This window comes from Psychrobacillus faecigallinarum (assembly GCF_014836595.1).
Lineage (GTDB): Bacteria > Bacillota > Bacilli > Bacillales_A > Planococcaceae > Psychrobacillus > Psychrobacillus faecigallinarum.
The window spans coordinates 115,343-173,013 of sequence record NZ_JACSQO010000001.1 but is presented as its reverse complement, the minus strand read 5'-3'; the positions used below and the strand labels follow the sequence as shown (position 1 = coordinate 173,013).

The following is a 57,671-nucleotide window of genomic DNA, read 5'->3' as shown; positions in this document are numbered from 1 at the left end:
ATACCGAAACCTTTATCGCCCCTTATGATCGACAATTCGGTTCCAAAACAGTTGGACAACGTTCTATGGCGATTTTCGCAGGACCTTTGTTTAACTTTATATTAGCATTCTTTATATTCCTAGCTTTAGGATTACTTCAGGGAATTCCAACTAACGAGCCTATTATTACAACAGTTGCAGATAATAGTCCAGCAGCGTTAGCAGGAATGAAAGATGGAGATTTAGTTAAAGAGATTGACGGAATGCCAATTACCGAATGGGAAGAACTATCGCTAGCCGTTAGAGATAGCGCTAACGAACCGATGACCTTCGTGATAGATCGAGATGGTACTAAGGAAGAATTAATTGTAACTCCGAAGGAAGTAGCTACCGAAGCGGGTAAGGTTGCCCAAATTGGTGTTCAATATAAGAGTCCTTTAGAAAAAAATCCAATTGGGGCAATTGTCTTTGGGGCTGAACAAACCTATGAATGGACTAAAAGAATATTTACTATCTTAGGTACATTAGTTACTGGCTCCTTTTCTATTGATGACTTGTCTGGTCCAGTGGGAATATATAAAGCGACGGAAACAGTCGCGCAATTAGGCGTATATAACCTAATGCAGTGGGCAGCTATTTTAAGCATAAATCTTGGGATTATGAATTTGTTACCATTACCAGCCCTCGATGGAGGAAGATTGTTGTTCTTCCTTTTTGAAGCAATTAGAGGAAAACCAGTCGACAAACAAAAAGAAGGAATGGTTCATTTTGTAGGAATCATGCTTCTTATGGTATTGATGGTTGTAGTCACTTGGAATGATATTCAAAGATTCTTCTTTTAAAATAATTTTGTGAGAAAATGGAAGAACTATTTATTTGTGGTTTTGATAAAATTACGTTAGGGAGGAAGTTCGAGTAGCTGAACTTCCTTTCTTTTTCTGTAAATTGTTCTTTCATATTATAAAGGAATCAATTTTTTGAAATCTATATGCATTTCAAATAAAGTAGAATTAAATTTCGCTTTCGGAGGACGCTTTCCGTGGGGTGAGCGATAAGCTATTACCCGTCGCTTATGTGCGCAGTTTTTATGTCTTATTTGTTACTCATCCCACAGAAGTCGCCGCCTAACCCTACAATCATACAGAAAAGAAATAAAATAAATAGAAAATAACTTTTAAAAGAAGGGGGAATAGCTAAGATGCAAGATGGCAAAATGAGAATGCATTTATTGCTGCAACAACTAGAGCTGACTGAAGATGCTTTTGTACAGCATTTTGAGAATGCTTCTATTACCAGATTTACGGTCCATAAAAAGCAAAGACAATGGCATTTTCAAATCAATTTAGCAAACATTCTTCCGATTGAGGTTTATACTAAATTCCAAACAAGACTACAAGAAAAATTTCAGGGTATAGCAACTGTTTATTTAAATATAAAAAGCGAAAATCCAGAAGTCTCTGAACCGCTAGTAAAAGCGTACTGGACAAGTGTCTTAAAAGAAATGAGCGATATGGCTCCTCCGTTAAAAGATTGCTTGCTAGGTCAGGAGCCAGAGTGGAATGGACAGATGATACAGCTTACTTGTGGACAGGATTTACAGCTCCGTACATTCAAAAAAAAATATATCGAACACATTTCAAATGTGTATGAAAGCTTTGGATTTCCTAAACTCGCAATAGATTTTAAATTGGTTGAGGATACCGAAGCACTAGCAGAAGCCCAAGTTGCCTTCTTAGAACAAAGAAGAATGGAAGAAGAAGAGCTAGGGAAAAAAGCTTTAGTTGATTTACAAAAGAGAGAATCTCAACGTCAGGATAGTGGAGATGCGGGAGAAGATGGACCATTCCAGCTAGGTACTCCTTTGAAAAAAGAAGAGGCGAGCGTGGAAATACGTTCTATTCAGGACGAGGAGCGTAGAGTTACGATTGAAGGCTTTGTTTTTGACGTGGAGGTTAAAGAGCTTAGAAGTGGAAGATCTCTATTAACTGCAAAAGTGACGGATTACACAGATTCAATCCTAGTTAAAATGTTCTCAAGAGACAAAGAAGACGCTGGAATGATGGCACGTCTTAAAAAGGGAATGTGGATAAAAGTAAGAGGCTCCGTGCAAAATGATACATTTGTGCGCGATTTAATCGTAATGGCTCAAGATATGTGTGAGATTAATCCAGTACTAAGATATGATACTTCAAAAGAAAAACGAGTGGAGTTACATATGCATACCCCGATGAGTCAAATGGATGCTGTTTCTTCTGTTTCAGCTCTAGTTTCTCAAGCAGCCAAATGGGGGCACAAAGCAGTAGCGATTACTGATCATGCCAATGTACAATCATTCCCAGAGGCGTATGCAGCTGGTAAGAAGAATGGTATAAAAATTTTATACGGCTTAGAGGCAAATCTAATTCACGATGGAGTGCCAATAGCTTATGACGAACAACATATTGCACTGGAAGATGCTACGTATATTGTCTTTGACGTAGAAACGACAGGGTTATCTGCTACTTATGATAAGATCATTGAGCTTGCAGCAGTAAAAATGCACAACGGTACTATTATTGACAAATTTGAAAGATTTGTTAATCCGCATCATGCTTTGTCCGCAACAACAATTGAGCTAACTGGTATCACGGATGATATGGTTCGTAATGCTCCAGAGATAGAGGATGTTATTAGAGATTTTCATGAATTTATCGGTGACGGGATTATTGTTGCGCATAATGCGTCGTTTGATATGGGCTTCTTGTATGAGGGTTATCGAAAATGCGATATTAACCATTTTGACCATCCAGTTATCGATACATTAGAACTAGCTCGTTTTTTACATCCGGAAATGAAAACACATAAACTAGGTACACTAACGAAAAAATTTAATATCGAATTAACCCAAGCCCATAGAGCGATCTTTGACTGTGAGGCAACGGGTTATCTTTTATTGTATTTATTAAAAGAAGCTGAAGCACAAGACATTCATTATCTTGATGACTTCAATAAGCATATTGGGCAAGGTGATTCCTACAAACGAGCAAGACCATCACACTGTACTATTTTAGCGGTTAACGATGAGGGTCTAAAGAATCTATTTAAATTAGTTTCCCTTTCCCATACAACTACCTTCTATCGCGTGCCACGTATTAAACGTTCGGTGCTTCAAAAGCATAGAGCAGGGTTAATAATTGGCTCTGGTTGTGATCGTGGAGAGGTTTTCGAAGGGCTTATGCAAAAGCCTTTGGAGCAAGTTGAAGAAATTGCCAAGTTCTATGATTATTTAGAGGTACATCCTAAAGAAGTGTACGCTCATTTAATTGAAATGGAACTAGTAAGAGATGAATGGAACTTAGAAGACATTATTCGCAAGCTGATTAAAGTAGGGAAAAAGTTAGGGAAACCAGTTGTTGCTACTGGAAATGTACATTATTTACATGAGACGGATGCAATGTTCCGCAAAATTTTGGTGAATTCTCAAGGGGGAGCAAATCCTTTAAATCGTCATGAGCTACCAAAGGTTCACTTTAGAACTACCAATGAAATGCTAGATTCCTTCTCGTTTTTAGGAGAAGAGCTGGCAAAAGAAATAGTCATTACGAATCCTAACAATATTGCAGATTCGATCGAAGACATTAAGCCAATCAAAGACGATCTTTATACTCCAAAAATTGAAGGAGCAGATGACGAAGTTAGAGAGTTAACCTATACGAAAGCTAAGGAAATTTATGGTAAGGAATTGCCAGAGATAGTTGAGGCACGTATTGAAAAAGAGCTTACGTCTATTATTGGACATGGATTTGCTGTTATTTATTTAATCTCTCACAAACTAGTGAAGAAATCTTTAGATGATGGTTATTTGGTTGGATCCCGTGGATCTGTAGGCTCATCACTTGTCGCAACCTTGATGGAGATAACTGAAGTAAATCCTATGCCTCCTCATTATATTTGTCCTAGCTGTAAACATTCTGTATTTTTCCAAGATGGTTCTGTAGGATCTGGATTTGACCTTCCCAATGCCAACTGTGAAAAATGTGATACTCCTTACGTTAAGGAAGGACAAGATATTCCTTTCGAAACATTCTTAGGGTTTAAAGGAGATAAGGTTCCTGATATTGACTTAAACTTTAGTGGAGAATATCAACCAACAGCACATAACTATACAAAAGAGCTGTTTGGGGAAGAGTATGTATTCCGAGCAGGTACTATAGGAACAGTAGCGGAAAAGACAGCGTATGGATATGTTCGAGGTTATATGAATGATAATAATATATCATTACGTGGAGCAGAAATAGACCGCTTAGTACAAGGATGTACAGGTGTAAAACGTACAACTGGACAGCATCCAGGAGGTATTATTGTTGTACCTGACTATATGGATATATTTGATTTTTCACCAATTCAGTTTCCGGCAGATGCACAGGATTCAGAGTGGAAAACGACGCATTTTGACTTCCATTCCATCCATGATAATCTACTGAAATTAGATATTCTTGGACACGATGATCCGACCGTTATACGGATGCTGCAAGACCTTTCTGGAATTGATCCGAAAACGATACCGACGGATGATCCGGAAGTTATGAAGATCTTTAGTGGACCAGAAACTCTTGGAGTAACAGAAGAACAAATTGATTGTAAAACGGGGACGCTAGGTATTCCGGAGTTCGGTACTCGATTCGTAAGACAAATGCTCGAGGAAACAAAACCATCAACCTTCTCAGAACTTGTTCAAATATCAGGTCTTTCTCATGGGACGGATGTTTGGTTGGGCAATGCACAAGAACTTATACAAGCAGGAACATGTCAGCTTTCAGATGTAATTGGCTGTCGTGATGATATTATGGTTTATCTAATCTATCAAGGCTTAGATCCTTCACTTGCATTTAAAATAATGGAGTCTGTGCGGAAAGGGAAAGGACTAACACCAGAATTTGAAGCAGAAATGAAATCAAAAGGTGTAGCTAACTGGTATATTGAATCATGTAAAAAGATAAAATATATGTTCCCTAAAGCTCATGCTGCTGCCTACGTTTTAATGGCCGTTCGTATTGCATATTTTAAAGTTCACTTCCCAATACTATACTATGCAGCATATTTTACAGTACGAGCATCCGATTTTGATTTAATCTCTATTGTAAATGGCTCACATACAATTCGAGCTAAGTTAGATGAAATTAATGCAAAGGGATTAGAAGCATCTAACAAAGAAAAAAGCTTGGCGACTGTATTAGAGCTTTCTCTGGAAATGTCTGAGCGAGGAATTAGAATGCAAAAGATTGATCTTTATAAATCTAAGGCACATGAATTTACTATTGAAGGGAATACTTTAATACCTCCATTTGATGCCGTTCCAGGCTTAGGTACGAACGTTGCTGTTCAAATAGTAAATGCTCGACAAAATGGAGAGTTCTTATCTAAAGAGGATTTGCAGCAAAGAGGTAAAGTTTCCAAAACGATTATTGAGTATCTGGACTCGATGGGTTGCCTAGAAGGGCTACCTGACGCGAATCAGCTATCTCTGTTTTAGTCACTAATTTGCAAACAAACCTATGGTATGGTAAGATAAAACTACCAATGTTTCATAGTTCTGTGACGAAAGAGTGGGATTTCCCGCTCTTTTCTGTTGTTATATAGAAAATCATGGTTGTGTAGGGAGGCCTTTATGAGTAATATAACTAGTAAAATTGAAGAGCTTGTTTTACCTATTTTGCAAGAGATGACCTTAGAGCTCGTTGATGTTGAATATGTTAAAGAAGGTCGCGATTGGTTTTTACGTGTATATATTGATACACCTTCTGGTGGCATTGATATTGAGCAATGTGCCCAAGTAAGTAATAAGCTAAGTGAAAAATTGGATGAAGAAGATCCTATTAAGGAAAATTATTTTTTAGAAGTTTCCTCGCCTGGGGCAGAGCGTCCTTTAAAGAAAGAAGCTGATTTTATCTCAGCTATAGGGAAATATGTTTTCATTAAAACTTATGAGCAAATTAACGGGGCTAAAGAGTTTGAAGGAACATTACTTTCTTATTCTGCTGAAGAAGGCGCTTTAATAGAAGTTCGCATCAAAACAAGAAGAGTTAAAATTCAAATTGAAAAAGAGAAAATTGCGCTTGCTCGTTTAGCAATCGATTTCTCTGCATAATGTATATTGAGGAGTGACAGCTGTGAGTAGTGAGTTATTAGATGCGTTAACTGCGCTAGAGAAGCAAAAAGGAATTTCAAGAGATGTCTTAATGGAGGCGATTGAGGCTGCATTAGTTACGGCATACAAAAGAAACTTCAATCAAGCTCAAAATGTTCGAGTGGATATCAATTTAGCTAACGGTTCTATGTTAGTTTATTCTAGAAAAGATGTAGTAGAGGAAGTTAGTGATAGCAGACTGGAGATTTCTCTTGAGGATGCACAAGCTATTAACCCACATTATGCTCTTGGAGATGTAGTAGAGGAAGAAGTTACTCCACGTAACTTTGGACGTATTGCAGCACAAACAGCAAAACAAGTGGTGACTCAGCGAGTACGTGAGGCAGAGCGTGGGTTAATATATGAAGAGTATGTTGATCGTGAAGATGATATAGTAAACGGTATTGTTGAACGACTTGATGCTCGCAATATTTATGTAGGATTAGGGAAAGTGGAAGCTGTTTTACCAGTAAACGAACAAATTCCGACTGAAACTTATCGTCCTCATGACCGTATCAAAGTTTATATTACAAAGGTTGAACGTACAACTCGTGGACCACAAGTGTTTGTTTCTAGAACACATCCAGGATTACTTCGTCGCTTATTTGAGATGGAAGTGCCTGAAATTTTCGAAGGTATTGTAGAGATTAAATCTATCGCTCGTGAAGCTGGAGATCGTTCGAAAATATCTGTATTCGCTCATAACGATGAAATTGATCCAGTTGGTTCATGTGTAGGTGCGAAAGGTGCTCGTGTTCAAACGATTGTCAACGAACTAAGCGGAGAAAAAATTGACATTGTGGAATGGTCAGAAGATCCGGTAGTTTTCGTGGCAAATGCACTTAGTCCTTCGAAAGTTTTAGACGTTCAAGTAAATGAAGAGGAAAAATCCACTACAGTAGTAGTCCCGGATTATCAGCTATCTCTCGCTATTGGTAAAAGAGGTCAAAATGCAAGACTTGCAGCTAAGCTAACAGGTTGGAAAATTGACATTAAAAGTGAGACGGATGCTAGAGAACTAGGAATTTATCCTAACGAGAATTCTCCGCAACTAATTGTAGAAGAATTAGAAAACGATATGGATGATTTTGATTTTTACAAAGACGAAGAGTAAGAATAGGAGGCTGATTTAGTATGGCCACTCAAAAAAAAATCCCATTACGAAAATGTGTTGCTACTGGAGACATGTTTCCTAAAAAAGAAATGATTCGAGTAGTTCGTTCGAAAGAAGGCGAGGTTAGCGTGGATCCGACTGGAAAGAAATCTGGTCGCGGCGCGTATGTCTCTAAAACTGTAGAAGCAGTTAACCAAGCAAAGAAGAAGAATTCTTTAGGAAATCATTTAGAAGCAAGCATACCAAATGAAATCTATGACGAGTTAATAGTCATGATCGAAAGAGAAAAATTGAAATGAATTTAGAACAACAAATTACTCAATTATTAGGACTTGCAACTAGAGCTAGAAAAACTATATCTGGTGAAGAGTTAGTCGTAAAAGAAATTAGAAGTAAAAAAGCAAAGTTAGTTATATTAGCTAATGATGCTTCACAAAATACGGCAAAAAAATTGAATGATAAATGTGCATCTTTTAACGTTGAGCTGCATGTCTTTGGAGACCGGCACGATCTCGGACATGCGACGGGAAAAGAGGCCAGGGTGGCAATAGCCATTATGGATGACGGTTTCGCTAAAAAACTGTCCGGCCTTCTCAACGAATATAACCGGGGGTGAGCTAATGACTAAAATCAGAGTTCATGAATACGCGAAACAAATTAATAAATCAAGTAAAGAAGTTATTGAGCAACTAGGAAAAATGAATATTACAGTTACGAATCATATGTCTACGCTTGAAGGTGATGCTGTAAGTAAATTAGACGGCGTTTATAAAAAAGGTGGCGCTGGAAATAATTCAGCTTCACAACAGACTAAACCTTCTAATCAAGGGCAACAAAGACCAAGTAACCAGAACCAATCTAGACCGTCTTCACAAGGACAACAGAGACCAAACAACCAGAACCAATCTAGACCGTCTTCACAAGGGCAACAAAGACCAAATAACCAAAATCAATCTAGACCATCTTCAGGGGGACAATCACGTCCTTCAACCAATGGTCAATCACAACAAAGACCTGCAAATACGTCGAATAATCAAGGATCTAATTCTCAAGGTTCAAATAATCAACCAAAAGAGAAAAAAGTCTTTAATAATAATAACCGACCTGGAGGACAAAATCGTCCGGGTGGTCAAAATAGACCAGGGGGACAAAATCGTCCAGGCCAACGTCCAAACAAGCGTAGAAAAGGACCGACAACTCCTGTTCAACCACCAGTGCCAAGAAAAGAAAGAGAACTTCCAGAAAGAATTACTTTTACGGAATCTCTTACTGTAACAGAACTTGCGAAAAAATTAGGTCGTGAACCTGCAGAAATTATCAAAAAATTGTTCTTACTTGGTGTAATGGCAACAATTAACCAAGAGCTAGATAAGGATGCAATTGAACTTATTTGTGCAGACTACGGTGTAGAAGTGGAAGAAGAAATCAAAATCGATATTACTGATTTAGAAGTTCATTTCGAAGCTCCTGTGGAAGAAGATTCTACACACACAGTAGAGCGTCCACCAGTAGTAACAATCATGGGACACGTTGACCATGGTAAAACTACTCTGTTAGACTCTATCAGACACACTAAGGTGACAGCTGGAGAAGCGGGTGGTATCACTCAGCATATTGGTGCATACCAAGTAGTGGATAACGGTAAGAAGATTACTTTCTTAGATACTCCCGGGCATGCTGCGTTTACAACGATGCGAGCGCGCGGAGCAAAAGTAACTGATTTGACCATTTTAGTAGTTGCAGCAGATGATGGAGTAATGCCTCAAACGGTTGAAGCTATTAACCATGCGAAAGCTGCAGAAGTTCCAATTATCGTTGCAGTTAACAAAATGGATAAACCAGGAGCAAATCCTGATCGTGTAATGCAAGAACTTACAGAGCATGGTTTAGTGCCAGAAGCTTGGGGTGGAGAAACAATTTTCGTACCAATCTCTGCGTTAAAAGGCGATGGTATTGATAACCTGCTTGAAATGGTTCTACTTGTTTCAGAGGTTGCTGAGCTAAAAGCTAACCCTAAACGTCTTGCTTTAGGAACAGTAATTGAAGCACAGTTAGACAAAGGTAGAGGTTCTGTTGCTACGTTATTAGTTCAAGATGGAACTTTAAAAGTTGGAGATCCAATTGTAGTAGGTCATGCCTTCGGCCGTGTCCGTGCAATGGTTAATGACCTTGGCCGCCGTGTGAAAGAAGCTGGTCCTTCAACTCCGGTTGAAATTACTGGATTAAACGAAGTTCCACAAGCAGGAGATCGTTTCGTAGTATTTGAAGATGAGAAAACTGCTCGTCAAGTTGGTGAAACACGTGCATCTCAAGCACAAGTGAGCCAACGTTCTGAAAAAGCACGTGTTACTTTAGACAACTTGTTTGATCAAATGAAACAAGGGGAAATGAAAGAACTAAACCTAATTGTGAAAGCAGACGTTCAAGGTACTGTAGAAGCAATGGCTGCTTCATTGATGAAAATTGAAGTTGAAGGTGTAAATGTTCGAATTATCCATACTGGAGCTGGAGCAATCACTGAGTCAGATATTAGCCTTGCAGCTGCTTCCAATGCAATTGTAATTGGATTTAACGTACGTCCAGATACAAATGCGAAACGTGCCGCTGAACAAGAGGGCGTAGATATTCGACTTCACCGTATTATTTATAAAGTAATTGAGGAAATCGAAGCAGCTATGACTGGACTACTTGATCCAGAATTCCAAGAGAAAATCATTGGTCAAGCTGAGGTTCGTGAAACATTCAAAGTATCTAAAGTGGGAACTATTGCTGGTTCGTATGTAATCGATGGCAAAATCACTCGTGATAGTGGTGTTCGCGTAATCCGTGATGGAATTGTTATTTTCGAAGGTGAGCTAGATACGCTTAAACGCTTCAAAGATGATGCTAAAGAAGTTGCAAAAGGTTATGAATGTGGTATAACGATTAAAAACTTCAATGATGTCAAAGAAAGCGATATAATCGAAGCTTACATTATGGAAGAAATTAAACGATAATGATTGTGTATGCAGAGTGTGAATTTCTCATCCCTACTGCACATTCATTGAAAGAAAAAAGAGCAGTATTACAGCGTATGCTCACTAGAACAAAACAAAAATTCAATGTTTCAATATCTGAGTTAGATCACCAAGACGTTTGGCAGCGTACTAAAATCGGAATAGTTGCCATTGCCTCTGACAAGCGAGCAGTGGAACGCGAGTTAACACTTGCCATTCGTTTTTTGGAATCTAACCCAGAATGGGAATGTATTGATATCAACAAAGAATATTTATGATAGAAGATGAGGTGTAGCAATTATGTCAATGCGTGCTAACCGAGTTGCCGAGCAAATGAAAAAAGAGTTAGGCGAAATCATAGGACGAAAATTAAAAGATCCTCGTATCGGTTTTGTCACAGTAACCGATGTAGCAGTTACAGGCGACTTACAACAAGCGACGATTTATATTACAGTGTTAAATGGTAACCGTAACGATACATTAAAGGCTTTAGAAAAAGCAAAAGGCTTTATCCGTTCAGAAATTGGGCAGCGTATCCGTTTACGAGTTACTCCTGAGTTATTGTTTGAATATGATGAATCTGCTGCTTATGGCAATCATATTGACGATTTACTAAGACAGATTAACAAATCTTCTGAGGAATAAAACACAAAAAAGAAGTCTGCTTATCCAATGAGCAGACTTCTTTCTTGTATTTTGAATATGGGGTGAATAATATGTACGAAGGCATACTTCCTCTATGGAAGGAAAAAGGGATGACCTCACATGATTGTGTCTTTAAATTACGGAAAATCTTGAAGATGAAACGAATAGGTCATACTGGAACACTAGATCCAAGTGTTGAAGGTGTGTTACCAATTTGTCTTGGTCAGGCAACTAAGGTGTCTGAATATATAATGAATGAGGGAAAAACTTACGTGGCTACTGTTGCTATTGGAATTTCAACTACAACAGAGGATGCTGATGGAGATATAGTTTTAGAGGATAACTCGGAAAAGAAATTTTCTCGTGAGCAAATATTAAATGTACTGCAGCAACTTACGGGAGTCATTACACAAACACCTCCGATGTATTCTGCAGTTAAAGTAAATGGGAAAAAATTATACGAGTATGCAAGGGAAGGAAAAGAAGTGGATCGTCCCAGCAGACAAGTAACTATTAATGATTTAAAATTACTTGATGATGATTCCGTATTTTCTGGCCAACAAGTATTATTCTCTATTGAGATTAACTGTAGTAAAGGCACCTACATCCGTACACTTGCCGTTCAAATAGGCGAGCTACTTGGATATCCGGCCCATATGTCATCGCTAGTGCGCACTGCTTCTGGAAATTTTACAAAATTGCAGTGTCTAACTCTTTCAGAAGTACAACAATCTTTGGAAAAAGATGCTCTGGAACAAAGTATTTTACCGTTTAAACACGCATTATCCAAATGGCCATTCGAGGAACTAGATAATTCATTGAAAAAATGGATTACAAATGGCTCTGTATTGGAAATACATCCACTGCTGAATACAAATGACAAAATGGTCTTCACAGACAATGGGGAGCCAATTGCGGTATATATTAAACATCCAACAAAAAGTGGTATGATGAAACCAGAGAAAATGTTTTCATCAGATAAAGGAGAATAATATGAACGTATATCACTTATCTTATCCCAATCATTTATATAATGTTACTAACAATGAAGCTTATTCCCTAGCAATAGGATTTTTTGATGGTGTCCACACCGGACACCGTGCAGTTATCCAAGAGGCTTTAAATAAAGGTAAAGAAAAGAGTATCAAGACAGCTGTTATGACGTTTGATCCTCATCCTTCTCTTGTTCTAGGTGGGAGAAAAGAGCAAGTATTCTATATTACACCTTTGGAACAGAAAATCGAGATACTGGAACAAATGAATGTAGATGCTTTATTTGTCGTAAGGTTTACTTCAGACTTTGCGAAGCTCTCGCCTGCTCAATTTATTGACTCATTTATTAAGCATGCAAATGTTAAACATGTGACTGCAGGGTTCGATTTTACTTTTGGATCTTTTGGTAAAGGTACGATGCAGGATATGGAGGAGCTTTCTAACGGAGAATATTCCGTTTCTATAGTTGGCAAGCAAGAGCTTGCTGGCGATAAAATAAGTTCTACTAGAATACGTGAGGCACTAAAAGAGGGCAAAGTGGAAGTGGCAAAAGAGCTTTTAGGTCGTCCTTTTATGCTATCTGGTGTAGTTGTCCATGGTGATAAACGAGGTAGAACAATAGATTTTCCTACTGCTAATATCCAACCAAAGGAAGGACAATTTACTCCGGCTATTGGTGTATATGCAGTGAAGATACAGGTCCAGGAAATCTGGTATGAGGGAGTATGTAACGTTGGGTATAAGCCAACATTTAATAACCCGGAAGAAAAGAAATTATCGATTGAAGTACATATTATAAATTTCGACCAATCTATTTATGGAGAAGAAGTATCCGTGCATTGGTACAAGCGTATACGGGCCGAACAAAAGTTCAATGGGATTGACGAACTTAAAAAACAAATCGGGAAAGACAAAAATTACGCTATGGAATACTTTAAAATGTAAGCTTTTTATAATTTCTAATATCCAGAAGATAAATTTTTATGGTTATTAACCCTCTCGCTATTATTTTAAAGTAACAAATGGAATACCTTTCATAAAAGTTGCTTCGTATAAGAGATTATGCTATTCTTTATAAGTACAAAAATGTACTTAACCTTTCCTTGGCTTTCTCGATTCTCCAACGGCTGCTCAGGAACAGGGGATATTAAGATTTTTAGGAGGAAACCTATAATGGCAATTACACAAGAACGCAAAAACGAACTAATCGCTGAGTTCAGAACTCATGAAAGCGATACAGGATCTGCAGATATCCAAATCGCAATCCTTACTGAAGAGATTAACTCTTTAAACGAACATTTACGTACACATAAGAAAGATCATCACTCACGTCGTGGTCTATTCAAAATGGTTGGACGTCGTCGTAACTTATTAAAATACTTACGTGAAAACGAAGTACAACGCTACCGTGAACTAATCGCAAAACTTGGTTTACGTCGATAAGATACACCTAGGAAAGCGGGATTTATCCCGCTTTTTCTATTGGTATAAAATTTATTTCTAAGGGAAATTGTTATATATTAGTATTAGCGAGTAATTTTTGTTTTTTTTAGTAAAATATTTCGCATAGTTTCGATATTTTTGATACACTACTTATGATACATATAACCATTAGAACGTCCTTTTTTAAAGGCCGTGTTATATTTCAATTTGTACAGAAATAGCAGATAGTGAGCAAAAGAGCTTACATATACCTTTGGATATGAAAGATTTTGCGAAAATCATAGTAGAAAATAATCATCGCCTTATTTAAGGAGTTTTTTGAAGTCGAGAGGAGTCCAGAGCAATGAGTGAAAAGAAAGTATTTACACACGAATGGGCAGGCCGTCCATTGCAAGTAGAAATTGGACAACTTGCAAAACAAGCTAATGGAGCAGTATTAGTAAGATATGGAGATACAAGCGTATTATCTGTAGCTACTGCTTCTAAACAACCAAAAAATCTTGATTTCTTTCCATTAACAGTGAATTATGAAGAGAAGTTATATGCGGTTGGTAAAATTCCTGGTGGATTTATTAAACGTGAAGGACGCCCTTCAGAAAGAGCTATTTTAACAAGTCGCTTAATCGACCGTCCAATTCGTCCATTGTTCCCAGATGGTTTCCGTAATGAAGTTCAAGTAATTTCTATTGTTATGTCAGTAGACCAAAACTGTTCCTCTGAAATGGCAGCGATGCTTGGCTCTTCCTTAGCACTAAGTGTATCGGATATTCCATTTGATGGACCGATTGCAGGTGTACAAGTTGGCTTAATTGGGGACGAGTTTATCATTAACCCAACAGTTGAACAAATGGAAAAAAGCATGCTAGATCTAACTGTAGCTGGGACAAAAGATGCGATTAACATGGTAGAGGCAGGAGCTAAAGAAGTTTCTGAGGAAGTCGTTCTAGAAGCAATTATGTTCGGGCACAGTGAAATCGTTAAGCTAATTGAATTCCAAGAAAAAGTGGTTGCAGAAATCGGGAAAGAGAAAAAAGAAATTCCTTTATTTGAATTAGATAAGGAGCTTTTTACGGAAGTAAAAGGGCTTTGCGAAGCTAAGCTAGTTCAAGCTATTCAAGTACAAGAGAAACATGCCCGTGAAGATGCTATATCTGAAGTGAAAACTGAAGTATTAGAACAATATACTGAAAAAGAAGCAACCGATGAAACTTTGAAGCAAGTGCGTGAAATTTTAGATGCTATGGTCAAAGAAGAAGTTCGTCGTTTGATCACAGAAGAAAAAGTACGTCCAGATGGTCGTGGCGTAGCTGAAATTCGTCCATTGTCTTCTGAAGTTGGTGTTTTACCTCGTACACATGGTTCTGGTCTATTTACGCGTGGACAAACTCAAGCTTTGAGTATTTGTACATTAGGGCCACTAGGTGATGTTCAAATTATTGATGGTATCGGCTTAGAGGAATCTAAACGTTTTATGCATCATTATAACTTCCCTCAATTTAGTGTAGGGGAAACGGGCCCAATTCGTGCTCCTGGTCGTCGTGAAATCGGTCACGGTGCTTTAGGTGAACGTGCATTAGAAGCAGTTATTCCAGATGAGAATGATTTCCCGTATACTCTACGTTTAGTTGCTGAAGTACTGGAATCTAATGGTTCTACTTCGCAAGCAAGTATTTGTGCTTCTACACTTGCTATGATGGATGCAGGCGTTCCACTTAAAGCTCCAGTTGCTGGTATTGCTATGGGACTTGTAAAAAAAGGTGAACATTATACAATCTTAACAGACATTCAAGGAATGGAAGACCATCTTGGAGATATGGACTTTAAAGTAGCTGGTACTTCTAAAGGTATAACAGCACTTCAAATGGACATTAAAATCGATGGATTGTCTAAAACGATTTTAGAGGAAGCTCTTGAGCAAGCTAAAATTGGACGTATGCAGATTCTTGAAAGTATGCTTGCTACTATTAGTGAGCCACGTGGAAAATTATCTAAATACGCACCAAAAATTACTGTTATCAAAATCAATCCTGATAAAATTCGTGATGTTATCGGACCTGGTGGTAAACAAATCAACAAAATCATTGATGAAACTGGCGTAAAAATTGATACTGAGCAAGATGGTACAATTTATATCGCTTCACCAGATGAAGAGATGATTGCTCGTGCAAAACAAATCATTGAAGACATTGTTCGCGTAGCTAAGGTTGGCGAATATTACCTAGGAAAAGTAAAACGTATTGAAAAATTCGGTGCTTTCGTAGAAATCTTTAATGGAAAAGATGGTTTGCTTCATATATCAGAAATCCAAGAAGAACGTACGAAAAACGTGGAAGACGTTCTTAAAATTGGGGACGAGTTATTAGTGAAAGTGATCGAAATTGACAATCAAGGCCGTGTTAACTTATCTCGTAAAGTAGTATTAAAAGAAGAAAAAGAACGTGCTGAACAAAAAGAAGATTAATTAATAAAATATAATTACGTACAAGGTTGACCGTAGATCCAATCTACGGCAACTTTTTTTAAATAGTAAGAAAAGCGCAGGCACCTATGTTTGCCCCGACAAGCAAATGGGGAAAGTGAGGAGGCAGTTCCCCAGCCACCGGAGCTTTTTCCATTTGACCTCGAGGGGCAAGGTGCTGGAGCTAGACATTGACAAGAAACAAAAAAGTATATGCATAAGTCGAAGAATAGATAGAGGTGTTATATTGATTAAGAAAACAACTTGTAAAAACGGATTACGTATTGTGTATGAACATATCCCACATGTGCGCTCAGTTGCAGTAGGGATTTGGGTGCAGGCAGGATCTCGCTATGAGCTGCCAGAGGAAAACGGGTTGACTCATTTCATCGAGCATATGTTATTTAAAGGAACTGCTACTCGTTCCGCAAGACAGATTGCTGAAGAATTTGATCGTATTGGTGGAAATATTAATGCCTTTACTTCCAAAGAAAATACTTGTTATTACGCGAAAGTACTAGATCACCATGCAAAATATGCTGTAGAAATTCTTGCAGATATGTTCTTTAACTCCACATTTGACCCAATTGAAATAGATAAAGAACGCCAAGTAGTTCTTGAGGAAATCAAAATGGTAGAGGATACGCCGGATGATATTGTCCATGAATATTTATGGCAGGCTATGCTTCCTAATGATCCATTAGGTGCACCTATACTAGGAACGGAAGAAACATTAAATACATTTACTAGAGAATCCATTATTTCTTATATGGAAAAACACTACACGCCAAAAAATGTAGTGATTTCTGTAGCTGGTAATATTTCAGAGGATTTATTGAATCATATTGAAGCGTTATTTGGCGACTTTAAACAACCGTTAACAGAAGTGACACAGTTCAGTACTCCTACTATAAAACCTGTATATACAGAAAGTCATAAGGACACAGAACAAGCTCACTTATGTCTAGCATATCCAGGACTTAGTGTGAAGGCTGATAACATATACAGTCTGGTTGTGTTGAATAACATACTTGGAGGTAGTATGTCCTCAAGACTATTCCAAGAAATTAGAGAAGAAAAAGGGCTTGCCTATTCCATTTATTCCTATCATTCATCTTACGAGGACACAGGAGTAGTAGCTATATATGGTGGAACATCTTGCAATCAATTAGAAGAATTAAAGAGTTCAATCAATGAAACAATTCAAACTGTCATGGAGCAAGGTTTTACCGAAACAGAAATTTCGAATGCAAAAGAGCAACTTAAAGGAAACCTGCTATTAGGGTTGGAAAGCTCTAATTCTAGAATGAACCGTAACGGTAAAAACGAATTGTTATATGGCAAGCATCGTTCCCTAGATGAAGTAAGTGACACAATCGATGAAGTTACTCTTGAATCGGTAATGGAACTAACAAAAGAAATATTCTCTCATGAACCAGCGGTATCGGTAATCATGCCTAAAGACGTCGAGTGCTAATCGGCGTCTTTTTTTCGTTCTTAAAAAAGCATATACTTTTTTCAAGTGATTAAAGGGAATGATATAGGAGCTTTGTTGACTCAAAAGACTAAAAGAAAGCTAGCTCAAATACATACATTTTTTCGATTACGTCATCAAATATCTTCTGAAAGTTACAAAGCTTGCTTAGAATAGTTTGAGATGCTCCCGTAACCTTTATATTCTTTGTAATATTTACCTATACCACTTTTTCACACACGGAAAGCGACCACCTAAAGTAAAAATTAGCAAATTATAATTCATGCTTTTCACCTATGTTTATAGGATGTATATATAGGACTACATAATTTAAATGAAGCCTATGGGAAGTGTTCTATGCAACAGCCTTTTATTTTAATGGGATTTTAATTCACTTTGTTTTGAAAATGGCATATACATAAGTAGAGATGAACAAGGAGGGGACAGATTGTTACTTTCAGAACTTGCAGAAAAAGAGCTTATTCAAGTGAAGGATGGTACCAGATATGGGAGGCTTGCAGATACTGAATTACTTTTTAATCCACAAACCGGTAAGATACAAGGTTTTGAATTATTTCAAAAATCTTCGTCTTTCTTTCAATCCAATAAAACACCTAGAAAAAAAGAGTTTATATCGTGGGAAGAAATTATTCTCATTGGAAAAGATCGTATCCTTTTTAACGAAACAGACTCATCTATCGAAACCAGTGTATACCCATGAATAAAAAAATTGCGATAATTGGAACTGACCCACGCTTGCACTACTTGCAGCAATCTGTATCAGATTATTTAGACACCCAGCTCTATCCAACGATGACATGGGATAAAGAACTAAGGGAAACCGTCTTTTCATATGAACCAGATATAGTTTTTTTGCCAATCCAACCGATTCATACTGAAGGCCCTTTTGAATTACCTATAAGCTGTCAAACTGTTTTTATAGGGAAATCTACTGAAAGCATAGAGAAGGCAGTAAAAAAGGATAATATACAGACCTTTTATTATCTAGAAGATGAAGAATGGATATGGGACAATGCAAATTTGACTGCTGAGGGATTCATTAATTACTTCTACTCGCAAGAGAAACAAGTAATCTATAACAAAGAATTCATAATTACAGGTTATGGCCGGGTAGGTAAAAGGCTAGCTTTAGCACTGCACCATCTTGGAGCGAAGGTTATTATCTCGGTTCGATCCGAACATCAGCTCTATGAAGCGAAAAGCTATGGTTATCAAATATCTACATTAGATAACTTATTTGAAGAACAGATGAGACCTTCAGTTTACATGATAAATACCATTCCGTCCAAATGGCTAAAAAATGAAAATGCTGTTTATTTTAAAAGAGTTTTTGACCTTGCATCAAACCCAGGGTGTCTCATAGATGTAGAAAACACCCCTCTTAATTATAGTCTCTCTACAAGCTTACCAGGCATGTATTTTCCACAAGATGCAGGGCAATTACTTGCCAGAGCTGTTTTAAAGCATCTGGCTTTCTTAGAGGAGGAAAAATAGTGTTAGAAGGTCTTCGAATTGGTCTTGGGATTACCGCTTCTCACTGTACTTATGAGGAAGTAATTCCAATGATCAAGCAATTTACGGATGTTGGTGCCACTGTAGTGCCCATCATCACGTATTCTGTTTTAACAGCAGCCACTCGATTCGGTACTGGAGAAGAGTGGGTAGAAAAAATAGAAGCTGCAAGTGGCAATAAAGTAGTTTCAAAAATAGTGGAGGCAGAGCCTTTTGGACCTACTAATCCCCTAGACTGTATGGTGATAGCACCAATGACGGGTAATTCAATAAGTAAGCTAGCTAATGCGCAAACGGACTCTCCAGTATTAATGGCTGCTAAGGCTACGCTGCGTAACGGTAAACCTGTCGTTCTAGGGATATCAACTAATGATGCTCTTGGTCTTAATGGCATGAATATTATGAAGCTACTCTCAACTAAAAATATTTACTTTATCCCCTTTGGTCAAGACAGTCCTCACAAAAAACCTAATTCCTTAATAGCTGATTTTAAACAGATTGTGCCCACGGTTGAACATGCAATTGCCTCCAAACAAATACAGCCTTTACTCATAAATTATGAATTATAAATATTAATAATAGTGTATTTTTATAGTATGTATGATACAATATCGCCAATATGTTTTGATTTTTGAAAGGAGAGCTTTACATGTCACAAAAATTTACAACAGCAATTGTAGGGGCTACAGGTGCTGTCGGCCAAAAAATTATTGAAAAATTAGTTGAGAGAAGCTTTCCATTTGCGGACTTAAAATTGTTAGCTTCTAAGAAATCAGCAGGTAAACAAATTGAAGTAAACGGAAAAAACTATACAATCGAAGAAGCCACACCAGAGGCTTTTGAAGGTGTTGACATAGCATTTTTTTCTGCAGGAGGTTCGATTTCGAAAGCATTAGCTAAGGAGGCTAGTAAGAGAGGCGCCATAGTCGTGGATAATACAAGTGCATTTCGAATGGATCCAGATGTTCCATTAGTAGTACCAGAGGTAAATAAGCAAGCCTTGCACGAACAACAAGGAATCATTGCTAACCCTAATTGCTCTACTATTCAGATGGTCGTAGCTTTAGAGCCAATCCGAAAGCAATATGGATTATCAAAAGTTATTGTCTCAACTTATCAGGCAGTATCAGGAGCAGGAGCGGCAGCTATTCATGAATTGACATCTCAGAGTGAGAGAATAGCAGAAAAGCAACCCACTTCTGAAATTTTACCTGTTAAAAGTGAAGAGAAGCACTTTCCGATTGCAGGAAATGTTATCCCACAAATCGATGTGTTCAATGAGGATGGATTTACATTCGAAGAACATAAAATGATGAATGAAACGAAAAAAATTATGTCTCTTCCAGATCTCTCTATTGCTGCTACTTGTGTGAGAGTGCCAGTAGTAACTGGTCATTCTGAATCGGTGTACATTGAGGTAGAAAAGGAAAATGTAACAGTAGCAGATATTAAGCAGCTCTTGGCAAGTGCAGAAGGTGTTACTCTGCAGGATGATCCTAGTGAGCAACTGTATCCTATGCCTTACTTTTCCGAGGATGAAGATGCTGTTTTCATCGGACGTATTAGGAAGGATCCTTCTAGTGAGTATGGCTTCCATATGTGGATCGTTGCTGACAATCTCTTAAAAGGTGCGGCTCTTAATTCAATTCAAATTGCTGAAGCTCTCATCGATGAAAAAATCTTATAATTAATATTATATATACGTTGGATAGGTTAGATAAAACTAACGACATATAAGAATAGTAATGTAAGGAGAAAGATTAACTTTCTCCTTTTCTAACGAAGAAGATAGTCTGTGCTTTTTTAATTGTCAAGCTCCAGCGCAAAGCTCGTCTCAAGTAAGAGCGTTTGCGGTGGCTTAAGAACTGCCTCCTAGCTTTACCATTTGCTAGTCAGGGCAGAATTAGCGCTTGTGCTTTTATTAAAAGGCGAATTTGATAAGAGGTGTAATTCAATGAATATCGGAAATATTTCTACAGCAATGGTGACTCCGTTTCACTCAGACGGTACTATTGACTTTCGCGCAACCGAAGCACTTTTAGAACACTTGCTTTCAAACGGAACAGATTCCCTAGTAGTAAGTGGTACAACAGGTGAATCTCCAACATTATCGACAGATGAAAAACTAAAGCTTATACAATTTGTAGTAGAAAAAGTAAACAATAGAGTACCAGTTATCGCTGGAACAGGTAGCAATAATACAGCTGCATCTATAGAACTTTCTCAAAAGGCAGAAGCTCTTGGAGTTGATGCTTTAATGATTGTTACTCCTTACTACAACAAGCCGAATCAGCGTGGAATGATTGCCCATTTTGAGGCAATTGCATCTGCGACTTCAATTCCCATTGTAGTATATAATATTCCAGGGCGTTCCGTTGTTAATCTGGAGCCTGAGTCGATTGTGGCTCTAAGTAAAATTCCATCCATCCAAATTGTAAAAGAAGCTAGTGGTAGCTTAGATCAAATGACAAAAATTTTAGCGGATACGGATGATGATTTCCTTGTATATAGTGGTGATGACGGATTGACTTTACCATTGCTCGCAATAGGGGGATCTGGAATTATATCGGTTGCTTCCCATGTAATAGGGAAAGAAATGCAAGAAATGATACAACTGTTCCGTCAAGGCGAGCATTTGAAGGCTGCTAAAATACATCAACAAACACTACCTGTGGTTAAAGCGTTGTTCCAACATCCGAATCCCGTAGTAGTGAAATATGCACTTTCTAAAATTGGAGTAGAAACCGGATCTTTAAGACTTCCATTAGTAGAAATGACAAAGGAAGAAAAGCTGGAATTTGATAATGTTTGGGAGAAATATTTAGAAGCCAAGTAATTACGTGAAAAGCTGAAGAATTCAACCTTCAGCTTTTTTTATTTGTGTGAAACGGTGACGTCCGATATAATAAAAAATAGTGGATGTTGGTCGGGTTAACAATTAGGAGGAAAAGAATTGGTAAAAGTTAAAAATGAACTTATTCGTATTATACCGCTCGGTGGAGTTGGCGAAATCGGTAAAGCGATGTACGTAGTAGAAATAGACGATGAAATCTTTGTAGTAGATAGCGGTCTTATGTTCCCGGAAAACGAAATGTTGGGTATTGATATCGTCATTCCTGATATTACGTATTTAGAGGAAAACAAAGATCGGGTTAAAGGAATCTTTTTAACGCATGGACATGAAGACGCAATTGGCTCTATTGCTTATTTACTGCAAAAGATTCAAGCGCCTGTATATGGCTCCAAGCTAACTATTGCTTTAGCAAAAACTCATGTAAAGGCAATGCCAGCAAAGCAACAAGTAAAGTATTTTGAAGTAACAAATAAAAGTCGAATGAACTTCCAAAACACACACGTAACATTTTTTCACACAACACATAGTATCCCGGATTCTTTAGGTATCGTATTCCATACTTCTGAAGGTGCTATTGTGCATACAGGAGAATTTAAGTTTGATCAATCTGCTAGAGGGAAATACCGCCCAGATATAGCAAAAATGGCAGGACTAGGAGAAGAAGGCGTGTTTATCCTCATGTCTGATTCAACAGAAGCAGAAAGACCCGGATATACAACATCAGAAGCAGTTATTGAAAACCAATTATCAGAAACATTCCACGCTGCTAAAGGTCGTATTCTTGTATCTCTTTATGCATCCAATTTTATAAGAATTCAACAGGTATTTGACAAAGCTGCTGAGACTGGCAAAAAAGTTGCTATTGCAGGAAAAAGCTTAGAGAATATCTTTGCTATAGGTTTAGACTTAGGTTATTTTACTGTCCAAGAAGAAACTATGATTCCGATAAAAGAAATCTCTAAATATAACGATGAAGATATTGTAATTATCGTTTCTGGTAATCAAGGAGAACCTTTAGAGGCTTTAGAGAAAATGGTTCGCAAGCATCATAAGGATATTAAGATTAAAGATACGGATACTGTACTTATAACATTTACACCTTCTCCAGGAATGGAAGTTGGAGTATTTAATACGATGAATCTTATCGCAAAAGCTGGAGCAAAAGTTTTGACCTCTAGTAAAAATGTCCACGTATCAGGACATGGTAGTCAAGAGGATTTAAAAATGATGTTAAACCTCACAAAGCCTAAATACTTTATTCCTATTCAAGGGGAGTATCGTATGCTGATAGCTCATTCTAAATTGGCTCAGGACTTGGGGATGGCAAAGTCAGAAATATTTATAGCTGATAAAGGTGATATTGTAGAATACAAAAATGGAAAAATTAGAATGAGTGGAAGAGTACAAGCTGGCAACGTTCTAATAGATGGGATTGGCGTTGGAGATGTAGGTAACATTGTCTTAAGAGACCGTAAACTATTATCTCAGGACGGAATCTTTATCGTAGTAATTACTCTTAACCGTGCTCAAAAGAAAATAGCTTCAGGACCTGAGATTCTATCAAGAGGTTTTGTATACGTAAGAGAATCAGAAGAGTTAATGGATGAATCCGCTAAATTAGTAAGAACAATTGTTGAAAAATATGTGAATAAAGAAACGTTTGAATGGACAAACATTAAACAAGAAATCCGTGATACGCTAAATTCATATTTATTCCAACAAACGAAGAGACGTCCGATGATTATTCCAATTATAATGGAATATTGATATCTTAAATCAGGATTTCCTTTCCCATTGTGGAAGGAAATCTTTTTTATCTTCTGAAGCTGTTATATTTTACCTGTTAAGTGCATGCTATTGGAAAAGATTATTTTTAAACAAAGTAGGTGACATTCGTGGCAAAGAAGAAAACTAAAAAGAAAGTCAAAAAAAATAAGAAAAAATCACTTCATCCATTAATGTTTGAAATTATAGGACTTCTCATATTGGGAATCGCTGTAATTTCTTTCTTTGAATATGGCCTAGTTGGCGAAGTTTTCGCGTATATAGGCTATTTCTTATTTGGTAACTGGCATATTGCAATACCGTTTATGTTCGTTATTTATGCTTTTATAATTATGATAAAACAAACGTTTCCACCATGGAATCATCGTTTGCTGTTAAGCGGTGCATTTATTTTGAGCAGTTTATTAATATTTAGCCATTTAGCACTCTTTGAGCAATTGTTTGAAGGAAAGGCATTAATGTCAAACTCTGTATTAAGGGAAAGTTATAGAGTATTAGTTGAAAGTGGAGGAATTTCAAACAGAAGTAGCTCACTTGGCGGAGGTATGATTGGTGCTATATTGTTTGCATCATTTCATGTGTTGTTTGACTCTGCAGGTGCTAAAGTTATTAGCTGGCTCTTACTTTTAATTGGTATCGTTTTATTAACTGGAAAAGCATTAGTTCCCTACTTAGTAGAGATATCACCTAAGATGGCAGAAAGCTTTAAGAAAAGAGCGAAAAAGGAAAAGCAAAAACCAGCAACAGAGACCAAAAGAGTTTCTCGCAGATCTCGTAAGGATGCAGTAGAGGAAGAGGCTGAGCAAGCTGTTACTATACATGACATGAATCCTGGGCAACAGGAAGAGCCAGAAGTAGCATCCGCTCCTATTATCTCTGCATTCACTGAAAGAATTACGAGAAGAGAAGATCCTGCTGAACAAACAGAACCAACTGAACCTATAGAGATTAACATGGATGCTGATGAACTTGAAAATGAAGATTATCAGCTGCCTAGCATTAATCTGTTGGATTCTCCAGAGCATAATGACCAAAGTGGAGAGTTAAATGCTATACAAGCTAATGCTAAAAAATTGGAGCAAACTTTCTTAAGCTTTGGTGTAAAAGCTAAGGTTATGCAGGTCCACCTAGGTCCAGCGGTTACTAAATATGAAGTTCTACCTGACGTAGGTGTCAAAGTTAGTAGAATTGTGAGCCTTCATGATGATTTAGCACTGGCGTTAGCAGCTAGAGATATTCGAATTGAAGCACCAATTCCTGGAAAATCTGCTGTAGGGATAGAAGTACCTAACAAAGAGGTGGCAATAGTCAGCCTGCGAGAGGTATTGGAAGCAAAAGAGAACAATAAGCCGAGCCAAAAGCTATTGATAGGTTTTGGCCGAGATGTAACAGGACAGGCGGTATTAGCCGAGTTAAACAAAATGCCCCATCTACTTGTGGCAGGTTCTACTGGAAGCGGGAAGAGTGTATGTATTAATGGGATTATTACAAGTATCATGATGCGAGCAAAACCGCATGAAGTGAAAATGATGATGATTGACCCTAAAATGGTTGAGCTAAATGTCTATAATGGCATTCCACATTTATTGGCACCTGTAGTAACCGATCCGCGAAAAGCATCACAGGCACTAAAGAAAATCGTTTCTGAGATGGAAAGAAGATATGACCTGTTCTCTCATACAGGAACTCGTAATATCCAAGGCTATAATGATCATATTGAAAAATGGAATGAGGAAAATGAAGAGAAGCATCCAAAGCTCCCGTTTATTGTAGTAATTGTAGATGAGCTGGCTGACTTGATGATGGTAGCTTCAAGTGATGTAGAAGATTCTATTACCCGAATTGCACAAATGGCTCGTGCGGCAGGAATCCATTTAATAATAGCAACACAAAGACCAAGTGTTGACGTTATTACAGGTATTATCAAAGCTAATATACCTTCAAGAATTGCATTTGCAGTATCTTCATCCGTAGATTCTCGAACTATTCTAGATATGGGTGGCGCAGAAAAACTGCTTGGTAGAGGGGATATGTTATTTCTGCCAGCAGGAAGCTCTAAGCCGGTTCGAGTACAGGGAGCTTACTTATCAGATGCCGAGGTGGAAAGAATTGTCGACTTTGTAATTGAACAACAAAAGGCCAATTACCAAGAAGAAATGATTCCAGATGAAGTGGAAGAATCACAAGAGCAGCTGGATCGTGATGATTTATACGATGATGCTGCGCAGTTGGTTATGGAAATGCAAACGGCATCTGTTTCCTTAATACAAAGACGTTTCCGTGTAGGTTATTCTAGAGCAGCTCGAATAATTGATCAGCTTGAGCTGGGTGGAATCGTAGGACCTTATGAAGGAAGTAAGCCAAGACAAGTGTTAATATCGAAACAAGAGTATGACCAAGATACTCTGTGAGAAATTAATGCGTATAGAAGACTTATTTTAATGCTCGATTTTTATAATACGAAGCAAATTTTATTAGAAAACTAAAGAAAGATAATCGAGAGGCATTTTCTCGGTTATCTTTTTTATTTATGTTTTATATATAAGCACTATAGAAAAAATATGAAATTACTGAATCTATATTTCGATAAAAGTATACCTGTGATATTACTAACATCCAATTGAATTATAATTCTCTATCCAAAAAAACTTTTTTAGACTAAAATAAAGTAAAGAATACAAATATCGAAGAATTCAGTGTTTATAAGCTTTTTGGCAATTAGTATCACACATTAATCCATATATTATGACAAAATGATTACATTTATATAATATTAGTATAAATTCTTTTCTAATATTCGAAAATAAAGTATTTATTTAAAGGATTAAAAATGTTATAGTATGTACTGATTAGTAGGAAAGTTTTACATCAGAGGTCTGATCTCTTCATAATGGTGGTGTTTTAAATGACAATAAAAATGGATCAAAGGCATTTGTACCTACAAGTGATCGATCGTCTTAAACAAGACATTGAAAAGGGGATATTCAAAGAAAAGGAGAAATTACCTTCTGAATTTGAATTAGCCAAGCTCCTTGGGGTTAGTCGAGCGACTTTACGTGAAGCTCTACGTGTGCTGGAGGAAGAAAATATTATCGTAAGAAGACATGGCGTAGGAACCTTTGTTAACTCAAAGCCAGTTTTTACATCGGGGATTGAACAGCTCTCCAGTGTTTCGACGATGATTCGAAACGCAGGCATGGAGCCTGGTACTATTTACCTTAGTTCTATGGAATCAGCTGCTTCGGAGGATGATAGCAAACGTTTCCAATGTGTGGAGGATGCAACTATCGTCACGATGGAACGTGTCCGAACTGCAGACGATGAGCCAGTAGTGTATTGTGTCGATAAAGTTCCACAAGATTATTTGCCGACGGATTTTCTAATTAGAAAAGAAGGATCCATTTTTACTGCTTTGGAGGAAACAGGGGACATTCGTATTTCGCACGCAGTCGCTTACATTGATCCAGTGGGATATCATGAAGTAGCTACGCCGACTTTAAATTGTGAACCAGAGACTTCATTGCTAGTTTTAAAACAACTTCATTATGATGAGAATGATCGTGTAGTTTTATATTCGAAAAATTATTTTCGAGCTGATAAATTTAGCTTTCATGTAGTTCGGAAAAGGGTGTAGAAATAGTTCCTGCTAAGAAGAAAAATAATGGGGGTTTTCAAGTTGACAAAACGTAAATTTGGTTTAGGCTTATCACTTGTATTAGCTGCTGGTACTATTCTTGGAGCTTGTGGTTCTAAAGATGAAGAGAAGACTGACGAAGGTTCAAACACTGGCAGTGGAACAGAAGAAAAAGTAGATTTCTCTTTAGCAATGGTTACTGACGTTGGTGGAGTAGATGACAAATCATTTAACCAACTAGCTTGGGAAGGTATTGAAGCATTTGGTAAAGAGCATGGCCTTAAAAAAGGTGATGGCGGTTATGATTATCTTCAATCTCAATCTGATGCAGATTACATCAATAACATTACTAACCTAGTTCGTCGTGATTTTGACGTAGTTTATGGTATCGGTTTCTTGATGGAAAAGCCAATTGGAACTATTGCTAGTCAACAACCAGATGCTCAATTAGCTATTATTGACTCTATAGTTGATGCTCCAAACGTAGCTTCTGTAATGTTTAAAGAACAAGAAGGATCGTTCCTTGCAGGAGTTGCTGCAGCATTAATGTCTGAATCAAAACAAATTGGTTTTGTTGGTGGAATGGAGATTCCTGTTATTGAACGCTTCGAAGCAGGATTCCTTGAAGGTGTTAAAGCAGTTGATCCATCTATTAAAGTAGACGTTCAATATACTGGTAAGTTTGATGATGCAGCTCTTGGTAAAACAACAGCTAATCGTATGTACTCTTCAGGCGTAGATATTATTTTCCACGCAGCTGGTGGTACTGGTAATGGTGTATTTGCTGAAGCAAAAGAACGTAAAACTAAAGATGCTAATGCTAACGTATGGGTAATCGGAGTTGACTCTGACCAATACGAAGAGGGTGCAGTTGGAGATACTAACGTAACACTTACTTCTATGCAAAAACGTGTAGATGTTGCAGTACAAAACATTGCAAAAGAAGCAATGGATGGTAAATTCCCTGGTGGAAAAACAGTTACTTACGGTTTAGCTGAAGAAGGCGTTCAACTTGCTGATTCTCGCGGAGCTATTCCGGATGATGTTTTAGCAAAAATTGATGAGTATTCTAAAAAGATTGCTGCTGGTGAAATCGTAGTTCCTGAAACTGTAGAATAATTTGACTTAACATCATAAAGACCGACTTGCTCGGTCTTTATGATATTTTAAATTAGTAGAAGAAAGATTTTAAATATTTAAAGTCTTTCCTGTATTAATTTAGTACTAGTATTCAAGTAGGGAGTGAATTCATTGGATTATGTAATAGAGATGCTAGGCATTCGGAAAGAGTTTGGATCGTTTGTAGCAAATGATAATATAACCCTTCAATTGAAGAAGGGAGAAATACATGCTCTTTTAGGTGAAAATGGAGCAGGAAAATCCACTCTAATGAATGTTTTATTTGGTCTATATCAGCCTGAAGGCGGAGAGATAAAAGTTAGAGGTAATTCTGTAAAAATTACCGATCCAAATGTTGCTAATGATCTTGGAATTGGCATGGTTCATCAGCATTTCATGTTAGTAGAAAATTTTACAGTTACTGAAAATATTATTTTAGGTAACGAGCCGACAAGTGGCGGAGTAGTTAATATTAAAGATGCTGCACGTAAAATTGAACAGCTATCAGAAACTTATGGATTAAACGTAGATCCATATGCAAAGATTGAAGATATTTCAGTTGGAATGCAGCAAAGGGTGGAAATTTTGAAAACGCTTTATCGTGGAGCGGAGATCCTTATTTTTGACGAGCCAACTGCTTCACTAACTCCACAAGAGATTAATGAGCTTATACAAATTATGAAGCGCCTTATTAAAGAAGGTAAATCTATTATTCTAATAACTCACAAACTAAAGGAAATTATGGATGTTTCTGATAGAGTGACAGTTATTCGTAAAGGTAAAGGGATTGGGACTGTAATAACAGCAGAAACAAATCCAAATGAATTGGCATCTCTAATGGTCGGTCGTCAGGTCGAATTTAAAACAGTTAAGGGAGAAGCTACTCCTAAGGAAGAAGCGTTAATTATTAAGGAGTTAGTGGTAACTGATTACCGTGGGATTGAAAAGGTAAAAGGATTAAACTTAACTGTTCGTAAGGGTGAAATTCTAGGACTTGCAGGAATTGATGGGAACGGTCAAAGTGAGTTAATTGAAGCCATTACTGGTCTTCGTAAATCTAAAAGCGGATCTATCTTTGTAAATGGACAAGATGTCACAAACAAAAAGCCTCGTAAAGTAACTGAGGCGGGAGTAGGACACATACCACAGGATAGACATAAGCATGGTTTAGTTTTAGATTTTCCAATCGGTCATAATATTGCACTACAAACCTATTATTTAGAGCCTATTTCTAAAAGAGGAATCATTAATTATAAAAAAGTTTCTAATTTAGCTCAAAAAATTATTAAAGAATATGATGTTCGTACACAAGGAGAGCACACATTAGCTCGATCCTTATCTGGAGGTAATCAACAGAAGGCTATTATTGGTCGTGAGGTTGTCCGTGATCCTGAGCTTTTAATTGCAGCACTTCCTACTCGTGGTCTTGACGTAGGAGCTATTGAATTTATTCATCAGCGTTTAATAGAGCAAAGAGATAAAGGAAAAGCAGTTTTACTTCTTTCGTTTGAATTAGATGAGGTAATGAATGTATCTGACCGTATTGCCGTTATTTATGATGGGCAAATTGTAGATACACTTTCTCCTAAAGAAACTACTGAGCAAGAGCTTGGTCTATTAATGGCTGGACAAACTAGAAACAAAGACAACAAACAGGGGGATGTAGAGCATGTCGAATAGAGTAGTAAATATACTTGTCCCTGTTATTTCTGTAATACTAGGGTTAATCGTCGGCGCGATTGTCATGCTAGTAAGTGGATATGATCCTATACTAGGATATTCAGCGTTATGGGAAGGTATATTTGGTGACGCTTATAGAATGGGTGAAACAGTACGCCAAATTACACCTTACCTATTATCAGGGCTTGCGGTAGCATTTGCATTCCGAACAGGTTTGTTTAATATCGGTGTAGAAGGTCAATTACTAGTAGGGTGGTTTGCAGCTACTTATGTTGGAATTGCATTTGACCTACCGATGTATATTCATCTTCCTTTAGCCGTTCTTGCAGCAGCAGTTGCAGGTGGGTTATGGGCTTTCCTTCCGGGGTTATTAAAAGCAAAGCTACAAGTTCATGAAGTAATTGTAACGATTATGATGAACTATATTGCACTCCATACAACTAATGCACTTATTAAAATTGTTGCGGATGGCGGAGACAGTACCGAAGCGATTAAACCAACAGCTTCACTTACATCCGCTTTCTTCCAAAGCATTACTGATTACTCTCGTTTACACTACGGAATTTTCATTGCGCTAGCAATGGTTTTAGTTATGTGGTTTATTTTAGAAAAAACAACTACTGGTTATGAACTGAAATCAGTAGGTTTCAACAAACATGCTTCAGAGTATGCTGGGATGAATGTTTCTAAGAATATTATTCTATCAATGGTTATCTCAGGTGCTTTTGCTGGTCTAGCTGGGGCTATGGAGGCATTGGGTACATTTGGTTACGCAAGCTCAAAGGGTGCCTTTACTGGTATCGGATTTGATGGAATCGCCGTAGCTTTACTTGGGGCGAATACACCTCTAGGAGTAATTTTTGGTGCTACATTATTTGGCTCGCTTAAATATGGAGCAACCAATATGCCGAACGCAGCGGGAGTACCAATAGAAATCGTATCAATCGTTATTGCGATTATTATTTTCTTCGTTGCATGTGGATATGTCATTCGCTATTTCCTTGAAAAGATTAGTAAGAAAAAGGAGGCGAACTAAATGAGCTTTTTAGACGTATTATATTTCATTATTCCATCAGCAATTTTCTATGCAGCCCCTTTGGTTTTCACAGCTATTGGAGGAGTTTTCTCTGAAAGATCAGGTGTGATTAACATCGGACTTGAAGGTATGATGGTTATGGGTGCCTTTATCGGGATTATTTTTAACTTAACGTTTGTAGATACTTTTGGTTCTATGACTCCGTGGGTTGCTGTAATTGCAGCAATGCTTGTTTCTGGTCTATTTGCATTACTTCATGCGGTGGCTTCTATTTCATTTAGAGCTGACCAAACGATTTCAGGGGTAGCAATTAACATGCTAGGTATTGCGATTGCCTTGTTTTCTGTAAAAATGATTTATGACAAAGGACAAACAGATTATATTGAAGAACGCTTTATCCGTTTTGATATCCCTGGTTTAAGTGAAATACCTATAATCGGTCCAATGTTATTTAAGGATGTTTACTCTACTTCTATATTAGCTGTTGCAGTAGCAATTCTTGCTTGGTTTGTTATTTATAAAACTCCATTTGGACTTCGTCTTCGTGCTGTAGGTGAACATCCGATGGCTGCAGATACAATGGGAGTTAATGTTAAGAAAATGCGTTATATTGCCGTAGTACTATCTGGTATGTTAGCAGGTATTGGTGGAGCTGTTTATTCTCAATCAATTTCTGGGGAATTCAGTCATACAACAATTAACGGTCAAGGATTCATGGCACTAGCAGCTATGATTTTTGGTAAATGGCATCCGCTTGGTGCACTAGGAGCAGCATTATTCTTCGGGTTTGCACAAGCATTAAGTATTGTAGGAGGTCAAATTCCTTACATTGATCAAATTCCAAGCTTTTATTTACACATTTTACCGTATGTATTAACTATTCTTGCTGTAGCTGGATTCATAGGAAAAGCTAATGCACCTAAAGCAAGTGGAATTCCATACATTAAAGGGAATAGATAAAAATATATTAATTGAGTTATTTTCATATAATAATGACTTTTGAAATTGATTCAACTAGTAAGTTTTTGGGCAATAAATGGGACAACTAATAAAATAATCTTATTTATGTAAAAGGGACCAATCATTTGGTCCCTTTTGTTTGTATTGATATAATTAGAAGATGTATAGTGAAAAGGTATATGAGCAACACTAGAAAGAAAAAGGGGGAATTATTTTCATGTTTCAACATTTTGAATTAGCCAAAGGTGTTCAGCTTTATATAAGACCTACTGAGCAATTTAAGACCATTAATATTTCTTTTAAATGGAAAAAACCATTAACTGTAGAAACAGCAGCTATTCGTGCTGTCTTAGCAAATGTGCTGCAGTATAGTAATGCAGAATATCCTACCTACGCTTCTTTTAGAAAGCGATTAGATGAATTATTTGGAGCTATTTTATATTTTGATACATCTAAAAAGGGTTTAAACCATATTTTTTCTTTAAATGCTGAAACGGTAAACGACGCATATTTGTCCAATGAAACTGTAGTTGATGAGGTACTTTCATTACTGCAGACAGTTCTTTTTAAACCGAACTTGGACAACGGGAAATTTGTAGAGTCAGTAGTAAAAAGAGAGAAAGAGCAAGTTATAGAGCGTATCCAGTCAATGTATGATGACAAAACCCGCTTTGCACAACAAAGATTACTTGAGAATATTTTACCCAACCATCCTGCCTCTATTAGTGCAAATGGTAATGTGGAAACAGTAAAACAAGTGACTAATGAGCAGCTGGTAGAAATGCATCAAACTTTGCTGACAAAAGAACCACTGTCAATTTATATTGTAGGAGATGTAAATGTAGAAGAAATGAAAGCTAAAATTGGAGAGTATTTCCCATTTGAAGGCCGTTCTGCAGACATCCCTAAAGAAACCGAAAGTGCTGTTTCAACTATCAACACAGATTTTGTCCATGAAAAACAAGACATGAAGCAGGGGAAATTACATATTTCTTACCGTACTCCAGTCACGTTTTACTCTAAAGAGTTTCCAATCATGCAAATTACTAATGGTATTTTGGGAGGCTTTGCACATTCAAAAATATTTATGAATGTGCGTGAAAAGGAAAGTATGGCATATTATGCTTCTAGTAGCTTTTCTTCTCTTTATGGCCGTATTTTTGTTCTTGCAGGGATTGATCCTACAGTAGAGGAAAAAGCTGTAGCATTGATAGACGAACAGTTAAAAGAGATGCAAAATGGAGAAATAACAGATTTAGAAATCAATCAAACAAAATCAATGCTTAAAAACCAACTAAAAGAATCCCTTGACTCTGCTAGGGCACAAATAGAAATCTATGATCAATATAAAGAACTTGATGAATCCTTCACAGTGGAGAACTGGACAGCTAAGTGGGAAAAAGTAACGAAGGAGCAAATTCAAGAGATGGCAACAAACATCCAAAAAGAATTTGTCTATTTCTTATCTGGTAAGGACGGTGCAGACAATGAATAAAACTCACTTTGAACAATTAGAAGAAACGCTCTACCATGAAGAACTTTCCAATGGATTAAATGTTTATATTTTGCCAAAGAAAGGCTTCTCTAAAACTTATGTAACCTTTACAACAAAATACGGTTCAATTGACCGAGAATTTATCCCACTTGGAAAAAAAGATCCTGTCATAGTGCCTGACGGAATAGCCCACTTTTTAGAACATAAAATGTTTGAAAAAGAAGAAGGGGATGTTTTTCAAAAATTTAGTGAAAACGGGGCTTCTGCTAATGCATTTACTTCCTTTACTAGAACCTCCTATCTGTTTTCTTCTACTGACAATATTTTAGAAAACACAAAAACTCTTCTTGATTTTGTACAGGAGCCATATTTTACTGAGCAAACGGTGGAAAAGGAAAAGGGTATAATCGGCCAAGAGATTACAATGTACGATGATCAGCCGGACTGGCGTTTATACTTTGGAACGATTGAAAATATGTATAAGGAGCATCCGGTGAAAATTGACATAGCAGGAACAATCGAGTCAATTAGCCATATTACAGCGGAACATTTATACGAGTGCTACAATACTTTCTATCACCCATCTAATATGGTGCTGTTCGTAGTGGGAGCAGTAGATCCTAAAGAGATGATGGAATTTGTAAAAGATAATCAAGCGAAGAAGGATTTTAAAGCTCCGGAGGAAATTGTTCGTTTTTATCCAGAGGAGCAAACGCAGGTGGATAAAAAAGAGCGTACATTAAAAATGGATGTCCAAAAATCCAAGCTTCTATACGGTGTCAAATCGAGTAATGTTAATATTACTGGGGAAGAGATGCTAAACTATGAGTTGGCAATGCAAGTTGCTGTTGAACTTATATTCGGTAGAACCTCCGCCTTTTTCCAAGATGTTTATGAAAAAGGACTAATCGATGAATCCTACAGCGCAGACTTCTCGATGGAAGAAGGGTATGGTTTTGCGATGATTGGTTCAGATACTGCTAACGTGGATGAACTTAGTCAGAGTATAAAAGAAACTATTAACAAGTTCGCAACAAATTGGACATTTGAAGAGAAAGACTTAAAACAAATTACAAGAAAAAAAATCGGGCATTTCTTGAGAGCGCTCAATTCTATTGAATATATTGCAAACCAATTTACGCGCTATAAATTTAATGATATGAATTTATTCGACGTAGTGCCTGCTTTAGAAAATCTGAAAATGGAGCAGGTTAAAACAGCTTTTGAAGCGTTTAAGGACGAAAATACACATACCGTATTTAAGATTATTCCTTCGAAAGAAACAAATAATGGATAAAAGATTTGCGTTAGTAGTAGGAGCATCTGGAGAGATAGGGATTGCAGTCAGCCATAGCCTGGCAGAGTCGGGATGGTCCTTATACCTTCATTTTGCTAGCAACAAAGAAAAAATGGATGAACTATTAACTACTTTGAATCTTGCTTATCCTGAACAGGAATTTATATCTATTCAAGCTGACCTCTCAGACTCTAATGCAATAGAAATAATGGCAAATTCTATATTCTCATTGCAATCTGTAGTATTTGCCCAAGGGCATAGCTTGTATAAAGGACTGGAGGAAACTGCTTTAAATGAGATTCAGAAGCTTTTCCAAGTTCATATTGAGCATCCAATGTTTTTAGTTGGGAAGTTATCTCCGAAGCTACGTAAACATGAACATAGCTCAATCATCTTTGTCGGCTCTATTTGGGGTGAGACAGGTGCTTCCTATGAAGTTGCCTATTCTGCTGCCAAGGGTGCTCAGCATGCTTTCGTTAAGGCTTATGCGAAAGAGGTTGCCATGCAGAAAACAACGGTGAATGTGGTCGCTCCAGGTTTCATTGATACGAAAATGAATGCTCATCTAGACGAAGAATCACGAAATCTTATATTAGAAGAAATTCCTTCAGGTGTATTCGGTAACCCACAGGACGTAGCGAATGTCATCGCCTTTTTGGCTAGTGAAAAAGCATATTATATTACCGGCCAAATTATCCGAGTAAATGGTGGATGGTATATTTAAGTAAAAGAAAAGAGAGAATTGCCTCTCTTTTCTTTTTTCCTTTTATTCAGGTATAAAATCATATATGATAGAACTATTAATGAAGTGAAAACGTCATTCTAAACAGGGAGGAATACATGATGGCAAGTGAGTGGTTTTTTGAATATGAAATTCAAGTAAATCGTCCCGGACTTTTAGGAGACATTTCTTCTCTATTAGGTATGTTACGAGTAAATATAGTTACAATTAATGGAGTGGACGAGGGTAGACGTGGTATGCTCATTAAGGCAGAGAAAAAAGAAAATATTGAACGCTTTGAGCACATCATTTCCACAATGGAAACGATTCATTTGACTAAATTCCGTGAGCCTAAGTTAAGAGACCGTTTAGCTGTTCGTCATGGAAGGTACATACAAAGAGATGCGGATGATAGAAAGACTTTTCGTTTTGTAAGAGACGAGCTTGGACTTCTTGTTGATTTTATGGCTGAAATTTTTAAACAGGAAGGACACAAGCTGATAGGTATAAGAGGGATGCCACGAGTTGGAAAAACAGAGTCTGTAGTGGCGGCTAGTGTATGTGCGAACAAAAAGTGGATTTTCTTATCGTCTACCATGATTAAGCAAACTATTAGAAATCAGCTCGCAGGAGATGAATTCAGTGATCGTAATATTTTTATACTGGATGGTATTGTTACCCGAAAATCAAACGATGAAAAACATCTTCAGCTAGTAAGGGAAATGATGAGGATGCCTACTATTAAAGTAGTTGAGCATCCAGATATGTTCATCCAGCATTCAGAATATTCCATTGAAGATTTTGATTATATAATTGAGCTTCGCCATAGTCCTGATGAGGAAATAACGTATGAAATGATGGAGAAGAATCACGGTATGTCCGACAAGGGAATGGGTGGCTTTGGCGGATTTGGCGGATTTAATTTTTAACGGGTAGGTGTTTTATATGACTGAACTTGGAACTCGCTTAAAAGAAGCGAGAATAGCAAAAGGCTATAGTATTGAGGATTTACAAGAAATAACTAAAATACAAAAAAGATATTTGGCGAATATTGAAGAAGGAAACTATTCAACAATGCCAGGAGCCTTTTATGTAAGAGCTTTTATTAAGCAATATGCAGAAGCTGTCGGCTTAAATGGCGATGAACTTTTAGAAACTTACAAAGCAGAAATTCCAAGCCCTGCAAATGAGGAAGTTGCTAAAAGCATACCAACTACACCATCAAGAAGAACCTTAGGTGGGCGATCTTCGAATAAGTTTATGGAGATAGTGCCGATGATTATAGTTGCATTGTTTATTGTAGCGATTATTGTGATTGTATGGGTATTAAGACAGAATTCGCCTGAAGCAGACGATTCAAGTGAATTGAAAACTGAAGAAAATGTAACACTAGAAACAAACCGTCCTTCAACTGATCAAACAGCAGTAGATAACGAAGAGGAAGAAAAGGAAAAAGAGGCAGTAGTGGAGGAAGAGGAAGAGGCAGAGAAACCTACACCTGAGCAAGTGGTTACCTTAGTGGGAACCGAGGGAGAAACTACTACTTATACTGTCAGCGGTTCAGAGACTTTTAAGCTTAAAGTTGTGGCTAATAGTGCTAAAACTTGGTTAAACTTAAAAGATCAGGATAGTAATAAATTATATGATAGCTGGGTCAATTCAGGGACTCCATACGAATTGGATGTAACAGATAAGTCCCAAATCCGTGTTCGTGTTGGGGATGTTCCAATCAGCGAGGTATATATTAATGACCAGTTAGTAGAATTTCCAACGGATAAAAGCCCACAAAATTTAGTTATACAGTTCAACAAATAGTCATCGATGAGATGGCTATTTTGTTTGAAAGATGAAAGGAGTTTTTCAAAATGAATATACCAAATAGAATTTCTATGTTTCGAATTTTTTTAATCCCAATTTTTATGATTTTTATGCTAGTAGACTTTAACTGGGGAGAAGTTAGCTTTTTAGGTGCAACAATCCCAACAAACCATCTAATAGGTGCAATTATTTTTATTATCGCCTCTATTACTGACTTTATCGATGGCTATTACGCTCGAAAATATAATTTAGTAACGAATATGGGTAAATTTTTGGACCCATTAGCAGATAAATTGCTTGTGTCAGCGGCATTAATAATTCTCGTGCAGTTTGGAGTTGCGCCAGCTTGGGTAGTTATATTAATTATCAGCCGCGAATTTGCCGTGACTGGACTACGATTAATTTTAGCTAATACTGGAGAGGTAGTGGCGGCAAACCAGCTTGGCAAGATAAAAATGTGGACACAAATAATTGCGATTTCATCCTTACTATTAGGAAATGTATTCTTTGAAATGTTCAACTTCCCATTCGATATGATTATGCTGTATGTTTGTCTATTCTTCACAGTATGGTCGGGATTTGATTATTTCTATTTGAATCGCAAAGTGTTACTTGACTCAAAGTAGGAAGGAAGTTTAGGAATGAAAGCAGAGATTATTGCGGTAGGTTCAGAGCTATTATTAGGTCAAATTTCTAATACAAATGCCCGATTCATATCTTCCCAGCTTGCGGAGTTAGGGATAGACGTATATTATCATACGGTAGTTGGAGATAATCCCAATCGGTTATTAGACTCCATCAAAATCGCAGAAGAACGAGCAGACCTAATTATTTTTTCAGGAGGTTTAGGGCCTACTAAGGACGACCTAACAAAAGAAACAATTGCTAAACACCTTAACAAAAATCTTGTACTTGATGATCACGCGATTATGTATATAGAAGATTTCTTTAAAAGATCAGGAAGAATGATGACTGAGAATAACAAAAAACAAGCGCTGGTTTTAGAAGGCTGTACAGTCTTAGAAAACAAACATGGGATGGCTCCAGGAATGCTACTTTCAACAGAGAACCATGCATATATGTTATTACCTGGGCCTCCTAAGGAATTGGAGCCAATGTTCCAATTTGAGGCTAAGCCACTACTACCTAAGTTATTGTATAAAGAAAACGTTATTATGTCTCATGTAATACGCTTTTATGGAATAGGAGAAGCAGAGTTAGAGACTCAGGTCCAAGACTTGTTAGACAATCAAACAAATCCAACTTTAGCTCCTTTGGCTTCTGATGGAGAGGTAACGTTAAGACTTACTGCGAAAGCAGACACTGAGGAAGAAGCATGGAAAAGCATTGAAATACTACAGGCTGAAATTTTAAATCGTGTCGGTAAATATGTGTATGGTTATAATAACGAATCCCTTGCCTCGAAGTTAAGAGATATTCTAATTGACAATGAACTAACAATATCTGCTGCAGAAAGTATGACAGCAGGTCTTTTCCAATCAGAGTTGGCAGCTGTCCCGGGAATGGGGGTTGCGCTTGTAGGTGGTGTTATCACTTACACTGAAGAGGTAAAAATCAATCAACTAGGTGTTAAGAAGGAAACCATTGATGAACACAGTGTGGTCTCTAGTCAGGTTGCTGAGGAGATGGCAATCCGTGTTAAAGAAAAATTTAATACTACAATTGGTGTAGGTATCACTGGAGCTGCTGGTCCAGACGGACATGGCGACCAACCGGCCGGTACGGTTTGGATCGGAATTGCATATGGGGACGTTGCACCAATATCCTACAAATTGAATCTTTCAGGCATGAGAAACACGAACAGATTAAGAACTGTGAAATTTGCAATCCATTATCTTATTCGTTTACTCAGAGAAGAGGGACTTTCAAAAATTTAATTTTGACTATAAAAAACGGCCCAAAATACTATTTTGAGCTGTTTTTTCCTATCAAATTATGATAGTCTTAACAAATAAACGAATAGATGTTCGCTTTTTTCTTGTAAATTTCTCAAAGACCGAGTATACTAAAGATAGTAAAAAAAATGATAGTTTCTAGGAGGAAATACATTTGGCTAATGATCGTAAAGCAGCGTTAGAAATGGCTTTAAAACAAATAGAGAAGCAATTTGGGAAAGGTTCTGTTATGAAGCTAGGAGAGAAAACAGACCGTGAAATCTCCACTTCTTCAAGTGGTTCCCTAGCTTTGGATGCAGCTCTTGGAATAGGCGGATATCCACGTGGCCGTATTATTGAAATCTATGGACCTGAAAGCTCAGGTAAAACAACAGTAGCTCTTCACGCAATTGCAGAAATTCAAAAAACTGGTGGCCAAGCAGCATTTATTGATGCTGAGCATGCATTGGACCCTGTCTATGCACAAAAACTAGGCGTTAATATCGATGAATTATTATTATCTCAACCTGACACTGGAGAGCAAGCCCTTGAAATCGCAGAAGCTCTAGTTCGCAGTGGTGCGGTTGAAATCATAGTTATTGATTCCGTAGCAGCTTTAGTACCAAAAGCAGAGATAGAAGGAGAAATGGGAGATTCTCATATCGGTCTTCAAGCTCGCTTAATGTCTCAAGCTTTACGTAAGCTTTCTGGTGTTATTAACAAATCTAACACGATAGCTATTTTCATCAACCAAATTCGTGAAAAAGTAGGCGTAATGTTTGGTAACCCAGAGGTAACACCAGGTGGTCGTGCGCTTAAATTCTATAGTTCCGTTCGCTTGGAAGTAAGACGTGCAGAAGCTATTAAACAAGGTACTGACATTATGGGTAACAAAACAAAAATTAAAGTAGTAAAAAATAAAGTAGCTCCACCATTTAAAACAGCAGAAGTAGATATTATGTATGGAGAAGGGATTTCTCAAGAAGGAGAAATCGTCGACATAGGTTCTGAATACGATATTATCCAAAAAAGCGGTTCTTGGTATGCATACAATGAAGAACGCATAGGTCAAGGGCGAGAAAACGCTAAACAATTCTTGAAGGAAAATCCAGCTATTAAAGACGAAATCGCATCAAAAATTCGTCAATCTTTAGGAATGACTTCAAACTCATTTGTTATTGCGGCACATGAACAAGAGGAAGAAGACGGCGAATTCGAGCTACTTTTAGATGATGAAAAATAAAAAGTTAAGCTTCTTCTTTTAGTGGAGAATTATAAAAGGTATTAAGAGTCTATCTCTTGATACCTTTTTTAAAAATAAAGTTTATAGCTGAGAACCCCGGGATGGCAAATCATTCCCATGGTGGAAAGTGTACATTCATCTATTATTCCTTTTTTCAAGGAAAATATTATTTGATAGCTTTATATAATGAGTAAGTTTGATCCAAACGACTTTTTAGGCGAAGACTCTTGGTTGTTGTTGGTGAGAAAGATAAGCCATCATACAACGGCAATAATCGAAGGAGAAGAGTTATGCTTCCTTGTGAAAAGCGTCCATCTAAAGTGAAAATTAACCATATCTATCACATATCAAAATATCAATAAATAAGTATTTACCTAAAATCATCCTATACTTTTCTTTTGCTCTTCATAATTTGATGACCCCCCTCCCCTAAAACTAATAATATTCTCCCGTTTCCTTGACAGAGTATTTCTACATCTATACAATTAAAATTGTATAATTTCTTTATTAAATGATAAAAAGGCTGTACAAATATGCACTAATTATTGCATATTTGTGCCAACTGAAACTTAAAAGTATAGCAATAGGGGGTGTTCGAAATGATGGAAATTATCATCTCCGCTTTGCTTGGTCTACTTGTTGGTGGCGCTGTTGGTTACACTTATCTGAAAAAAGTGAATGATTCAAAAGTGACTGGTGCAAAACAATCTTCTGCGCTCATTTTAGAGGAAGCAAAGCGAGAAGCAGAAGCATTAAAGAAAGAAGCACTATTAGAAGCCAAAGATGAAACTCACCAATTACGAAATGAAGCTGAATCTGACATCCGAGAACGCCGCATGGAACTGCAAAAACAGGAAAATCGGTTATTACAAAGAGAAGAGAACCTAGATCGTAAAGATGATGCTCTAAACAAGAGAGAAGTAAGTCTTGAGCGTAAAGAAGATGCTCTAACACAAAGACAACAGCATATCGAACAGAAGGAAAGTGAAGTGGATGAATTAGTTGATAAGCAACAAAGCGAGCTTCAACGTATTTCTACGTTAACACGAGAAGAAGCAAAAACAATTATTCTTCAAGAGGTAGAAAACGAACTAGCAACCGATATTGCTGTGATGACTAAAGAGTCAGAAACAAGAGCCAAAGAAGAGGCTGACAAAAAATCTAGAGAAATACTTTCACTTGCTTTGCAAAGATTTGCGGCAGATCATGTTGCTGAAACAACTGTGTCAGTTGTAAATTTACCAAACGATGAGATGAAAGGGCGAATTATCGGACGCGAAGGACGAAACATTCGTACGTTAGAAACATTAACAGGTATTGATTTGATTATTGATGATACGCCAGAAGCTGTTATTCTTTCTGGATTCGATCCTATTAGAAGAGAGACTGCTCGACTTGCTCTAGAAAAATTAGTACAAGACGGACGTATCCATCCAGCTCGAATCGAAGAAATGGTAGAGAAATCTAGAAGAGAAGTAGATGAACAAATTCGTGAAATTGGTGAACAGACTACATTTGACGTAGGTGTTCATAATTTACACCCAGATTTGATGAAAATTTTAGGTCGTTTAAGATACCGTACAAGTTACGGACAAAACGTACTAAAACATTCCACAGAGGTTGCATATTTAGCTGGGCTATTAGCTGCTGAACTAGGGGAAGACGTTACATTAGCTAGACGTGCTGGCTTACTACATGACATTGGTAAAGCTATTGACCATGAAGTAGAAGGTAGTCACGTAGAAATTGGTGTAGAACTTGCTAGAAAGTATAAAGAACATCCAGTAGTGATTAACAGTATCGCTTCCCACCATGGTGATACAGAGGCTACATCTGTTATTGCGGTATTAGTAGCTGCTGCAGATGCATTATCCGCAGCAAGGCCAGGTGCAAGAAGTGAAACATTGGAAAACTATATTCGCCGTCTAGAAAAGTTAGAAGAGATTTCAGAATCATATGATGGTGTTGAAAAATCTTTTGCAATTCAAGCGGGTAGAGAGATTCGCATAATGGTACGTCCAGACCAAATCGATGACATTACAGCACATCGCTTGGCTAGAGATATCCGTAAGCGAATCGAAGAAGAGCTCGATTATCCTGGTCACATTAAAGTAACAGTAATCAGAGAAACAAGAGCTGTCGAGTATGCAAAATAAGTAAAGAAAAAATGAAATTGAAATCAAAAGGCTTCGAAATGAAGCCTTTTTTTCGTGAAGGGAAGTTATTAAAATAATGAAAATTTTATTTATTGGTGACATTGTTGGATCTATTGGTAGAGATACGTTAGAAAGCTACTTGCCAAGATTGAAAAGAAAATATAATCCAGATGTAGTAATTGCAAATGGAGAGAATGCAGCAGCGGGTAGAGGCATTACAAAAAATATTTTTAACTCCCTTTTACATATGGGGGTTGATGTAGTAACTATGGGAAATCATACATGGGACCAAAAAGAAATTATGGATTTCATTGATGATACTGATTATTTAATTCGCCCAGCTAATTTTTCAGAAGAGGCACCTGGAAAAGGAATGACCTCCGTTACGAAAAACGGTCATACTATTTCAGTTATCAATATGCACGGCAGAACCTTCTTGCCGCCACATGAAGATCCATTTAAGATGGCAACTGAAATGGTAGAGGAAGCAAAAAAGCTATCGCCAATCGTATTTGTAGACTTTCATGCAGAAGCGACAAGTGAAAAGATTGCTTTTGGCTGGCATTTAGACGGAAAGGCATCTGTCGTTGTTGGTACTCATACACATGTACAAACAGCAGATTCTCGTATTCTGCCTGGTGGTACTGCTTATATTACAGATGTTGGGATGACAGGACCTTATGACGAAGTATTAGGTATGAAAAAAGAAGATGTCCTGTACCGTTTTCAAACAAATATGCCAACTCGCTTTGAAGTGCCAAAGAGTGGGCGTTCGGTACTGAGTGGATTTTTCGTAGAGGTAGATAACAAAACAGGTAAAGCGATACATCAGGAGAGAATTTATATTAACGAAGATTATCCATTTGAGGCTTAAAAAAGTCTAAATAATTTCTTCCGAGCATAAGTTAGTTTATGAACGAAAGCAAGTTCATAAATATAGCGATAAAAGGAGAAATGATAGTGGATTCTTTAAAAGTATCTTCTCGTTCAAACCCAAATTCAGTGGCTGGTGCATTAGTTGCAGTTATAAGAGAACAAGGTTATGCAGAAATGCAAGCAGTAGGCGCAGGAGCATTAAACCAAGCGATAAAAGCTATTGCTATAGCAAGAGGATTTGTTGCTCCAAGTGGCACCGACCTAACTTGCTCCCCGGCTTTCACAGATATTGTTATCTCTGGTGAAGACCGAACTGCTTTGAAATTACTGGTGGAAAAGAAAACAAAATAATATATTGTTGCAAATCGTTCTCCATAAGGAGACTTTGCACTCTATATAAAGTTATGCAAAAAGTCGCTACTTATTATAAGTAGCGGCTTAAATTTTGGGTAAAGTACATACAGTACTAATTTTTTGAATAATTGGTGACGAAGCATTTCCGTCAAAGGTCTGAAATTCTATAAAAATACAGGGAATACATAGTGAATATCCCTACTTCGTGATAAACTAATGAAGGAAAAAAGCATTTAAAGAGAATAGTAAGGAGATGTTTATATGTTGCAACAGCTTTCTTGGAAAGTAGGAGGGCAGCAAGGAGAAGGTATTGAGAGTACGGGCGAGATTTTCTCTATGGCTATGAATCGCCTAGGATACTACTTATATGGATACCGTCATTTCTCTTCTCGAATTAAAGGTGGACATACTAACAATAAAATTTGTGTACGTCCTACTCAAGTACGTACCATTCCAGATAACTTAGATATTTTAGTGGCGTTCGATCAGGAAACCATTGATGTAAATTATAAAGAGCTTACAGAACAGAGTGTAATACTAGCAGATGCTAAATTTTCACCTGAGGCACCAGAGGACTGTCTAGCACCAATGTATATCGTACCTTTTACAGAGATTGCTTCTGAGCTTGGAACTTCTCTTATGAAGAATATGGTGGCAATTGGAGCAACGTCTGCTTTATTAAACTTAGACAAAGCAGTATTCCAGAGCGTTGTCGATGAAATTTTTGGTAAAAAAGGGCAAGAAGTTGTAGAAAAAAATATGCAAGCTATTCAACAAGGCTATGACACTATGGCACAGCAGCTTGGCGACCGTTTAGGAGAATGGGAGGTAGCTCCTGCTGATGGCAACCGTCGTCTATTCATGATTGGAAACGATGCAATCGCTATGGGAGCATTAGCCGCTGGAGTACGCTTTATGGCAGCGTATCCAATCACACCAGCCTCTGAAATAATGGAATACATGATTAAAAAGCTACCACTTTTCGGTGGAGCAGTTATTCAAACAGAGGATGAAATTGCTGCAGCAACAATGGCAATTGGTTCTAACTATGGTGGTGTACGTGCATTCACGGCATCTGCAGGTCCTGGTTTGTCTCTAATGATGGAGGCAATCGGATTATCAGGTATGACCGAACAACCATTAGTGGTGGTGGATACTCAACGTGGTGGCCCATCTACTGGATTACCAACAAAACAAGAACAGTCCGATTTGATGCAAATGATCTACGGCACACATGGTGAAATTCCAAAGGTTGTTATTGCACCAAGTACTGGTGAGGAAGCGTTCTACGATACGATTCAAGCGTTTAACATTGCAGAAGAGCTACAACTACCTGTAATTATTCTTTCGGACTTACAATTATCGCTTGGTAAGCAAACAGTAGAGCCTTTTGATTATTCTAAAATTGAAATTCGTCGCGGTCGCTTAATGATTGATGAAGAGCTTCCAGAAACTGAAGATAAGGCTTACTTTAAGCGCTATGAAGTAACAGAGGATGGTATTTCTCCTCGTGTATTACCTGGCATGAAACATGCTATCCACCACGTAACAGGGGTAGAGCATGACGAAACTGGTAAGCCTTCAGAGGCAGCCTTAAATCGTAAGGTCCAAATGGATAAGCGTATGAAAAAGCTGAACTACGTTAACTTCGACCAACCGGTGTATGTCAACGCGCCTCATGAAGAAGCAGATATTTTATTTGTAGGCTTTAATTCTACTCGTGGGGTATTAGAGGAATTACAACAAACGTTAAACGAAAACGGAGTTAAAGTGAACCATGCACATATTCGCTTGATACACCCTTTCCCAACAGCAGAAATGCAGCCTTTAGTATCAAAGGCTAAAAAAGTAGTAGTTGTGGAAAATAATGCAACAGGACAATTGGCGAACATTATTAAAATGAATGTTGGCGGTCATGACAAAATAGTGAGTGTCTTAAAATACGACGGCACCCCATTCTTGCCATTAAGCCTTGCAAAACAAGTAAAGGAGATGCTAACAGATGGTAACATTTAAAGATTTTCGTAACAATGTAAAACCAAACTGGTGCCCGGGATGTGGTGACTTTTCTGTACAAGCGGCTATACAACGCGCAGCAGCAAATGTCGGCATCCAACCGCATGATTTAGCAGTAATCTCTGGAATTGGATGTTCAGGACGTATCTCAGGATATATCCATTCATACGGCTTCCATGGTATTCACGGAAGAGCTCTACCAATCGCCCAAGGGTTAAAAATGGCCAATAAGGATTTACACGTTATCGCATCTGGTGGTGACGGAGATGGATTTGCCATCGGTATGGGGCACACAATTCACTCGATTCGACGTAATATTGATTTAACATACGTAGTAATGGACAATCAAATTTATGGGTTAACAAAGGGACAAACGTCTCCTCGTTCAGCAGAAGGATTTAAAACGAAGTCAACACCGGGCGGAGCAATAGAACCTTCCGTTAAGCCGCTTGAGCTGGCACTTACATCTGGAGCTACATTTGTTGCACAGGGATTCTCATCAGATATAAAAGAGCTGACAGCTATCATCGAAGCTGGTATTCAGCATAAAGGATTCTCCTTTATCAACGTTTTCAGCCCATGTGTTACTTATAACAAAGTAAACACATACGACTGGTTCAAAGAACATTTAACGAAGCTATCCAACGTGGAAGGATACGATTCAACTAATCGTGAAGAAGCACTACGAGTAGTTATGGAAAACGAAGGGTTAGTAACAGGTATTATCTATCAGGACGAAAACGCACCATCCTACCAAGAACAAGTACCAGGATATGCACCAACCCCACTTGTTGATCAAAACTTGAAGATGAGTGAAAAAGAATTTAGCACATTGTTAAAAGACTTTATGTAACAACAGAGGGCTCATGGACTTTTAATGTCTATGAGCCTTTTATTTGTGGTTTATCAATCATGCTTGAATAGTTTCGGTTTCTATCTAGAAAGTTCACCGTTAAAGTTGTATTGCACCCGTGAAGTATGATAATGAAGACCTATATAGATGAAAAGCGGCGGCACTAAGGTAGGAGAAAGTGTCTCGTAAAAGGAAGGAAAGTGCTCCTAAACCAGAGGAACGCCCCTAAAAAGTAGAAAAGTGCTCCTAAATAGCAGAAACCCGCCCCTAAAGTAGGAGAAAGTGTCTCGTAAATAGAAGCAAAGCGCTCCTAAACCAGGGGAACGTCCCTAAAGAGTAGAAAAGCGCTCCTAAGTAGCTGGAAACAGCCCCTAAAATAGGCGAAAGTGTCTCGTAAATGGAAGCAAAGTGCTCCTAAATCAGGGGAACGCCCCTAAAAAGTAGAAAAGCGCCCCTAAATGGCAGAAACCCGCCCCTAAATAGGCGAAAGTGTCTCGTAAATGGAAGTAAAGTGCTCCTAAATCAGTGGAACGCCCCTAAAAAGAAGAAAAGCGCTCCTAAATAGCTGAAACCCACTCCTAAGATAGGTGAAAGTGTCTCGTAAATAGAAGCAAAGTGCTCTTAAGCCTATCTAATTCTATGTAAAACATCACATAAACCTCAAAAACCTTATATATTTTGTCTAAATAAGAACTTTTGAGCTTAATACCTTGTAGCAATGGAGCACTATTCAGTATAATAGGATGGATATACGGATTTTGGCGAATGAAAGAAAGGGGAGTTCTTATGAACGAGGAATCACGTTTACAAAGTACTCAAATTAAAGAAACTACTTCTCCAGAAAAAAAAATGGAGAAAGATTATAGTAAATATTTTCAAGCAGTTTACACTCCCCCGTCCTTAAAAGATGCAAAAAAACGTGGGAAAGAAGAAGTGGCTTACCACAACGACTTTTCAATTGCAGATGAATTCAAAGGGATGGGACAAAATCGTAAATTTTATATACGTACCTACGGATGTCAAATGAATGAGCACGATACAGAAGTAATGGCTGGTATTTTCATGCAATTGGGATATGAGCCGACGAACACAGTGGAAGATGCCAACGTCATTCTACTAAATACATGTGCAATTCGTGAAAATGCGGAAAACAAAGTATTTGGTGAGCTTGGGCATTTAAAGCATTTAAGAAGAAGCAATCCTGATTTACTTATTGGTGTTTGTGGCTGTATGTCACAGGAAGAATCAGTTGTGAAGAAAATATTAAAAACCTACGATCAAGTAGATATGATTTTCGGTACACATAATATTCATCGTCTACCTAATATTCTAAACGAAGCATACCTATCAAAAGAAATGGTAATTGAAGTTTGGTCTAAAGAAGGAGATGTAATCGAGAACCTTCCACGTGTGCGTAAGGGATCTATTAAAGCATGGGTAAACATCATGTATGGTTGTGATAAGTTTTGTACATATTGCATCGTACCGTATACACGAGGTAAGGAACGTAGCCGTCGACCAGAGGATATCATTCAAGAAATCCGTCATCTGGCAGCTCAAGGATATAAAGAAATTACCCTTCTAGGTCAAAATGTAAACGCCTATGGTAAAGATTTTACTGACTTAGACTATCGTTTTGGAGATCTGATGGATGATTTAAGAAAAATTGATGTAGCAAGAATTCGCTTCATGACTAGTCACCCGAGAGACTTTGATGATCATTTAATCGAAGTGTTAGCAAAGGGAGGGAATTTGGTAGAGCATATTCATTTACCAGTTCAATCAGGTTCAACCGATATTCTTAAAATCATGGCTCGAAAATATACAAGAGAACACTACCTAGAGCTTGTAAGAAAAATCAAGGCAGCTATTCCAAATGCTTCATTGTCTACTGATATTATTGTTGGTTTCCCTAATGAAACTGATGAGCAGTTTGAGGAAACGCTTTCTCTTTATAAAGAAGTAGGATTTGAAATTGCTTACACTTATATTTATTCTCCACGAGAAGGCACACCTGCAGCTAAAATGATTGATAATGTGCCTATGGAAGTTAAAAAAGAACGACTTCAACGCTTAAATGCTTTAGTAAACGAAATGTCTGCCACTGCTATGAAAAAGCATGAAGGGGATATTGTAGAGGTATTAGTAGAAGGGGAAAGTAAAAACAACCCTGATGTACTTGCTGGATATACTCGAAAAAGCAAGCTAGTAAATTTCGTTGGACCGAAGGATATAATTGGTCAGCTTGTTAAAGTCAGAATTACAGATGCTAAAACATGGTCACTGACAGGTGAACTAGTAGAAGCGACAATTGAAGAAAAGGTGGGTATATAATGGCTACTAAATACACTAGAGACGATATTATTGAAAAGGCTAGAGAAATTGCTACAATGATTGCAAACACGGAAGAGGTTGACTTCTTTAAACGTGCAGAAGCACAAATTAATGAAAATCAATCCGTTCGTGAAAAAATTGCTAGCTTAAAGAGCCTACAAAAACAAGCAGTTAACTTCCAGCATCTTGGTAAAGAAAAAGCACTAAAGATGATTGAAGGTAAGATTGCTGCAATAGAAGAAGAAATCGACAATATTCCGATTGTACAAGAGTTTAAGCAATCCCAAGGCGATGTGAATAGTTTGTTACAGTTAGTTGCTAATTCAATTTCTAACAATGTTACTAACCAAATTATTGAGTCGACCGAAGGAGATTTACTTAGAGGTGAAACTGGCTCTAAAGTAAAAAATACTACTTACGATAGCTGTTCATAATTATTAACGACAAAACATACATTGTATCGACAAGATACAATGTATGTTTTTTGTTTGGTATCATTTTACAATCATATGAGAAAAATTTAGCTTACGTTAAGGTTATTTCGTATTATCTTATGTTGAATTGACGGAATTTATGCAATTGATTGACAAAGTGATGAGAAATTGTGATAGAATTATAGAGAACATTGGGGTATTTTTATATAAAAAGGGAGGAATTGTAAAATATGAAAAAGAGACAAATGAAATGGTTAGCTGTCTTAAGTATTTTTCTAATACTTTTTTTAGCAGCATGCGGAACAGATGAATCAGGTAGTGGTTCAGGTGACGACTCAGGAAAATCAAAAGACCCAAAATTTTTAAGTATTCTAACTGGAGGGACCCAAGGAACGTATTATCCACTTGGTGGTACTTTTGCTGAATTAGTTTCTGAAGAGACAGGTATAAAAACTACTGCAGAAGTATCTCAGGCATCTGCTGCGAATATGACAGCTTTACAGGAAGAAGAAGGAGATATTGCCTTCGTACAAACTGACATAGCTTATTATGGAACTGAAGGCACAGAAATGTTCGAAGGAAACAAGTTAGATACAGTAGTGGCTCTTGGCGCTCTTTACCCAGAAACTGTACAATTAGTTACCTTAGCAGACTCAGGCATTAATTCTTTTGAGGATTTAAAAGGTAAGAAGGTTTCTGTAGGGGCTCCTGGTTCAGGGACTTACGCAAACGCTGAGCAGCTTTTAGAAATTCATGGTCTATCAATAGAAGATGACATTCAAGCTCAAAACTTGGACTTTGGAGAATCTACCGATGGTTTATCGACTGGTCAAATTCAAGCAGCCTTTATTACAGCTGGTTATCCAACATCAGCAGTTGAGGCTTTAAATGCTACAAACAAAGTTAACATTATCCCAGTAAGTGAAGACAAAGCAAAAGAACTTATCGAAAAATATCCATATTATGCAGTAGATGCAGTGCCTAAAGGAACTTATGGTCTTGCAGATGAGGTGCCAGCAGTATCCGTATTAGCGATGCTAGCAGTTAAAAAAGATCTTTCGGAAGATTTAGTATACAAAATTACAAAAGGCATTTATGGAAATACAGATAAAATAAGTCATGCAAAAGGTGAGTTTATCAAAGCGGAAACTGCATTAGATGGTATTGGTATAGATGTTCATCCAGGTGCACAAAAATACTTTGATGAAGTAAACAAGTAACGTTTAGTGAAAAGAGGCTCTGATGCGTACAGCTTCGAGTCTCTTTTCTAGTTAAGTGAGGTTTCAAACTTTGTGAAAAATAAAGTAATATTTGTCTTTATACTGATAGCGGTCATATTTATTTTTATACCGTTCATACCTGCATTTTCATTTACAGAAACTCGTACAGATTCGCCAGTTTCATATTATCTCTTGATAAACGAAGAAAACAACTTTCAGATTGTATTTACTCACACTATACATAAAACAGATGTGATTGAAAACTATCAAATAATGGACAGTGAGATTCTATTACAGTCAATGGAGTATAGTGATGTAGCAATTGGGATGCCAAGTTATGCAGAAAAAGGGCAAACTCTGATTTATAAAGAAGGTACATATACTTTGTCAAATGATGAACCAGTTGTTTTGCCTCATTTTACTTTGTTTATCGGAGATGTGAAGGATAAATTGTATTTTAAATATGGATTAAAAAAATATGATTTAAAAGAAAAATTAGAAAAAGGGAAATCTTATAAAGTCGAAGTGAAAAAGCTATCCTTAGTAGAAGTAATGAAAGGAGTTAACCTGAATGAAAGAAAACCATGATGACAAAACGAAGCAAAACACTGAGTCCAGTAATTTTCAGGAGCTATCAATAGAGGAGCAACAAGCTCTTTTAGAAAAATATGATCCAGAATCCAATACGCGTAGTATAGGTGGCAACTTGAAATACCTTATTTATATAGGCTTGTTGGCATTTTCATTATTTCAGCTTTACACTGCTATATTTGGGCAATTTCCTGCACAAATTCAGCGTACTGTCCATTTAGGATTTGGTTTATTATTTGTATTTCTTTTATTTCCTGCACGAAAGAAACTATCTAAAACGAAAATTCCCTTTTATGACTTCATATTAGGGGCGGGAGCGATTTTTGTTGGGAGCTATTGGGTTATAAACTATGAAAGACTTGTCCAAAGCCTAGGAAGTTTGGGTACGTTAGATTTTATAGTAGGTTTAATTGCTATAATATTAGTTTTAGAGGCTGCACGTCGAGCAGTAGGTTTACCAATAACTATTATAGCAGCATTATTTTTACTTTATGCATATCTGGGGGAGTACTTCCCAGCCTTTATGGCTCATCGAGGTCAAAGTTTGGATAATATCGTTAATTTAATGTTTTTCTCTACAGATGGTATTTTAGGAACACCTTTAGCGGTTTCCTCTACTTATATTTTTGCGTTCCTGTTATTTGGAGCCTTTTTAGTTAAAACTGGGGTTGGACAATATTTTAATGATCTGTCAGTTGCAGTAGCCGGAAAACTCATTGGTGGTCCAGCAAAAGTAGCGATTTTCTCATCTGCACTACAAGGGACTATTTCAGGAAGCTCCGTTGCAAACGTAGTTACATCAGGGGCGTATACGATTCCGATGATGAAATCTCTAGGATACAAGAAAGAATTTGCTGGAGCAGTTGAGGCCTCCTCTTCAACTGGTGGACAATTAATGCCACCAATCATGGGGGCTGCTGCTTTCTTGATGGTTGAATTCATCGGACGTGGAGTGACATACTGGGATATTGCCAAAGCAGCAGCTATACCAGCACTTCTATACTTTACCGGGATTTGGATTATGACTCACTTTGAAGCAAAGCGTTTAGGTTTGCGCGGGTTGACAGATGAACAGATGCCGGATCGTAAAGAGATTTTTAAGAAAATTTATTTAATCTTGCCTATTTTCTTAATCATAATTTTAATGATGGTTGGAGTTCCAGTAATTCATTCAGCATTATATGGTATTCTGGCATGTATCGTAGTCGGCTGGATTAATAAGGACACGCGCCTTGGTCCTAAAGAAATAATGGATGCATTAGTGGATGGAGCTCGTACAGCACTTAGTGTAGTTGCGGCTACGGCTTGTGCAGGTATTATTGTAGGAGTTGTTGTAAAGACAGGTCTTGGTCTAAGTCTGGCAACTAGTCTTGTTAAACTTGCAGGTGGTAGTATTATTCTTACATTATTCTTTGTAATGATTGCCTCCCTGATTCTAGGGATGGGAGCTCCAACAACTGCCAACTATGTTATCACATCGACTATTGCAGCGCCTGCAATCATTGCGTTACTAGCACCAGATACAGCGCAAAATGCAATTCCGATTGTTGTTTTACTATCTGCACATTTCTTCGTATTTTATTTTGGGATAGTCGCAGATATAACACCGCCGGTTGCCTTAGCCGCCTTTGCTGCATCAGGAATATCGGGTGGTGACCCAATTAAAACGGGGATTCAATCCTCCAAGCTGGCAATTGCCGCATTTATCATTCCATATATGATTGTATTCTCGCCAACCCTGTTGATGATAGATACAACATTATGGCAAGTGTTATGGGTGACCTTTACTGCCATCATTGGAATGCTAGCGATTAGTGCTGGTATGATTGGTTATTGGTACCGTAAAGTGAATCCTGTTGAAAGGTTGTTTGCAATTCTCGCAGGACTATTGCTTATTTACCCAGAAGGCTATTCAGATATGGCTGGCTTAGCTTTATTCGGTATTCTGTTAGCAATTCAACTTGCTACACGAGAAAAAGACAATAAAAAGGTAGTTACACTATAAGGAAAACCATGGGCCTAAAACGGCTCATGGTTTTTGTTTGTATATAGAAAAACATGAATATATTGGTATAATATAGTTATTAGAATACATAGAATAGAGGATTTATTAATGACTTTGAAATTTATACAAGCAGAAAAACATACAAATGATATGGTGCTCTTTCCTGAATTCAATTTAGACATAATACAAGGAGAGGTTACCGCCATTGTTTCTACTGTTAATGTGAAGGAGCAGCTGTTAAATACTTTGTTAGGAAAAACAAGATTATCTAATGGAAAAATTGATTATATTCCTGAAAACAAAATTGGGTTTTTCTTTTTGCATGAGGGAGGATATGAACGACTGACGGTCTTGGAAAACTTAAAATTTTATAAAAAACTATATAACTCTCCTGAACAAATAGACAAAATCATGCACTCCGTACAACTTGGTGCCCAAAAAAATAAAAAAATATTGAATTTAACGTATTCTGAAAGAAAACGCGTTCAGCTAGCATGGTTACTTATTCACAGTCCAGACATTTACATAATGGAAGAGCCTGATCAAAATTTAGATATTGAATCGAAACGTATTCTTTTATCCATTTTAAGAGAGCTTCGTCTAGCGCAAAAAATTATATTAGTATTAACAGGTCAAGTGGAGAGTGGGGTTGCTTGCTCGGATAACGTTTACCGATTAAATGAAAAAGGACTTCATCCAATTCACACAAAGGAAGAAGAAAGTGAGGAAGTGAAAGAAATAGAGTCACCTACCGCTAAGATTACAACAACCGATGAATCAGTGGAAGAGAAATTAATTCAGCCTATTCGTTTTGAAAAAATACCAACTAAAGTAAATGAAAAAATTGTATTGTTTGATCCTCCAGAGATAGATTACATTGAAAGCACAGAAGGACAAACTTATTTACATATAAAAGGAGAAAGCTTTGCTTGTTCCTTTACATTAAATGATCTAGAAGAAAGATTATTAGCCTTTGGTTTCTTCCGATGCCATCGTTCATATATCGTGAATTTACAAAAAGTGAGGGAAGTTATTACGTGGACACGAAATAGCTACAGCTTGGTACTAGATGATACAGAAAAATCATCTGTTCCACTTTCTAAGACTAAAATGGCGGATTTAAAGGGAATGTTAGGACTTAAATAAGCTCCATTCAACTAAAATAAGAGTCCACTCACCCTAAATTTGACTCCTTTCACCGGAAATATAATGTTTTCCATTTAAATATCTCATAATCTTAGGTTGTAGATACGAAATGTTCAACCAAACAATTAGGAGGTTTTCAAATGGAAAATGTAATTGAAGTAAAAGGTCTAGCCAAATATTTTTCAAATTTTAAGGCAGTAGAGGATGTTAACTTTCAAGTAAGAAAAGGTGAGATTTTTGGATTTCTTGGCCCAAGTGGTTCAGGGAAAACAACTACTATTAAAATACTAACGGGTCAGTTAGACCCAACAGAGGGGGAAGCGCTTGTTTTTGGTGAAAAAGTATCCAACTTCAAGAACCCTAATGAAAGAAAGCGGTTCGGTGTCCTTACTGATAATAGTGGACTATATAGTAGATTGTCTATTTTCGAAAATTTAAAGCTATATTGCGAGCTATATGATTTGCCAATTTCCAAGGTAGATGAGGCACTAAATTTTGTAAACCTAACGGAGGCACGCAAGAAAAAAATATCTGAACTATCTAAAGGGATGATTCAGCGAGTAGTACTTGCGAGAGCCATTCTTCATGAACCGGAGCTATTGTTCTTAGATGAACCAACCTCTGCTCTAGACCCAGTAAACACATTGCATATTTATAACGGATTACGTGCTTTGAATGAAAAAGGAACAACCATCTTCTTAACAACCCATGATATGCAAGAAGCAGATACGCTTTGTGACCGAGTTGCTTTTTTAAATGAAGGGAAAATTCAATTACTGGATAAACCTAGTGAGCTGAAGAAACAGTTTTCGGATGGAACGATGACAATAGAGCTAACTAATAATGAAACGGTAATACTCAAAAGAGATGAAGCTGGAGCAGATAAGATGTTCCAATTGATGAAGGAGAATCGTATTTCAACTGTACATTCCAATGAACCATCATTAGGTGATATTTTTGTTAAAGTGACTGGAGGAGAATTAATATGACATTTTCATGGAAACGCGTAAACGCAATCTTTCAAAAGGATTTTAAAGAATTTACTAGAAACATAGCAGTCTCAATGGTTATATACTTACCTGTTTTAATGGCCGCTATTTTTAGCAGAATGGGAATGGATCCAATAGTCAATAGTAATTTCACAATAGGCTTTGCTTTTACTATGGTAGGCTCGTACGTTCAATGTTGTTTAATCGCAGAAGAAAAAGAAAAAAATACACTGCGTGGATTAATGCTATCTCCTGCAAATACCTATGAAATTCTTGGTGGAAAAAGTGCATTATCATTCGTTTTAACAATGGTTGTAGCTGTGGCTAGTGTTATGCTTGCTGGGTATACTCCAGCCAACATACCCGTTTTGGGATTAGGATTAGCCCTATGTGCAATATTCTTTATAGGCTTAGGAACGTTATTAGGGCTAATAGCTAAATCCGTAATGGAATCATCAGTAATTGTATTACCAGTTATCTTTTTGTTCTCCACGGGATCAGGAATCCTTAGCTTTAGCGAAAAGTATCCGATTTTTAGTGTAATCGAATATATACCAAACCTTCAGCTGCTTGAAATGGCAACGAAAGTAGATGCTGGAGCTGGATTTGGAGAAATATGGAGTCATTTAGGTATAATCGCTTTATGGTCAGTAGTAATCTATATTATTACAGCTGTCGTTTATAAAAAACAAATGGTAGATTGACGATGATTCATTTTCGCTCTACTCGGTTGCTTTATAGCCTATGATCGATAAAGCCATCACAGTCGAATTCATCCGATTGTGATGGCTTATCTAACTTCAATCTAGCTTTTACGCGTCCTGCTTAAATTTACAGAATAATTGATGTTTTTATTTTAAAGGTAAAGTGTTAATATGAAATTAACTCAATCAATTTAAAATAGTGCTCAATGAAAGGAAAAGTTTGTAATCCCCCAGAACTTCTCCGATCAGCACATCAAAAGGAGGCTACAATTTATGTCTTGTCCAATTTAATCCATAACCTTATTAAATAGAACGAAATTTAATATGGGGGATTGAAATGAAAAAAAATAAAAATTTTCTATTGTTACTGACTGGTCAATCGTTCGCGAATCTAGGGGACGTATTTTATATAGTTAGTGTAATTAGTGTCTTATATAGTTTAACTGGCTCTGCAACAATCTCATCAATTGTGCCTTTTACTATTACTTCAGCAATGTTTGTATCGAGTTTATTTACACCTTTATTTCTTGGGAAATACAAATTGAAGACATTGCTCGTTTGGTCACAAATGGGAAAAACTGTACTATTAATAATACTAGGGATTTTTCTGTTTATGTTTATGCAATCAACCAATTATTGGATTATTTTTGTGCTCATCGCAGGAATAGCACTTCTTGATGGATGTGCTAATCCTATAATGCGGGCTTTTCTACCTCATTATGTTGCAGATGATAAGCTTGTAAAAGCTAATAGCACTGTGGAAACGGTTAACCAGATAATACAAATTGGTGCTTGGTTGTTTGGAGGATTGTTACTTCTTTTATTTAATCCTTTTTGGTTGATCATAATAGTAAGTGGCTTGTTTTTAGTTTCAAGTATTTTGACTTACCTTTTAGACCATGTGAATCACGTAGAAAAAAAGGAAGAGTCTCTTTTCACCCAGCTATCAGTAGGCTGGATAAGTATAATGGATACACCAGTTCTTAGAAAAATTATACTAATTGATATTTTGGAGACAATCGCTGGGACTGTGTGGATAGCAGCTATTCTCTATATATATGTGGAGCAGGCACTGAAAGAAGGAGAGCATTGGTGGGGGTTTATCAATGGAGCGTTTTTTGTAGGATTACTTTTAGGTAGCATTATTTGTATTAAATATTCTCACTTAGCAGATACCTATAAGCACTATTTTATCGGTTTTGGTGCTCTGTTGAGCGGTGTGCTTACTATTTTATTCGGCTCTATAAGCTATCCTTTACTTGCTCTTGTCCTATCAATAGGAATCGGTCTGTTTGGTCAATTAAAAAACATACCACAGCAAACTGTTATTCAAAGAAGTGTGCCCTTAGAAAAATTAGTAACTGTTTATACATCTCTTGGGACGGTGGGTACTGGATTGTTTGGTATATCTTCCTTAGCAGTAGGTGTTGCTGTTGATTTGGTCGGTGTAAGAGTCGTGTTTATTATTTCAGGTGCACTATTACTACTAGTAAGCTTAATAGTTTTGCGGCACAAACGATTGTTTATTTAAGAACGAGTAAAAAGAGCATTAATTTTTCGTTTAAGAAGCTCAGTTATCCGACTGAGCTTTTGGTATTTTATTTAGTATATTTCAGTTATAATTAGTGTAAAATTACACGAGGTGAGCCCATGGA

General features: G+C 37.3%; 49 protein-coding genes (2 of these 49 running past the window's edge). All 49 read left to right on the top strand.

The window, feature by feature from the left end; genetic code table 11:
• Positions 1-821, top strand: the 3' portion of a protein-coding gene (rseP, locus tag H9650_RS00930) for an RIP metalloprotease RseP (protein ID WP_191696372.1). Its footprint begins 439 nt before the window's first position; only the last 821 of its 1,260 coding nucleotides appear in the window; its start codon lies off the left edge, out of view; its stop codon occupies positions 819-821.
• 356 nt (positions 822-1,177) lie between these two features.
• On the top strand, positions 1,178-5,491 hold the full coding sequence (locus H9650_RS00925; RefSeq protein WP_225215854.1) for a PolC-type DNA polymerase III: 4,314 nt from the start codon (positions 1,178-1,180) through the stop codon (positions 5,489-5,491).
• 135 nt (positions 5,492-5,626) lie between these two features.
• Entirely contained in the window at positions 5,627-6,106 is a 480-nt protein-coding gene (gene rimP, locus H9650_RS00920; RefSeq protein WP_144538089.1) for a ribosome maturation factor RimP, read from the top strand.
• A 22-nt stretch (positions 6,107-6,128) separates the two neighbouring features.
• On the top strand, positions 6,129-7,259 hold the full coding sequence (gene nusA, locus H9650_RS00915; protein ID WP_144538090.1) for a transcription termination factor NusA: 1,131 nt from the start codon (positions 6,129-6,131) through the stop codon (positions 7,257-7,259).
• A 20-nt stretch (positions 7,260-7,279) separates the two neighbouring features.
• Positions 7,280-7,558: an RNase P modulator RnpM gene (rnpM, locus tag H9650_RS00910; RefSeq protein ID WP_144538091.1), complete on the top strand. Its 279-nt coding sequence runs from the start codon at positions 7,280-7,282 to the stop codon at positions 7,556-7,558.
• Positions 7,555-7,875: a YlxQ family RNA-binding protein gene (locus H9650_RS00905; RefSeq protein ID WP_144538092.1), complete on the top strand. Its 321-nt coding sequence runs from the start codon at positions 7,555-7,557 to the stop codon at positions 7,873-7,875. Before rnpM ends, H9650_RS00905 begins: the two co-directional genes overlap by 4 nt.
• A 4-nt stretch (positions 7,876-7,879) precedes the next feature.
• Positions 7,880-10,255, top strand: coding sequence for a translation initiation factor IF-2 (infB, locus tag H9650_RS00900; RefSeq protein ID WP_144538093.1), 2,376 nt, complete (start codon positions 7,880-7,882; stop codon positions 10,253-10,255).
• Positions 10,255-10,533: a DUF503 domain-containing protein gene (locus tag H9650_RS00895; protein WP_144538094.1), complete on the top strand. Its 279-nt coding sequence runs from the start codon at positions 10,255-10,257 to the stop codon at positions 10,531-10,533. The genes infB and H9650_RS00895 overlap by 1 nt, the downstream gene beginning before the upstream one ends.
• A gap of 22 nt (positions 10,534-10,555) precedes the next feature.
• On the top strand, positions 10,556-10,900 hold the full coding sequence (rbfA, locus tag H9650_RS00890; protein WP_144538095.1) for a 30S ribosome-binding factor RbfA: 345 nt from the start codon (positions 10,556-10,558) through the stop codon (positions 10,898-10,900).
• Positions 10,901-10,971: 71 nt separating this feature from the next.
• Entirely contained in the window at positions 10,972-11,892 is a 921-nt protein-coding gene (gene truB, locus H9650_RS00885; protein ID WP_191696371.1) for a tRNA pseudouridine(55) synthase TruB, read from the top strand.
• Position 11,893: 1 nt separating this feature from the next.
• On the top strand, positions 11,894-12,838 hold the full coding sequence (gene ribF, locus H9650_RS00880) for a riboflavin biosynthesis protein RibF (protein ID WP_144538096.1): 945 nt from the start codon (positions 11,894-11,896) through the stop codon (positions 12,836-12,838).
• A gap of 228 nt (positions 12,839-13,066) precedes the next feature.
• A complete protein-coding gene (gene rpsO, locus H9650_RS00875; protein ID WP_053589935.1) occupies positions 13,067-13,336 on the top strand; it encodes a 30S ribosomal protein S15 in 270 nt (89 codons plus the stop codon).
• Positions 13,337-13,679: 343 nt separating this feature from the next.
• A complete protein-coding gene (gene pnp, locus H9650_RS00870; protein WP_191696370.1) occupies positions 13,680-15,797 on the top strand; it encodes a polyribonucleotide nucleotidyltransferase in 2,118 nt (705 codons plus the stop codon).
• A gap of 244 nt (positions 15,798-16,041) precedes the next feature.
• Positions 16,042-17,271, top strand: coding sequence for a M16 family metallopeptidase (locus H9650_RS00865; protein ID WP_144538098.1), 1,230 nt, complete (start codon positions 16,042-16,044; stop codon positions 17,269-17,271).
• A 445-nt stretch (positions 17,272-17,716) separates the two neighbouring features.
• On the top strand, positions 17,717-17,989 hold the full coding sequence (locus H9650_RS00860; protein ID WP_144538099.1) for a YlmC/YmxH family sporulation protein: 273 nt from the start codon (positions 17,717-17,719) through the stop codon (positions 17,987-17,989).
• The gene (locus H9650_RS00855; RefSeq protein WP_191696369.1) at positions 17,986-18,783 is read left to right on the top strand and encodes an NAD(P)-dependent oxidoreductase; all 798 of its coding nucleotides are present in this window, start codon (positions 17,986-17,988) and stop codon (positions 18,781-18,783) included. The genes H9650_RS00860 and H9650_RS00855 overlap by 4 nt, the downstream gene beginning before the upstream one ends.
• Positions 18,783-19,370, top strand: a complete 588-nt coding sequence (locus H9650_RS00850) for a dipicolinate synthase subunit B (RefSeq protein ID WP_151110509.1) — start codon at positions 18,783-18,785, stop codon at positions 19,368-19,370. The genes H9650_RS00855 and H9650_RS00850 overlap by 1 nt, the downstream gene beginning before the upstream one ends.
• Positions 19,371-19,450: 80 nt before the next feature.
• Positions 19,451-20,488 (top strand): aspartate-semialdehyde dehydrogenase, encoded by a 1,038-nt coding sequence (locus H9650_RS00845; RefSeq protein WP_144538102.1) that lies wholly within the window; start codon positions 19,451-19,453, stop codon positions 20,486-20,488.
• Between the two features lie 267 nt (positions 20,489-20,755).
• On the top strand, positions 20,756-21,637 hold the full coding sequence (dapA, locus tag H9650_RS00840; protein WP_144538103.1) for a 4-hydroxy-tetrahydrodipicolinate synthase: 882 nt from the start codon (positions 20,756-20,758) through the stop codon (positions 21,635-21,637).
• 117 nt (positions 21,638-21,754) lie between these two features.
• The gene (locus H9650_RS00835) at positions 21,755-23,422 is read left to right on the top strand and encodes a ribonuclease J (RefSeq protein ID WP_144538104.1); all 1,668 of its coding nucleotides are present in this window, start codon (positions 21,755-21,757) and stop codon (positions 23,420-23,422) included.
• Between the two features lie 119 nt (positions 23,423-23,541).
• Positions 23,542-25,851 carry a DNA translocase FtsK gene (locus H9650_RS00830; RefSeq protein WP_404814863.1) on the top strand — a complete coding sequence of 770 codons (2,310 nt, stop codon included), beginning with the start codon at positions 23,542-23,544 and terminating at the stop codon, positions 25,849-25,851.
• A 494-nt stretch (positions 25,852-26,345) separates the two neighbouring features.
• Positions 26,346-27,074: a GntR family transcriptional regulator gene (locus tag H9650_RS00825; RefSeq protein WP_144538105.1), complete on the top strand. Its 729-nt coding sequence runs from the start codon at positions 26,346-26,348 to the stop codon at positions 27,072-27,074.
• Between the two features lie 42 nt (positions 27,075-27,116).
• The gene (locus tag H9650_RS00820; protein ID WP_144538106.1) at positions 27,117-28,193 is read left to right on the top strand and encodes a BMP family lipoprotein; all 1,077 of its coding nucleotides are present in this window, start codon (positions 27,117-27,119) and stop codon (positions 28,191-28,193) included.
• Positions 28,194-28,325: 132 nt separating this feature from the next.
• The gene (locus H9650_RS00815) at positions 28,326-29,873 is read left to right on the top strand and encodes an ABC transporter ATP-binding protein (protein ID WP_144538107.1); all 1,548 of its coding nucleotides are present in this window, start codon (positions 28,326-28,328) and stop codon (positions 29,871-29,873) included.
• Positions 29,863-30,909 (top strand): ABC transporter permease, encoded by a 1,047-nt coding sequence (locus H9650_RS00810; RefSeq protein ID WP_144538108.1) that lies wholly within the window; start codon positions 29,863-29,865, stop codon positions 30,907-30,909. The genes H9650_RS00815 and H9650_RS00810 overlap by 11 nt, the downstream gene beginning before the upstream one ends.
• Positions 30,910-31,869 (top strand): ABC transporter permease, encoded by a 960-nt coding sequence (locus H9650_RS00805; protein ID WP_144538109.1) that lies wholly within the window; start codon positions 30,910-30,912, stop codon positions 31,867-31,869.
• A 217-nt stretch (positions 31,870-32,086) separates the two neighbouring features.
• Positions 32,087-33,364, top strand: a complete 1,278-nt coding sequence (yfmF, locus tag H9650_RS00800) for an EF-P 5-aminopentanol modification-associated protein YfmF (protein WP_144538110.1) — start codon at positions 32,087-32,089, stop codon at positions 33,362-33,364.
• On the top strand, positions 33,357-34,661 hold the full coding sequence (yfmH, locus tag H9650_RS00795; RefSeq protein WP_151110496.1) for an EF-P 5-aminopentanol modification-associated protein YfmH: 1,305 nt from the start codon (positions 33,357-33,359) through the stop codon (positions 34,659-34,661). The genes yfmF and yfmH overlap by 8 nt, the downstream gene beginning before the upstream one ends.
• Positions 34,654-35,385, top strand: a complete 732-nt coding sequence (ymfI, locus tag H9650_RS00790) for an elongation factor P 5-aminopentanone reductase (RefSeq protein WP_191696367.1) — start codon at positions 34,654-34,656, stop codon at positions 35,383-35,385. Before yfmH ends, ymfI begins: the two co-directional genes overlap by 8 nt.
• A gap of 119 nt (positions 35,386-35,504) precedes the next feature.
• The gene (locus H9650_RS00785; protein ID WP_144538113.1) at positions 35,505-36,311 is read left to right on the top strand and encodes a DUF3388 domain-containing protein; all 807 of its coding nucleotides are present in this window, start codon (positions 35,505-35,507) and stop codon (positions 36,309-36,311) included.
• 16 nt (positions 36,312-36,327) lie between these two features.
• Positions 36,328-37,197, top strand: coding sequence for a helix-turn-helix domain-containing protein (locus H9650_RS00780; protein WP_151110490.1), 870 nt, complete (start codon positions 36,328-36,330; stop codon positions 37,195-37,197).
• A 50-nt stretch (positions 37,198-37,247) separates the two neighbouring features.
• The gene (gene pgsA, locus H9650_RS00775) at positions 37,248-37,826 is read left to right on the top strand and encodes a CDP-diacylglycerol--glycerol-3-phosphate 3-phosphatidyltransferase (RefSeq protein ID WP_144538115.1); all 579 of its coding nucleotides are present in this window, start codon (positions 37,248-37,250) and stop codon (positions 37,824-37,826) included.
• Positions 37,827-37,841: 15 nt separating this feature from the next.
• On the top strand, positions 37,842-39,098 hold the full coding sequence (locus H9650_RS00770) for a competence/damage-inducible protein A (RefSeq protein ID WP_151110488.1): 1,257 nt from the start codon (positions 37,842-37,844) through the stop codon (positions 39,096-39,098).
• A 172-nt stretch (positions 39,099-39,270) separates the two neighbouring features.
• The gene (recA, locus tag H9650_RS00765; RefSeq protein WP_225215853.1) at positions 39,271-40,338 is read left to right on the top strand and encodes a recombinase RecA; all 1,068 of its coding nucleotides are present in this window, start codon (positions 39,271-39,273) and stop codon (positions 40,336-40,338) included.
• Positions 40,339-40,940: 602 nt separating this feature from the next.
• Positions 40,941-42,494, top strand: coding sequence for a ribonuclease Y (gene rny / locus H9650_RS00760; RefSeq protein WP_144538257.1), 1,554 nt, complete (start codon positions 40,941-40,943; stop codon positions 42,492-42,494).
• A 76-nt stretch (positions 42,495-42,570) separates the two neighbouring features.
• On the top strand, positions 42,571-43,368 hold the full coding sequence (locus tag H9650_RS00755; RefSeq protein ID WP_151110486.1) for a TIGR00282 family metallophosphoesterase: 798 nt from the start codon (positions 42,571-42,573) through the stop codon (positions 43,366-43,368).
• Positions 43,369-43,454: 86 nt separating this feature from the next.
• Positions 43,455-43,721, top strand: coding sequence for a stage V sporulation protein S (locus H9650_RS00750; protein WP_144538118.1), 267 nt, complete (start codon positions 43,455-43,457; stop codon positions 43,719-43,721).
• A 264-nt stretch (positions 43,722-43,985) separates the two neighbouring features.
• The gene (locus H9650_RS00745) at positions 43,986-45,740 is read left to right on the top strand and encodes a 2-oxoacid:acceptor oxidoreductase subunit alpha (RefSeq protein WP_151110484.1); all 1,755 of its coding nucleotides are present in this window, start codon (positions 43,986-43,988) and stop codon (positions 45,738-45,740) included.
• On the top strand, positions 45,727-46,593 hold the full coding sequence (locus H9650_RS00740) for a 2-oxoacid:ferredoxin oxidoreductase subunit beta (RefSeq protein ID WP_144538120.1): 867 nt from the start codon (positions 45,727-45,729) through the stop codon (positions 46,591-46,593). The genes H9650_RS00745 and H9650_RS00740 overlap by 14 nt, the downstream gene beginning before the upstream one ends.
• A gap of 786 nt (positions 46,594-47,379) precedes the next feature.
• On the top strand, positions 47,380-48,927 hold the full coding sequence (gene miaB / locus H9650_RS00735) for a tRNA (N6-isopentenyl adenosine(37)-C2)-methylthiotransferase MiaB (RefSeq protein ID WP_144538121.1): 1,548 nt from the start codon (positions 47,380-47,382) through the stop codon (positions 48,925-48,927).
• The gene (locus H9650_RS00730; protein WP_144538122.1) at positions 48,927-49,361 is read left to right on the top strand and encodes a RicAFT regulatory complex protein RicA family protein; all 435 of its coding nucleotides are present in this window, start codon (positions 48,927-48,929) and stop codon (positions 49,359-49,361) included. The genes miaB and H9650_RS00730 overlap by 1 nt, the downstream gene beginning before the upstream one ends.
• A 230-nt stretch (positions 49,362-49,591) precedes the next feature.
• Positions 49,592-50,581, top strand: coding sequence for a TAXI family TRAP transporter solute-binding subunit (locus H9650_RS00725; protein WP_151110482.1), 990 nt, complete (start codon positions 49,592-49,594; stop codon positions 50,579-50,581).
• 72 nt (positions 50,582-50,653) lie between these two features.
• Complete coding sequence (locus tag H9650_RS00720) at positions 50,654-51,169, top strand: DUF1850 domain-containing protein (protein ID WP_229654108.1); 516 nt, start codon at positions 50,654-50,656, stop codon at positions 51,167-51,169.
• Positions 51,153-53,177, top strand: a complete 2,025-nt coding sequence (locus tag H9650_RS00715) for a TRAP transporter permease (protein WP_144538124.1) — start codon at positions 51,153-51,155, stop codon at positions 53,175-53,177. Before H9650_RS00720 ends, H9650_RS00715 begins: the two co-directional genes overlap by 17 nt.
• 108 nt (positions 53,178-53,285) lie before the next feature.
• On the top strand, positions 53,286-54,323 hold the full coding sequence (locus tag H9650_RS00710; RefSeq protein WP_191696366.1) for a LytTR family transcriptional regulator DNA-binding domain-containing protein: 1,038 nt from the start codon (positions 53,286-53,288) through the stop codon (positions 54,321-54,323).
• Between the two features lie 140 nt (positions 54,324-54,463).
• Positions 54,464-55,312, top strand: a complete 849-nt coding sequence (locus H9650_RS00705; RefSeq protein ID WP_144538126.1) for an ABC transporter ATP-binding protein — start codon at positions 54,464-54,466, stop codon at positions 55,310-55,312.
• Positions 55,309-56,016, top strand: coding sequence for an ABC transporter permease (locus tag H9650_RS00700; RefSeq protein ID WP_144538127.1), 708 nt, complete (start codon positions 55,309-55,311; stop codon positions 56,014-56,016). The genes H9650_RS00705 and H9650_RS00700 overlap by 4 nt, the downstream gene beginning before the upstream one ends.
• A 337-nt stretch (positions 56,017-56,353) precedes the next feature.
• Positions 56,354-57,547: an MFS transporter gene (locus H9650_RS00695; protein ID WP_191696365.1), complete on the top strand. Its 1,194-nt coding sequence runs from the start codon at positions 56,354-56,356 to the stop codon at positions 57,545-57,547.
• A 119-nt stretch (positions 57,548-57,666) separates the two neighbouring features.
• Positions 57,667-57,671, top strand: the 5' end (the start) of a protein-coding gene (locus H9650_RS00690) for a helix-turn-helix transcriptional regulator (RefSeq protein ID WP_151110472.1). The gene runs 451 nt beyond the window's last position; the window shows 5 of its 456 coding nt (coding positions 1-5); the start codon lies at positions 57,667-57,669; the stop codon falls past the right edge of the window.

Coding starts and splice junctions, on each gene's coding strand:
- rpsO (WP_053589935.1), top strand. CDS start 13,067: ATGGCAATTACACAAGAACGCAAAAACGAACTAATCGCTGAGTTCAGA.
- H9650_RS00810 (WP_144538108.1), top strand. CDS start 29,863: ATGTCGAATAGAGTAGTAAATATACTTGTCCCTGTTATTTCTGTAATA.
- H9650_RS00895 (WP_144538094.1), top strand. CDS start 10,255: ATGATTGTGTATGCAGAGTGTGAATTTCTCATCCCTACTGCACATTCA.
- rnpM (WP_144538091.1), top strand. CDS start 7,280: ATGGCCACTCAAAAAAAAATCCCATTACGAAAATGTGTTGCTACTGGA.
- H9650_RS00740 (WP_144538120.1), top strand. CDS start 45,727: ATGGTAACATTTAAAGATTTTCGTAACAATGTAAAACCAAACTGGTGC.
- rny (WP_144538257.1), top strand. CDS start 40,941: ATGGAAATTATCATCTCCGCTTTGCTTGGTCTACTTGTTGGTGGCGCT.
- H9650_RS00700 (WP_144538127.1), top strand. CDS start 55,309: ATGACATTTTCATGGAAACGCGTAAACGCAATCTTTCAAAAGGATTTT.
- H9650_RS00695 (WP_191696365.1), top strand. CDS start 56,354: ATGAAAAAAAATAAAAATTTTCTATTGTTACTGACTGGTCAATCGTTC.
- H9650_RS00730 (WP_144538122.1), top strand. CDS start 48,927: ATGGCTACTAAATACACTAGAGACGATATTATTGAAAAGGCTAGAGAA.
- H9650_RS00770 (WP_151110488.1), top strand. CDS start 37,842: ATGAAAGCAGAGATTATTGCGGTAGGTTCAGAGCTATTATTAGGTCAA.
- miaB (WP_144538121.1), top strand. CDS start 47,380: ATGAACGAGGAATCACGTTTACAAAGTACTCAAATTAAAGAAACTACT.
- rimP (WP_144538089.1), top strand. CDS start 5,627: ATGAGTAATATAACTAGTAAAATTGAAGAGCTTGTTTTACCTATTTTG.
- yfmH (WP_151110496.1), top strand. CDS start 33,357: ATGAATAAAACTCACTTTGAACAATTAGAAGAAACGCTCTACCATGAA.
- H9650_RS00845 (WP_144538102.1), top strand. CDS start 19,451: ATGTCACAAAAATTTACAACAGCAATTGTAGGGGCTACAGGTGCTGTC.
- H9650_RS00755 (WP_151110486.1), top strand. CDS start 42,571: ATGAAAATTTTATTTATTGGTGACATTGTTGGATCTATTGGTAGAGAT.
- H9650_RS00825 (WP_144538105.1), top strand. CDS start 26,346: ATGACAATAAAAATGGATCAAAGGCATTTGTACCTACAAGTGATCGAT.
- H9650_RS00905 (WP_144538092.1), top strand. CDS start 7,555: ATGAATTTAGAACAACAAATTACTCAATTATTAGGACTTGCAACTAGA.
- pgsA (WP_144538115.1), top strand. CDS start 37,248: ATGAATATACCAAATAGAATTTCTATGTTTCGAATTTTTTTAATCCCA.
- infB (WP_144538093.1), top strand. CDS start 7,880: ATGACTAAAATCAGAGTTCATGAATACGCGAAACAAATTAATAAATCA.
- H9650_RS00745 (WP_151110484.1), top strand. CDS start 43,986: ATGTTGCAACAGCTTTCTTGGAAAGTAGGAGGGCAGCAAGGAGAAGGT.
- truB (WP_191696371.1), top strand. CDS start 10,972: ATGTACGAAGGCATACTTCCTCTATGGAAGGAAAAAGGGATGACCTCA.
- H9650_RS00705 (WP_144538126.1), top strand. CDS start 54,464: ATGGAAAATGTAATTGAAGTAAAAGGTCTAGCCAAATATTTTTCAAAT.
- H9650_RS00710 (WP_191696366.1), top strand. CDS start 53,286: ATGACTTTGAAATTTATACAAGCAGAAAAACATACAAATGATATGGTG.
- H9650_RS00785 (WP_144538113.1), top strand. CDS start 35,505: ATGGCAAGTGAGTGGTTTTTTGAATATGAAATTCAAGTAAATCGTCCC.
- pnp (WP_191696370.1), top strand. CDS start 13,680: ATGAGTGAAAAGAAAGTATTTACACACGAATGGGCAGGCCGTCCATTG.
- ribF (WP_144538096.1), top strand. CDS start 11,894: ATGAACGTATATCACTTATCTTATCCCAATCATTTATATAATGTTACT.
- H9650_RS00715 (WP_144538124.1), top strand. CDS start 51,153: ATGAAAGAAAACCATGATGACAAAACGAAGCAAAACACTGAGTCCAGT.
- H9650_RS00855 (WP_191696369.1), top strand. CDS start 17,986: ATGAATAAAAAAATTGCGATAATTGGAACTGACCCACGCTTGCACTAC.
- ymfI (WP_191696367.1), top strand. CDS start 34,654: ATGGATAAAAGATTTGCGTTAGTAGTAGGAGCATCTGGAGAGATAGGG.
- dapA (WP_144538103.1), top strand. CDS start 20,756: ATGAATATCGGAAATATTTCTACAGCAATGGTGACTCCGTTTCACTCA.
- H9650_RS00805 (WP_144538109.1), top strand. CDS start 30,910: ATGAGCTTTTTAGACGTATTATATTTCATTATTCCATCAGCAATTTTC.
- H9650_RS00780 (WP_151110490.1), top strand. CDS start 36,328: ATGACTGAACTTGGAACTCGCTTAAAAGAAGCGAGAATAGCAAAAGGC.
- H9650_RS00925 (WP_225215854.1), top strand. CDS start 1,178: ATGCAAGATGGCAAAATGAGAATGCATTTATTGCTGCAACAACTAGAG.
- rbfA (WP_144538095.1), top strand. CDS start 10,556: ATGTCAATGCGTGCTAACCGAGTTGCCGAGCAAATGAAAAAAGAGTTA.
- H9650_RS00725 (WP_151110482.1), top strand. CDS start 49,592: ATGAAAAAGAGACAAATGAAATGGTTAGCTGTCTTAAGTATTTTTCTA.
- yfmF (WP_144538110.1), top strand. CDS start 32,087: ATGTTTCAACATTTTGAATTAGCCAAAGGTGTTCAGCTTTATATAAGA.